Source organism: Rahnella bruchi, assembly GCF_003614975.1.
Taxonomy (GTDB): Bacteria; Pseudomonadota; Gammaproteobacteria; order Enterobacterales; family Enterobacteriaceae; genus Rahnella; species Rahnella bruchi.
Window position 1 is genome coordinate 1 of the sequence record NZ_QZWI01000021.1, and the last position, 57,671, is coordinate 57,671.

The 57,671-nt window shown below is 49.3% G+C and carries 44 protein-coding genes and 7 pseudogenes (1 of these 51 running past the window's edge); 31 read left to right on the forward strand and 20 right to left on the reverse strand.

Annotated features, from left to right (window positions below; translation table 11 throughout):
* Together D5398_RS25710 and D5398_RS23105 are read left to right on the forward strand one after the other, a co-directional pair.
* Nucleotides 1–159, forward strand: a pseudogene (locus D5398_RS25710) (DeoR/GlpR transcriptional regulator); the annotation flags it as partial.
* 138 nt (nt 160–297) lie between these two features.
* Nucleotides 298–486 (forward strand): annotated as a pseudogene (locus D5398_RS23105) (IS256 family transposase); the annotation flags it as partial.
* A gap of 542 nt (nt 487–1,028) precedes the next feature.
* Here the strand turns inward: D5398_RS23105 and D5398_RS23120 are convergent.
* Nucleotides 1,029–1,355 carry a hypothetical protein gene (locus tag D5398_RS23120; protein ID WP_162940821.1) on the reverse strand — a complete coding sequence of 109 codons (327 nt, stop codon included), beginning with the start codon at nt 1,353–1,355 and terminating at the stop codon, nt 1,029–1,031.
* Nucleotides 1,356–1,510: 155 nt separating this feature from the next.
* Here D5398_RS23120 and D5398_RS23125 point away from each other — a divergent pair.
* Together D5398_RS23125 and D5398_RS23130 are read left to right on the forward strand one after the other, a co-directional pair.
* Nucleotides 1,511–2,643, forward strand: a pseudogene (locus D5398_RS23125) (IS3 family transposase).
* A gap of 244 nt (nt 2,644–2,887) precedes the next feature.
* A protein-coding gene (locus D5398_RS23130) for an IS3 family transposase (protein ID WP_120509712.1) occupies nt 2,888–4,253 on the forward strand; the annotation gives its coding sequence in 2 pieces (ribosomal slippage) (nt 2,888–3,358 and nt 3,360–4,253; 1,365 coding nt in all).
* 45 nt (nt 4,254–4,298) lie between these two features.
* On the opposite strand, the gene D5398_RS23135 is transcribed toward D5398_RS23130, so the two are convergent.
* From D5398_RS23135 to ecpA, 7 genes are all read right to left on the reverse strand, one after another.
* Entirely contained in the window at nt 4,299–4,559 is a 261-nt protein-coding gene (locus D5398_RS23135; RefSeq protein WP_120509713.1) for a Txe/YoeB family addiction module toxin, read from the reverse strand.
* Nucleotides 4,556–4,801, reverse strand: coding sequence for a type II toxin-antitoxin system Phd/YefM family antitoxin (locus D5398_RS23140; RefSeq protein WP_120509714.1), 246 nt, complete (start codon nt 4,799–4,801; stop codon nt 4,556–4,558). Before D5398_RS23140 ends, D5398_RS23135 begins: the two co-directional genes overlap by 4 nt.
* 398 nt (nt 4,802–5,199) lie before the next feature.
* On the reverse strand, nt 5,200–5,865 hold the full coding sequence (locus D5398_RS23145) for a fimbrial biogenesis chaperone (RefSeq protein ID WP_120509715.1): 666 nt from the start codon (nt 5,863–5,865) through the stop codon (nt 5,200–5,202).
* Complete coding sequence (ecpD, locus tag D5398_RS23150) at nt 5,865–7,496, reverse strand: fimbrial adhesin EcpD (RefSeq protein WP_120509716.1); 1,632 nt, start codon at nt 7,494–7,496, stop codon at nt 5,865–5,867. Before ecpD ends, D5398_RS23145 begins: the two co-directional genes overlap by 1 nt.
* Nucleotides 7,486–9,969 carry a fimbrial biogenesis outer membrane usher protein gene (locus D5398_RS23155; RefSeq protein WP_415838474.1) on the reverse strand — a complete coding sequence of 828 codons (2,484 nt, stop codon included), beginning with the start codon at nt 9,967–9,969 and terminating at the stop codon, nt 7,486–7,488. Before D5398_RS23155 ends, ecpD begins: the two co-directional genes overlap by 11 nt.
* Nucleotides 9,970–10,042: 73 nt before the next feature.
* Nucleotides 10,043–10,711 (reverse strand): EcpB family pilus assembly chaperone, encoded by a 669-nt coding sequence (locus D5398_RS23160; protein ID WP_120509718.1) that lies wholly within the window; start codon nt 10,709–10,711, stop codon nt 10,043–10,045.
* 55 nt (nt 10,712–10,766) lie between these two features.
* Nucleotides 10,767–11,345, reverse strand: a complete 579-nt coding sequence (ecpA, locus tag D5398_RS23165) for a common pilus major fimbrillin subunit EcpA (RefSeq protein WP_120509719.1) — start codon at nt 11,343–11,345, stop codon at nt 10,767–10,769.
* 1,275 nt (nt 11,346–12,620) lie between these two features.
* Between ecpA and D5398_RS23170 the strand changes: the two genes are divergently transcribed.
* From D5398_RS23170 to D5398_RS23290, 25 genes are all read left to right on the forward strand, one after another.
* A complete protein-coding gene (locus D5398_RS23170) occupies nt 12,621–18,719 on the forward strand; it encodes an Ig-like domain-containing protein (protein ID WP_162940822.1) in 6,099 nt (2,032 codons plus the stop codon).
* Nucleotides 18,720–18,782: 63 nt separating this feature from the next.
* Nucleotides 18,783–19,373, forward strand: coding sequence for a hypothetical protein (locus tag D5398_RS23175; RefSeq protein ID WP_120509721.1), 591 nt, complete (start codon nt 18,783–18,785; stop codon nt 19,371–19,373).
* An 84-nt stretch (nt 19,374–19,457) separates the two neighbouring features.
* Nucleotides 19,458–21,602, forward strand: a complete 2,145-nt coding sequence (locus D5398_RS23180; RefSeq protein WP_120509722.1) for a type I secretion system permease/ATPase — start codon at nt 19,458–19,460, stop codon at nt 21,600–21,602.
* Nucleotides 21,603–21,654: 52 nt separating this feature from the next.
* Nucleotides 21,655–22,890 (forward strand): HlyD family type I secretion periplasmic adaptor subunit, encoded by a 1,236-nt coding sequence (locus D5398_RS23185; RefSeq protein ID WP_120509723.1) that lies wholly within the window; start codon nt 21,655–21,657, stop codon nt 22,888–22,890.
* Nucleotides 22,890–24,287, forward strand: a complete 1,398-nt coding sequence (locus tag D5398_RS23190; protein ID WP_120509724.1) for a TolC family protein — start codon at nt 22,890–22,892, stop codon at nt 24,285–24,287. Before D5398_RS23185 ends, D5398_RS23190 begins: the two co-directional genes overlap by 1 nt.
* Nucleotides 24,288–24,311: 24 nt before the next feature.
* Nucleotides 24,312–24,947 carry a helix-turn-helix domain-containing protein gene (locus D5398_RS23195; protein ID WP_120509725.1) on the forward strand — a complete coding sequence of 212 codons (636 nt, stop codon included), beginning with the start codon at nt 24,312–24,314 and terminating at the stop codon, nt 24,945–24,947.
* A gap of 58 nt (nt 24,948–25,005) precedes the next feature.
* Nucleotides 25,006–25,890 (forward strand): winged helix-turn-helix domain-containing protein, encoded by an 885-nt coding sequence (locus D5398_RS23200; RefSeq protein WP_120509726.1) that lies wholly within the window; start codon nt 25,006–25,008, stop codon nt 25,888–25,890.
* A 3-nt stretch (nt 25,891–25,893) separates the two neighbouring features.
* Complete coding sequence (locus tag D5398_RS23205) at nt 25,894–26,388, forward strand: hypothetical protein (RefSeq protein WP_120509727.1); 495 nt, start codon at nt 25,894–25,896, stop codon at nt 26,386–26,388.
* A gap of 802 nt (nt 26,389–27,190) precedes the next feature.
* Nucleotides 27,191–29,734: a filamentous hemagglutinin N-terminal domain-containing protein gene (locus D5398_RS23210; RefSeq protein ID WP_120509728.1), complete on the forward strand. Its 2,544-nt coding sequence runs from the start codon at nt 27,191–27,193 to the stop codon at nt 29,732–29,734.
* 59 nt (nt 29,735–29,793) lie between these two features.
* Nucleotides 29,794–31,452 (forward strand): ShlB/FhaC/HecB family hemolysin secretion/activation protein, encoded by a 1,659-nt coding sequence (locus tag D5398_RS23215; protein ID WP_120509729.1) that lies wholly within the window; start codon nt 29,794–29,796, stop codon nt 31,450–31,452.
* 10 nt (nt 31,453–31,462) lie between these two features.
* The gene (acpS, locus tag D5398_RS23220; protein ID WP_120509730.1) at nt 31,463–31,831 is read left to right on the forward strand and encodes a holo-ACP synthase; all 369 of its coding nucleotides are present in this window, start codon (nt 31,463–31,465) and stop codon (nt 31,829–31,831) included.
* Nucleotides 31,832–31,853: 22 nt separating this feature from the next.
* Nucleotides 31,854–32,609 carry an SDR family oxidoreductase gene (locus D5398_RS23225; RefSeq protein ID WP_120509731.1) on the forward strand — a complete coding sequence of 252 codons (756 nt, stop codon included), beginning with the start codon at nt 31,854–31,856 and terminating at the stop codon, nt 32,607–32,609.
* Between the two features lie 3 nt (nt 32,610–32,612).
* The gene (locus D5398_RS23230) at nt 32,613–33,170 is read left to right on the forward strand and encodes a 3-hydroxyacyl-ACP dehydratase FabZ family protein (protein ID WP_162940823.1); all 558 of its coding nucleotides are present in this window, start codon (nt 32,613–32,615) and stop codon (nt 33,168–33,170) included.
* Between the two features lie 16 nt (nt 33,171–33,186).
* Nucleotides 33,187–33,477 (forward strand): acyl carrier protein, encoded by a 291-nt coding sequence (locus tag D5398_RS23235; protein ID WP_120509733.1) that lies wholly within the window; start codon nt 33,187–33,189, stop codon nt 33,475–33,477.
* 17 nt (nt 33,478–33,494) lie between these two features.
* Nucleotides 33,495–34,655, forward strand: a complete 1,161-nt coding sequence (locus tag D5398_RS23240) for a glycine cleavage T C-terminal barrel domain-containing protein (RefSeq protein WP_120509734.1) — start codon at nt 33,495–33,497, stop codon at nt 34,653–34,655.
* Between the two features lie 59 nt (nt 34,656–34,714).
* On the forward strand, nt 34,715–37,273 hold the full coding sequence (locus tag D5398_RS23245; protein ID WP_120509735.1) for a beta-ketoacyl-[acyl-carrier-protein] synthase family protein: 2,559 nt from the start codon (nt 34,715–34,717) through the stop codon (nt 37,271–37,273).
* Nucleotides 37,251–38,489 carry a beta-ketoacyl synthase N-terminal-like domain-containing protein gene (locus tag D5398_RS23250; protein WP_120509736.1) on the forward strand — a complete coding sequence of 413 codons (1,239 nt, stop codon included), beginning with the start codon at nt 37,251–37,253 and terminating at the stop codon, nt 38,487–38,489. Before D5398_RS23245 ends, D5398_RS23250 begins: the two co-directional genes overlap by 23 nt.
* Nucleotides 38,490–38,512: 23 nt before the next feature.
* On the forward strand, nt 38,513–39,484 hold the full coding sequence (locus D5398_RS23255) for an ATP-binding protein (RefSeq protein WP_120509737.1): 972 nt from the start codon (nt 38,513–38,515) through the stop codon (nt 39,482–39,484).
* Between the two features lie 47 nt (nt 39,485–39,531).
* Nucleotides 39,532–40,206, forward strand: a complete 675-nt coding sequence (locus D5398_RS23260) for an ABC transporter ATP-binding protein (protein ID WP_244216826.1) — start codon at nt 39,532–39,534, stop codon at nt 40,204–40,206.
* The gene (locus tag D5398_RS23265) at nt 40,190–40,840 is read left to right on the forward strand and encodes a hypothetical protein (RefSeq protein WP_120509739.1); all 651 of its coding nucleotides are present in this window, start codon (nt 40,190–40,192) and stop codon (nt 40,838–40,840) included. Before D5398_RS23260 ends, D5398_RS23265 begins: the two co-directional genes overlap by 17 nt.
* Complete coding sequence (locus D5398_RS23270; protein ID WP_120509740.1) at nt 40,841–42,148, forward strand: ABC transporter permease; 1,308 nt, start codon at nt 40,841–40,843, stop codon at nt 42,146–42,148.
* 10 nt (nt 42,149–42,158) lie between these two features.
* On the forward strand, nt 42,159–42,944 hold the full coding sequence (locus D5398_RS23275) for an outer membrane lipoprotein-sorting protein (RefSeq protein ID WP_120509741.1): 786 nt from the start codon (nt 42,159–42,161) through the stop codon (nt 42,942–42,944).
* Entirely contained in the window at nt 42,941–44,302 is a 1,362-nt protein-coding gene (locus tag D5398_RS23280) for a hypothetical protein (RefSeq protein ID WP_120509742.1), read from the forward strand. The genes D5398_RS23275 and D5398_RS23280 overlap by 4 nt, the downstream gene beginning before the upstream one ends.
* 6 nt (nt 44,303–44,308) lie before the next feature.
* Nucleotides 44,309–45,247, forward strand: coding sequence for an ACP S-malonyltransferase (locus tag D5398_RS23285; protein WP_120509743.1), 939 nt, complete (start codon nt 44,309–44,311; stop codon nt 45,245–45,247).
* Between the two features lies 1 nt (nt 45,248).
* Nucleotides 45,249–46,256, forward strand: coding sequence for a hypothetical protein (locus D5398_RS23290; RefSeq protein ID WP_120509744.1), 1,008 nt, complete (start codon nt 45,249–45,251; stop codon nt 46,254–46,256).
* Nucleotides 46,257–46,354: 98 nt separating this feature from the next.
* Here D5398_RS23290 and D5398_RS23295 read toward each other — a convergent pair.
* From D5398_RS23295 to D5398_RS23305, 3 genes and pseudogenes are all read right to left on the reverse strand, one after another.
* A pseudogene (locus D5398_RS23295) lies at nt 46,355–46,525 on the reverse strand (hypothetical protein); the annotation flags it as partial.
* A gap of 277 nt (nt 46,526–46,802) precedes the next feature.
* Nucleotides 46,803–47,807, reverse strand: a complete 1,005-nt coding sequence (locus D5398_RS23300; protein ID WP_120509745.1) for an IS110-like element IS4321 family transposase — start codon at nt 47,805–47,807, stop codon at nt 46,803–46,805.
* A 334-nt stretch (nt 47,808–48,141) separates the two neighbouring features.
* A complete protein-coding gene (locus D5398_RS23305; protein WP_120509746.1) occupies nt 48,142–49,164 on the reverse strand; it encodes an IS110-like element IS5708 family transposase in 1,023 nt (340 codons plus the stop codon).
* A 172-nt stretch (nt 49,165–49,336) separates the two neighbouring features.
* Between D5398_RS23305 and D5398_RS23310 the strand changes: the two are divergent.
* Nucleotides 49,337–49,615 (forward strand): annotated as a pseudogene (locus D5398_RS23310) (IS3 family transposase); the annotation flags it as partial.
* Between the two features lie 439 nt (nt 49,616–50,054).
* On the opposite strand, the gene D5398_RS23315 reads toward D5398_RS23310, so the two are convergent.
* Nucleotides 50,055–50,792, reverse strand: a complete 738-nt coding sequence (locus D5398_RS23315; protein ID WP_120509747.1) for a carbonic anhydrase — start codon at nt 50,790–50,792, stop codon at nt 50,055–50,057.
* Nucleotides 50,793–50,907: 115 nt separating this feature from the next.
* Here D5398_RS23315 and D5398_RS23320 point away from each other — a divergent pair.
* Nucleotides 50,908–51,582: pseudogene (locus D5398_RS23320) on the forward strand (IS3 family transposase); the annotation flags it as partial.
* On the opposite strand, the gene D5398_RS23325 reads toward D5398_RS23320, so the two are convergent.
* The 8 genes and pseudogenes from D5398_RS23325 to D5398_RS23360 all read right to left on the reverse strand — a co-directional run.
* Nucleotides 51,575–52,144: a hypothetical protein gene (locus D5398_RS23325; protein ID WP_162940824.1), complete on the reverse strand. Its 570-nt coding sequence runs from the start codon at nt 52,142–52,144 to the stop codon at nt 51,575–51,577. The pseudogene D5398_RS23320 and the gene D5398_RS23325 overlap by 8 nt on opposite strands.
* Before the next feature lie 290 nt (nt 52,145–52,434).
* Nucleotides 52,435–53,046 carry a DUF2913 family protein gene (locus D5398_RS23330; protein ID WP_120509749.1) on the reverse strand — a complete coding sequence of 204 codons (612 nt, stop codon included), beginning with the start codon at nt 53,044–53,046 and terminating at the stop codon, nt 52,435–52,437.
* A gap of 364 nt (nt 53,047–53,410) precedes the next feature.
* Nucleotides 53,411–53,586, reverse strand: a pseudogene (locus D5398_RS25720) (IS6 family transposase); the annotation flags it as partial.
* Between the two features lie 185 nt (nt 53,587–53,771).
* Nucleotides 53,772–55,067 (reverse strand): anaerobic sulfatase maturase, encoded by a 1,296-nt coding sequence (locus tag D5398_RS23340; RefSeq protein ID WP_279635017.1) that lies wholly within the window; start codon nt 55,065–55,067, stop codon nt 53,772–53,774.
* Between the two features lie 11 nt (nt 55,068–55,078).
* The gene (locus tag D5398_RS23345) at nt 55,079–55,411 is read right to left on the reverse strand and encodes a DUF202 domain-containing protein (protein WP_120509750.1); all 333 of its coding nucleotides are present in this window, start codon (nt 55,409–55,411) and stop codon (nt 55,079–55,081) included.
* On the reverse strand, nt 55,408–55,752 hold the full coding sequence (locus tag D5398_RS23350; protein ID WP_120509751.1) for a YidH family protein: 345 nt from the start codon (nt 55,750–55,752) through the stop codon (nt 55,408–55,410). The genes D5398_RS23345 and D5398_RS23350 overlap by 4 nt, the downstream gene beginning before the upstream one ends.
* A complete protein-coding gene (locus tag D5398_RS23355) occupies nt 55,749–56,480 on the reverse strand; it encodes a GntR family transcriptional regulator (RefSeq protein WP_244216827.1) in 732 nt (243 codons plus the stop codon). The genes D5398_RS23350 and D5398_RS23355 overlap by 4 nt, the downstream gene beginning before the upstream one ends.
* Nucleotides 56,481–56,526: 46 nt before the next feature.
* Nucleotides 56,527–57,671: the 3' portion of a sulfatase gene (locus D5398_RS23360; protein WP_120509752.1), read on the reverse strand. The gene runs 601 nt beyond the window's last position; only the last 1,145 of its 1,746 coding nucleotides appear in the window; the start codon falls outside the window, past its right edge; the stop codon is at nt 56,527–56,529.

Genomic DNA, 57,671 nt, shown 5'->3' on the forward strand with positions numbered 1-57,671 from the left:
CGCCGGGTGTTGCTGGCTGACAGCAGTAAATACGGCGCGTACTCGCTGTTTTGTGTCACGCCGCTGGCGGAGATGACAGACATTATTACTGATAAAGGGTTGCGCCCGGAAATCCGCCAGTCATTCGACAGCCAGCCCTTTACGCTGACTCTGGCCTAAAAATTTACTCTTCCTATGATCAAATAAAGGCCAGACATTTTACCCATGTCCGGCCTTTTCTTTTTCAGTGACCCGTCCCAAATAACGTTGACACATTTAATGGGGTTGCGGACGATTACTTGGACTCTCGGGAGAGAGTTAATCAGCGTTATCCGTGCAGCCATCAAAAAACGAAAGGTGTTCCCGACGGACGACTCGGTGCGAAAAGTTATTTATCTGGCGATCAAGGATGCGTCAAAGAAATGGAGTTTGCCGATCCAAAACTGGCGGCTGGCGATGAGTCGTTTTATTATCGAGTTCAGTGACCGCCTGATCGCTCACCTTTAATACGATGGCAGTTACACAGAATTATTTACAGGGTTCGTCTGGGGATCACAACATAACCAGTCCAACAAAACATCCGCATCTCCGCTTTTCCGTTTAGCTAGTAACGAAGGTTGATGTCGTAAATGTGTAGGGAAAATCCACCGTTCCTGTGAGGCTCTGTGGCGCGCTTTCGGTCGCCGGTGCGCTGTGTGGTTTTTTTCTTGGTTAATTGCAGCGCAGCGTACCGAACGAATCACGTCGGCAAGTTGAACCATCCGACCCACGGGTCGTGCCGAAGCTATCGGTGCGCCATGTATTCCCACGATTGTCCCGGGTCGTGCCGAAAGAGTCCGTCCTGTACGTCGAACCATCAGATCCTCGAGTAGTCCCGAAAGAATCTTTCCGCCAGCTGTTACCGTTGTTGTCGCGAGTTGTGCCGAAGCTATCAGTACGGTACGTGGTGCCGTTATCACACCGGGTTGTACCGAATGAATCAGTTCGGCAAGTCTGCGCCTGTGCGCCGAATGACAGGGCTACAAGTGCCAGCGCGATCAGTTTAATTTTCATGTGATAATCCTGTTTAGAATATTTAAGGTTGAGTTTTGGCGGCCTGCGTACCTGGATTGGCGGACAACATCGCGTACGGCGTCATACACCAGTGGCGATTTAAAAACGCCGGTGCGATCGATAGCCTCGTTTGTATCAACCGGTTTACCGTTTTTCGCCAGCCCATAAGCGCCGCGACAATTCATATAACGCGTTGGGCGCAAGTCGAGTTCGGCATTTTTGGCCGCCTTGAAAAGCTTCGGGTCAGCGGTCTTTAAATACGCGTCTACGATCTGTTCGTTAATCGGTTTTACCAGGACGTAAATTTCGCCGTTCGATAACATCAGGCTCCCGATCATTTCCTGCGGATTCTTGCAGATCAGCGTGACTTTCTGGCCTTTGTGGAATCCTGCAGCGACCGCCGAGTTTGACCTGCTCCCCGTTGATTAACACACCGCGATGTTAGTAATGTTTTCATAAGCTACATGAGGACATCCCCATGAAGAAGCGTTTTTCCGACGAACAGATCATCAGTATTCTCCGCGAGGCCGAGGCCGAGGCCGAAGCCGGAGTTTCTGCCCGTGAGCTCTGCCGTAAGCACGCCATTTCCGATGCCACGTTTTACACCTGGCGCAAGAAGTTTGGCGGCATGGAAGTCCCTGAAGTGAAGCGGCTCAAGTCGCTTGAAGAGGAGAACGCCCGCCTCAAGAAGCTGCTCGCTGAAGCCATGCTGGATAAGGAGGCGCTTCAGGTGGCTCTTGGCCGAAAGTTCTGACGACAGACCAGAAGCGGGAAGCAGTGGAAGTCATGTGTGAGGCCGCAGGTCTGTCGCAACGTCGTGCCTGCAGGCTGGCAGGTTTGTCCCTGTCGACTTGCCGTTATTCGGCTCAGCGTCCGGCTGCTGACGCGCAGCTGTCTCTACGCATCACAGAGCTGGCACTTGAGCGCCGCCGCTTTGGTTACCGGCGCATCTGGTAACTACTGCGTCGGGAGGGCCTTCACGTCAACCACAAGCGGGTATACCGCATCTATCATCTCAACGGCCTGAGTGTAAAGCGCAGGCGACGCCGCAAGGGGCTGGCGACTGAGCGGCTTCCGCTTATTCGCCCTGATGCGCCAAACCTGACATGGTCGATGGATTTTGTCATGGATGCACTTGCCAGCGGCCGCAGGATTAAGTGTCTGACCTGTGTGGATGATTTTACGAAGGAGTGTCTGACGATCACCACGGCATTCGGGATTACAGGCGTTCAGGTGACACGTATTCTGGACCGCATTGCGCTGTTTCGTGGCTATCCTGCAACGATAAGAACTGATTAGGGCCCGGAATTTACCTGCCGCGCGCTCGATCAATGGGCCTTTGAACATGGTGTTGAGTTGCGCTTAATCCAGCCGGGCAAGCCAACGCAGAACGGATTTATTGAGAGTTTCAATGGCCGCTTTCGGGATGAATGCCTGAATGAACACTGGTTCAGCGATATTCTACATGCCCGGGAAATCATTAATGACTGGCGGCAGGATTATAACGAGTGTCGACCACATTCATCGCTGAATTACCTGACGCCGGCTGAATTTGCAGCGGGCTGGCGAAACGGGAAATATGAAGAAAAACCAACTGACCTTACTAACTGAAGGTTGTATCTAATCCTGGGGGCTGGTCAGTTGTTCCAGACAAATACTGTAGAAATAGATACTGACATAAAAAATCACGGAAGGCGCAAGTATGCCCCTTCATTGGCGAACAGGATATCAAAGAAATATGCGACTCTAACGATCTTACTTTTCAGATGCGTTTGCACCTACAGGCACAAAAAAGCCCGTATAATGGACTGCACCCCAAAAGTTGGACACCCAACTGAGTAAGGTGCATTTTTTTATGGCGAAGCCAAAATATACCCTCGAAACCAGAATGGCTGTGGTCAGCCATTACCTCTACGGCAATGACGGGACACAACGGACCGCAGAACGTTTTGGTGTCGAAAGAACATCCGTTCGTCGCTGGGTCAGAGCCTGGCAATTACACGGCATTGATGGCATTACCTGGAAAAATGACCGCCATTCTCCGGCATTCAGGATTGCTGTTGTCCGAACTGTTCTCGGTGAAGAACTTTCAATGCGCGAAGCTGCCGCACGGTTTAATATCTCAAACGAGACCGTTGTCCGGCACTGGGTTAATGTCTACAAAGACGCTGGTGAGAATGGACTTCTGAGCATAAAACCCGGCCGGAGCAAAGGCATGACAAAACCCAAAAAAGCATCCCCAGTTACCGATGAGGCGCTGGAAAAGTTATCTCCCGAAGAGCTGCGGGCTGAGCTCCGTTACCTGCGTGCAGAGAATGCCTACCGAAAAAAAAGCTAAAGGCCTTAGTTCAAAGCGAGAAAAACGGCAAAAAGCCGCAATAATCAGTGAGCTAAGGCGTAATTATGCGCTTAGTGACCTTCTGCGTGCAGCGGGGATGTCCCGCAGTACGTGGTATCACAATATGAACGCGCTGAAGCGAGTGGACAGGCATGCCGGACTGAAAGACAAAATCAGAGAGATATACCACCATCATAAAGGGCGTTATGGTTACCGCAGGATCACGCTCTCACTGAGAAAGCAGGGGCTGCTGGTGAACCATAAAACAGTACAGCGGCTGATGGCAGAGGTGTCGCTCCGGTCGCTTATCAGGGTGAAGAAATATCGCGCCTGGAAAGGGGAAGCGGGCAAGGCAGCCTCCAACATCCTGAGTCGGGACTTCAGTGCATCAAAAGCCAACGAAAAGTGGGTTACGGATGTTACAGAGTTCTCGATACAGGGTAAAAAGTTGTACCTGTCACCGGTTCTCGATCTTTTTAACCGGGAAATCATCTCATACAGCCTGTCGGAAAGACCGGTGATGGAAATGGTGAATACCATGCTGCGTGATGCGTTCGCAAAGCTCAGTCCAGAAGATGCTCCGTTGTTGTACTCGGATCAGGGTTGGCAGTATCGAATGGCAGCCTATCAGGCAAAATTAAAGGCACAGGGCATAACGCAAAGTATGTCGCGTAAAGGAAATTGCCTGGATAATGCTGTAATGGAGAACTTCTTCGGTACGCTGAAATCGGAGTGTTTTTACCTGAGCCAGTTCGGGAGTCTCAGGGAACTGAGGGAGGCGATAGAGGGATATATCCATTACTACAACAACGAAAGAATAAGCCTGAAATTAAAAGGCCTGAGTCCGGTAGAATACCGAACCCAGGCCCTGAAAGCCGCTTAACATGAACTGTCCAACTTTATGGGGTCAGTCCATAATTCGGGCCTATCAGATGCCGGTGTAATGAAAACGACAGGAGATGATAACAATTTCGCCGTCTTTGACGTAATAGACAAGCCGGTGTTCACGGTCGATACGTCGTGACCATAATGGCCTTTTGTGCTTTAGAGGTTCGGGCTTACCTATCCCGACGAACGCGTCAGCATGCAGGGCTTTAATAAGTTGGCGCACGCGTTCAAACTTCTTCGGGTCGTTATCTTGCCAGTATCGATAGTCCTCAGCGGCGCGCGCCGTGAATACGGTTTTCATACATCAATTTCAACCGTTTCACCGCGATCTAACTGGTTCAATGATTCCTCTAAATGCGCAGCGTTTGCCGGGTTACTGAACAGGTAAAGCGTCTCAACCATGCTGCTGTATTCGTCTGCATCAATCATCACTACGTCACGGCTGCCACGACGGGTGATAACGACGGTATCGGCGTCATCGCTGACCTGATTCAGTACGTTCGCGAAATTAGTACGGGCTTCTGTAAAAGTGATATGTCGCATTGAACAGCCTCCTTAAAGCAATTTGTGACATAATAGCAATGTACTTATTGAAGTACAAGTATGTCATCTAGCATTGCCCCTGGCTTCTCAAAGCTGTTACGCCTGCCGCGCAATTGAACTGGGCGCCTTCCGAACAGCAGGACGCTAATAAGCGATGTAATGACACTTTTTGTGTCGCAGTAGAGGATTATCAATGACCGAACCCGAATGAGAGGACCGACAAAGCCGACCGCTTACGCAAGACAGACTCCTTCGCAAGCAATGGCAGTGATAACAGTAATGACAGCGGCAGGCTGATTATCCGCTCGCGATAATGCTACCGGGACTGCAGGCAAATGCGATTGGATCCGCTTATGCCGTCCCGTTTTTTTACGGCTTTTCTCCCACCCTGCGCTGCGCTAGCGGCAAAACTTATCCAGCGGAATAAATTTATTGTTATAAACAATGAGTTTAGGATAGTTCAGGTCTTTCTCCTCCAGTTTCAGACTGTCTCCCGGCCGCATATAATAGGATGCTGAATCTTCGTCATTGCTGTCACAGGTCGGTTTGATGATCAACCGGAAGAAGGTATTGCCAGGATTGCTAATCTGGCGGCTCTGCTCATCATAGCGCCAGCGGAAATCAGCGTTTCGCGGCCGCACCACCAGAATGGTGCTCATCTCAACCACTGGGTCAAGACGTATATCGCTATTCTTACGCTTGACTGAATTCAGCAGGCTGGTCGGGATTTCGCGAAAAAGAATACGAAAATAGCGCTCAGTGCTGTCTTGCGGGCCGTGATAGTAAAATTTGTAATACTCACTCTGGCCCGCCTGCAACGTAAGCTGACGCGGCGAAAACAGCAGTTCGCCATCCGCCGCGCGGCTGCTGATTTCCGTCTCACCCGGGCGGTTGATCTGCGTCACGCTCACCTGGTACAGCCGGGCGCCAGAGTTATTATTAACTACCCGTTTTGAGACAAAACGGGCATCGCTCTCCAGTGAAAAGGTCATACTACCGACGTTAATCGCACTGGCGGGCGCCAGTGCGAACAGAGACAGCAGTATGGTAAACAACCGATACATTATTTGGTATTCTTCCAAGTGGCTTTTACCGTAATGGTGCCGGTAGTGCTGACATCGCCCATCCAATCCTGGCCGGTGACAGACCTCAGTGACAGCGGATCATTCAGCGGGATGGAAAACTTCAGCCGGGTCTTATTTATCACTCCGGTTTCACCGTTAATATCCTGCCAGGGGTTAGGCGACCACAGCGCATCCGTCATATCGTTCCATTTATCGTCACAACCGGCATTAAAACTGCGGTTCTTCCCGGCATCCGTGGTGATGGAAAGCAGGGCCGGGAACGGCACGGTAGTGGTTCCGTCCGCTGAAGTAAACAGGCAGTAAGAACGGCCATTAATCACTTTGGACGGCGCGGTGACCTTCACTTCAACCAGATCGGCCGCTGTTTTACTACTGGTGGTGACAATATAATTGTACTCCAGCGGTGGTTCAGCACTGCCAACATAACCTTCACGGTGGGTGATTTTGCTGAAATCTTCGGCGATAATACTGACACCAAATTCCCGCGGTTTAATAATCAGCTCATTGGTGGTGGAAAATTCATACCAACCCGAATCCGGCGTAGTGGTGTTCTCAAAGCGGATATTAATCAGGTTGTGTGAACCCATATCGCTAAAGCCCGCCTCTACCAGCTTCTTAAAGAAGTTGCTGGAGAAGAACATATACATCTGGTTACGGCCTTTCAGCTCGTTAAAAGTGTAATAGCTGCTCATGCCGTTCAGCTGCTTCCAGCTGTTACCATCCAGACTAAACTGCACATCGGCTGAGGTATAACCCGTCAGGCCTGGCAGGGTGATATAAGGATAAATATGAATTGACGTGTTACTGGCAACGCCTGAAACATTCAGTTGATATTGCACCATTTTACAGGCGATACCTGAGCGGGCGCCAATCACCTGCATCTTGCATTCGCTGTTGCCTTCGCCCAGAACCGGAACCCCATTGGAATTGATATAAACCTCAGAGACGGCGTTGATGTTCAGCAGACGAAGATGAGCGCCTTTAGTATGGCTGACTTGGCGCTTATACCAGCTACCTTCACTTTGATCGCGGCATCGGCCTCCGGTTTTAGCATCATAGACCGCAGTGGTCATACAGGTGTTAATAGTAAAGGTGAAGTTCTGCCCGACCGGCACCTGGCGCATAAAGTCAAAGAATGACGGCGAAATCAGGCCGTGCAACTCTTTGTCACCGCCGGTGTTTAACGCGCCATAGAATCCCGTCTGGTCAACATAATCCGCCTTCACCTCACCGGTATTAATATCACATCCGCTGATGGAGGTGATACAACGTTGACCGGTTAATGGATAAGCCACTGATAGTCCATCAAGCCACATATCAAAGCGGTTTCCGGCGGGTTCATTGCGGGTAATGCCTGGGCTAATATAGCCCAGGCTGGTTTGTAAGGCTTCACCAGAACCCTGATATTTCATTCCGGTCCATTTATTGGAACCGGTCAGTCGTGGAGCCAGCGTACCCAATGGCGTAACGAACAGGTTATCGTCGGTGTTATTTTCAATAAACAGGAACTGACGCTCCGGAGCCGCTGAGTCAGTTGATGCCGTTAACGCCAGCGCGGAGAGCGGAGAGAGCGCCAGAGCCGCAATTAAATGAGAAAAATTAACTTTCATTGTTATTACCTGATGTTTCATTGCTGGCATAGCTGTTCAGGCCGACACAGGTGACATCTCCCACCCAAATTGCGCCTTTGGCATCTTTGAGATTCAGCTCGGCTTCACAGCTCCCATTACCGCTAGTTTTAAAGTCGATAGTGGGATATTTGCGATCGACATCCATGACGAACTCGCCCTTATCATTGGTGACGGTGCGGCCGATGTGATTGTTCACCGGCGCATTCGTCAGCAGGGTGCCATCTTCTGCCCGAATACGGCCAAACACGGTCACCAGCTGTTTAATGCCCGGCTTAATCACCGCCACATTGCCAGGATAAAGCGTGAACTTACTCTTGCGCTGATCCACAATGTCATAGCTATTTTCAGCATTTTTATTGTTTAATAATTCAATGTCATAACGTGAGTATGGCGCCAGGGACAAATAATTCTTGCTGCCCGTGACATCGAACAGACGGCCATTCACTTTGGCGGAGAGCAGGCCGTCATCCTCCAGCCCGGTATCGATAATGATGCCGGCATTTCCTTCTGAATAGCCCGATGCAGCGAGGTTTTTACCTTGCCAGCCAACGGCGCCGGTGGCTGTCAGGTTACTGGTAACGTCGCCGCGGGCGCCGGTACTGACGCTGGCGGTGCCGTTGCTGTATTTGCTGGCAAAGCGGGCATAAGCGTTACCGTTCCAATTTTCCTGGCTGACGTTTTTGCCTGAAACAGCCTGTGACAGACTGGCACCCACGCCACGGATAACGCCGTAGTTCAACTCCTTGCGCGCGGCAAGGTTAGCCAGGGTGACGCCTCGCTGATTGCTAAAGCCAGCGCTGAACCAGTTGCCCATCGGTACTGAGAAATTCAGGCTGATATACTTATCCGTATTGCCGTAATACTCACCGTTGTTGTAACGCTGTACGCCCATCCGCACGGAAAGGTTACCCAAGGAGCCGGTATACAGATTCTGGTTGTAATCCGCAGTGTAGTAATGCGAATTGTTGCGCTGGTCATCGTTGTAACTTACCGTCAGCGTGCCCAACACTGGCGTCAGCGCGTTAAGGTTAAGCGTGCCGCCAATGGCGCGGTTATCGCTATCATCCTGGCGCAGCCGGTTGCCCACGTTGCGTTTTTCGCGGCTAAGCCAGACAGAACTGAACCCGCCCGGCAGCGCCGCGTTGACGCTGCTAACACTACTCCATGAGCGATCGGTGGCGGCCAGATTTTGCTGGTTGACGCTAATGGTTTCGGTCACAGGTAACGACAGGCGAGCTTCGGTCAGGCCATTTTTATCATAGCCGTAGCCGGTGGCCGCCCAGTTAAGGCGTTGCACATTGCCGGAGAAAGAGAGACCGGCGAGCCAGGATTCTTTTGCCGCTTCCCGATGATTATTATGTCCCCAGCTATCCATATGGAAACTGCCGCCCCACGCCTGCCAGGCAAATGCGCGCGAGCCGGATTGTCCCGGTGAGAATATTTTATTGATGCGCTGAATTCGTTTGTCGACAGTACGACCATTAACGATAACTTCGACCTGCACATCATAAATGCCGTATGGCAGGGTGCGGGTATCCACTTCATGGTTACCCATGGCGAAGTTTTGTACGCTCATCAGGCGGTTATCACGCAGGATATGCACTTCACCCGCCGCCGGCAAAAACGCCACTACCGGAGTAACCGACTGGGTATTGTCAAACTGGGTCGAGTTGGCCTGATTTCCCCAGGATACGCCATAGATTTTACCGCTGGAAATACCAGTAACCGGACCCAGCGATTGCAGGTTCCAGCTATCCAGCATACCTGCGGCAAAGCGGTAGCCCTGGAAGTCGCGCTCGTACATCGCTTTATACAGATTGGATTGCTGATGATTGGTTCCTAGGCCATACATCGAGCCGTTAAACGCAACGTGATGCTCACGCAGCGCCGTCACGCTATCCAGCGTAATATAACTGGAGGTGTTCGAGTTGCGATCGCGATTCTGGTTATTATATAGACCCAAATTGTAATTCAGCGTACTACTCACCGTATCAACGCTGGATGCGCCAATATCTTCACTGCGCGAACGCAGCAGTGTACCCAGCCCATTGCGTTCAACCACCAGCTGCAAGACCAGTTGCTTCATATCCAGCGACAGATGGGCGGCTGGATTCACGCCAATGGTGAGTTGGGAGTCGAAAGCTTCGTTAGTCAGCTCAGTCAGTCTCGCGGCAATCTGTTGATTCAGGCTGGCATTACCCTCGCTCTGTTCAATTTTGATGTCGCGAATTTTGATGCGGTCGCCATCCAGCCAGATCATGGCGTTGCCGATTTTTTGATCGCTCTGGGTGTTTGTGCCCTCTTTCAGATGCAGAAAAAGAGGGAGGCTCATTCCGTTGTTCAGTGAACGACTGAACGTTTCCGGAATAATAACACCCTTAATGTTAATAAAGCCGCTGCGGGGGAGATCCGCAACGACTTGATTTGAGAAAACAAGAGACAGACCAATCATCGTATTTCTGACAATTTCTCTCCTCTTCATCATGTGTTTTACTTCCCTGTGTAATTAATCAATAAAAAGTTCACTATTTTACAGGAACAAATTTTTCTGCTTCCCATACCGCTATCCGGCCTGTCTTATCAGTCAGGTTTACGTGTGAAAACGCGCGTGAGCGGCCTGGTAAAACGTAATAACTCTCTTTACAACTTTCTTTATCTTTCTTAGTCAGACACGGGCCATATGAAATGACCTTAAATGAAGCATTTCCCGTATTGATGATTTTGCCATTGGCATATTGATAGTCATAATTCACTTTTGCCGGTGAAACGACCAAAATCGTGCTAATCCTTGCGGCGGCGGTAACAATAGCCTGCCGTGAAGATAAGCCTTTTTCCGCTTCGCCAAGTGCCTGATCCAGCCAGTAAATGCGGTAATAGCGCTCTTTATTATCTTTCGGACCATTATAGAAAAAACGGATCATCTCATTACTCTGTGCCGGCATTAGTAAGCTTGCTGGCGTCAGTAATATCTCATCCTTACTTTCCATGGGAATCGCTTTAGCGCCCTCCAGCGGAGAACTGATTCTTTCGACGCTGATATTCACCAGTCGACCGCCATTGGTAGTATTTTTGATCTCTGTCGTTAATTTATTGCTGCCGCTGTAAATGAAACTGGTTATATCACCGACATCTAAGGCGCAGGCAGAGAAGACCGGGCAGCTTAATAGCAGCGCCAATATGCTTTGCTTTAACATTTTCTATTCTCAAAAAAAAAGGCAGGGGATTACCCCTGCCCATTAACTATCGGGATTATGCAGTCCAGGTAGCGTCGAACTGTACTTTAACTTCGCCAGACCATACGCCGTCCGGCAGAGTGCTCATATCAGTTACCGCAGTAGAACCATCCTGAGTGGCGCTGGCGATGCTGAACATAAACGCATCCATTGCGCTTACACGGTCAGCAGATTTGTAATTCTGGCTCAGTGGGCTCAAATTGCCGCCCAGCATGCCGGTAGCGGTGTCGATCATCTGAGTATCAGCAGTTTGAGTCAGTTTCTGACCGTTGTATGCCACACCAACGTTCAGGGTAGAAGTTGAACCCAGCTGAGTCAGAGTGGTATCAACCAGACGAGAAGACAGTTTGAAACCAGTTGCAGTGGTTTCGCCCTGAATGGTGACATCAAACAGGCCTTTCTGAGTATTAAATCCTTTAATACCTTCAACATAATCAAATGACAGACTGCCAATTGGTGTTACAACCAGTTTGCTAGAAGTGTCTTTCTTGGCAGTGGCGGTCCAGGTAGCAACGGCCTGGGCAGTAGTATCCGCGGAAACATTGCCAGCAACCAGCATAGAGAGTGCGGTTAATACTAGAGCGACTTTTTTCATGAATAATCCTTTATATAATATAAATTTAACGTTGCGAAGATTCTTCTGGTTAACACAACATTCCGCCTGCCAACTATCGACGACATAAACCTGTCGACGCCCCGGTCAGTTTCAATATTATGAAACCATAATGAAAAGTTTATTCCCTATAAGGGTTGTTTTTTACTGCATGCAGAAACAGTCCGGCATGCAGTTAACTTCCTGCAAGATTTGCATTCAATTTTTAAATTATGAAGGTTAACAGCGTAAGCGGCATTCTAACTAAGGTGCGCGCTTTGAATCCGCTAACGTGACAAATCTTTTCCGACTACCCGAAAGGACAGTGGCGGAATTGACGCAAATCATACATCAGTTTTTTTTTCTGAAAATAACTTTCACGAAAAGTGTTTTATATAGTTTTTTGTTCTGATCTGTTTCCTGTTTTTAGTTATTAATGCCTTTTTGGCTTTTTAGTGAGCGCATTAACAGTTTGTTAAGAAACGGAACCGTATATTTCCGTTATGTGTAAAATTGGTAATATCATCGAAAGTCAGGTTGGCTACCCTAAGTTAAGCCCTGCGAATGAAGATAATTATCATTTTGCCAGTGAAATAATCGCAACGGCGAATCACCAGAGGAAAATAAATGCCTGGAGTCGCGCGGCTGAGTTTTAGCGATGATAAAACTGATAGTGAAGGTTTTAATTATTTAATAAAAAATTAACATCCATGTAATGTTTTACGCTATGGAGTAGTCGATAACATTGTTAATAGCTAAATAATAAGCAATCTATAAATTGATTTAGATCAATTTGCACCATAATCCCTCTCTTACCTTCATATTTAAATGCAATTCTAATCCTATTCTGAATCCTTGGAATAATCCTAAAAACAGAATTTATATCTAAATATCAATCTTTGGCGGAATTTATAACTAATTATTCACCTTTTGCTGAAACTGATTGCTGGTTTTTAGCCTAAAGCTCATCATTTGTTTAACCTTTCAGAAAGAGGGGACTGGCGAAAGCCATTTACAGGATTCCCTGCTAAATGGCTTTCGTGCTCAGTATTTTTAACAGACGCCAATACTCTGGTCTGTTCAGGACTCAACCAGTTAAACATTCATGAACTGTCGGCATCGCCCTTCTCACTATTGATAGCTGAAGAGGCGGTATGCCAGTGCTTGCTTATGCTCTAAAGGACACATTTATTAATGCGTGCAATTTTTATTATTCAACAATCTGGAAAAAAGCCTGAATCAATTAAGCTTAACTCAGGTAAGTTGCAGAAAGTTAAGATGTCAGCAGACACGCAATTTTATCTGAAAAATGCAGAAGATAACTTTGCCCCTGAAAACATTACTCTGAAACGTGAAGGGAACAACCTCTCTATTTTTTTGAAAGGAGAAGATGAACCCGTTGTACTGATTGAAGATTATTACGCCTTCCCGAATGGGAAAATCCTCGGTTATGCGGAAGACGGCCAGTTTTACGCTTATCAGCTGGTAGATGGCGGCAATCAGGCTGGTCAGTTAATGTCAGGAGAGGCTGAACTTGCCGCGCTGGGCGGCGATGCAATCGGCGCCAATGAAGACATTTTTCAGGCTGAGAACCTCGGCGGTGTGGCATTTTTGCCATGGTTTTTGGGCGCTTTAGGGCTGGGTGCCGCCACCGCAGCTGCAGTGTCACTGAGTAATAATAAAAAAGACAGCGGCAACGCAACAGATAAAGTGCCGGAACCGGAGAACAAACTCCCGGAAAAGCCGATGATCAAATCGGTCAGCGATAACGTCGGTGCGGAGCAAGTCCCATTAGCGAATGGCAGCCTGACTGATGATGCCACGCCGACTTTCTCCGGCACCGGGCAGCCGGGCTGCCTGGTGACCATCTATGCCAATGGCAAGGTTATTGGCAGCACTCAGGTTGATAAAGACGGAAACTGGGCATTTACGCCTGCCATGCCGCTGACTGATGGTCACCACCAGATTGTGGTTACTCAGACCGATTCCCATGGCAATACCAGTGCGCAATCTCCTACATTTGATTTTGATGTCGATACCACCGCGCCCGCTAAGCCGTCAATTGGCGCAATTAATGATAATCAGGGCAGCCTTACTGGCCCATTGCATAATGGCGACGCGACTGACGACGACACCCCGACCCTGTCCGGTCGCGGCAATGCGGGCGACACCGTCACTATTTATGATAATGGTCAGGTGATTGGCAAAGTCGTGGTCGATAAAGACGGCAACTGGAGCTTTACGCCAGCACCGGCGCTGAAGGATGGCGATCATAAGCTCAGTATCGATATGACCGATCCGGCAGGCCACCGCAGCGAACCCTCCGATGTTATCACCATTACGGTAGACAGCGTGGCGCCATCTAAACCTTCTATTGGCGGCGTGACTGATGAACAGGGCAACTCGCTGCAGAATGGCGGCGAGACCGACGACTCCACGCCCACCTTGTCAGGTAAGGGTGAGCCGGGCGACACCGTCACTATCTACGACGGGGATGAGAAGCTGGGCGATGTCACCATTGACGACAACGGCAACTGGAGCTTTACCCCGGAACCGCCACTGAACGACGGCGAGCATAACCTGAGCGTCGATATCACCGATCCGGCCGGTAATCACAGCGATCTTTCTGACACCATTACCATTATCGTCGACACTACTAAACCGGCAAAACCCGTTATTGGTGGGGTTTATGATAATGAAGGCAGTCAAACCGGTCCGCTGCACAATGGCGACGCAACTGATGACACGACTCCGACTTTATCAGGTCGCGGTAGCGCGGGTGATATCGTTACCATTTACGATAATGGACAGGTAATTGGCAAAACGATCGTTGATAAAAACGGTCACTGGAGCTTTACGCCCGAAGCGCCACTGGCCGACGGCGAGCATAAGTTGAACATCGTTATCACCGATTCAGCGCAGAACAGTAGCGAGCCATCCGACATCTTCACCGTTGTGGTCGACACCGTGGCGCCTGCGCAGCCGTCCATCGGCGGCGTGACCGATGACGCCGGCAGCAGCCTGGCGGACGGCGCGCAGACTAACGACGACACCCCGACCCTGTCCGGTCAGGGCGAACCGGGCGACACCGTCACCATCTACGACGGCGAAGAGAAGCTGGGCGAAGTCACCATTGACGACAACGGCAGCTGGAGCTTCACCCCTGAACCGCCGCTGGGCGACGGCGAGCATAACCTGAGCGTCGACGTTACCGATCCGGCCGGCAACCGCAGCGAGCCGTCTGAAACCATCACCATCGTGGTCGACACCGTGGCGCCTGCGCAGCCGTCCATCGGCGGCGTGACCGATGACGCCGGCAGCAGCCTGGCGGACGGCGCGCAGACTAACGACGACACCCCGACCCTGTCCGGTCAGGGCGAACCGGGCGACACCGTCACCATCTACGACGGCGAAGAGAAGCTGGGCGAAGTCACCATTGACGACAACGGCAGCTGGAGCTTCACCCCTGAACCGCCGCTGGGCGACGGCGAGCATAACCTGAGCGTCGAATTTACCGATCCGGCGGGCAACCGCAGCGAATCCTCAGATGTGATTACTATCACAGTAGATACCGAAGCGCCAACGCAGACGGTAACCATTACCAACGTCGAAGATGATGCTGGTGTGATACGCGACTCGGTGGCTAACAATGGCATCACCGACGATAGCACGCCGACACTGACTGGTACGGTTAGCAATGCCTTACGTGAAGGTGAACGCGTACAGATTTGGTGTAACGACATTCTGCTGGGAACCGCAGTGGTTACTGACACCGGCTGGAGTTTTGAAATAACCTCGCCGCTGCCGGATGATGAATACCGTTTTGAAGCACGTGTGGTTGACGAAGCGGGTAACTCATCGGCTCCGTCCAATGAGTATGTAGTAACCATCGACACCGTTGCGCCACTCAGTACGCCAGAGATTACCAGCGTGCTGGATGATCAACAGGCGATTGTCGGCGAGGTCGACAATGAAGGTATCACCAACGATTCGACACCTACGCTGCACGGCAACGGGGCGGAAAGTAATGGTCTGGTATATCTCTATGATAATGGTCAGTTAATTGGCAGTGTCAGGGCAGATGACAAGGGTGACTGGTCATACACTCCGGAAGAAGCGCTGAGTGAAGGCAAACACCAATTCACCGCCGCCAACGGCGATGAAGCGGGTAACACCGGTGTGCCAAGCCCAATTTGGGAGATCACGGTTGATACAGTGGCCCCTGCGGCTACGGTCACCATCAGTGAACTGGTTGATAATGTTGGCCCAATCCACGGCTATCTGGAGTCTGGCGCTTATACCGATGACACCACGCCAACACTGCAGTTCACCCTGTCCGATCAGCTGGAAGCGGGTGAACGCATCGAGATCAGTCGCAATGGTGAAATAGTCGGCTTTGCCAGCTGGAATCAGGATCATTGGGAGTTTACCGACAACGCGCTGGAGGATGGCGACTACCTCTGGCAGGCGCGCGTGGTAGATGCAGCGGGCAATGCCGGAACATGGTCAACGCCGTTTGAGACTCATCTCACCAGCCAGGCGCCGGTAGCGAAATCGATCATCACTGATATCAGTGACGATACCGGTAGCTCCGATAGTGACTTTATCACCAGCGACAAAATCCTGACGCTGCATGGTGAGTTAACCGAAGCGCTAAAAACCTATGAAAAAGCGCAGATCTCATTTGACGATGGTAAAAGCTGGATTGATCTTACGGTTGTGGACGGCAAATGGTCATACGCCGATCAGCGCCAGTTAACGGATCAAAGCTGGACCTGGAATACCAGGGTGATCAATGAAGCGGGTGTCGCCAGTGAAGCCAACAGCGTAACGGTTCTGGTGGATACGATTGCTCCGAGCAACACCACTACCCTGGCGCTGGATAAGAAAGACGATACCGGTGTCTCTGACAGCGATAATAAAACTTCGGTGGTGACGCCAACGGTACATGGCACGGTCAGCTCGGGTAGCGATACCCGTCTGGACACGCTGAAAGTAGTGCTGTTTGACGATTTGAACAATAACGGCCGGCTGGATGCAGGCGAAACCGTTTTTGCTGACGATATCGCCGTTAATGATAAAGGCGAGTGGACCCACGATCTCTATAGCCTGCACGATGGCACTTATAACCTGAAAGCGGCGGTGAAAGATCAGGCTGGCAATCTGAGCAACAGGAGCAGCAGTCTTAAGGATGAGGGCGGCCAAGACAGCCAGTTAAATATCGACCATAACCAAACCAATCTGGTAAAAGGCGACAGCGCTTCGCAGCTAGGCTGGAACATCGCCAGTGCTGGCGACTTTAATGGCGACGGCATTGATGACTTGATTGTTAATGCGCAATACGCCAATACCGCTGGTCGCACCGACAATGGCGCCACTTGGGTGCTGTACGGTTCTGCCGAGGGGCTGCCTGATTTAAATAAAATCAGTGAACTGAAGCCAGAACAGGGCGTACGCTTTGATGGCGCTGCAGGCGGCGACCGCATGGGCTTTATCGTTAATAGCCTGAAAGACTTTAATGGTGATGGTTATGACGATGTGATCATTGCTTCGCACTGGAATGACAAAGTCTATGTGGTGTATGGCGGTCCGGGCCAGTTCAATGGCAGCTACGATCTGAAGGCCATTGATAACGGGGATAATAGTCATGGCTTTGTGGTCCGTAATGCGGGCAATGCCAACGAATGGCTGGGCGTTTCCGCCTCTGGCGGCGATATCAATGGCGATGGCTATGCCGATTTGATGATCGGTAACACCAGCGTCGGCGGTGATAACGGTCAGGGACTGATTATCTATGGCAAGCAGGGGGGCTACAACAACATTACCCTGAACAAGAAAAACTCATACTGGTATGCGCCGGATGATGTGCACAGCACCACTATTCTGCCTCAGAATCAGGTCCCTAACACAAATGATCCATCTAAAGTCGACAGCATGTCGTTGGGTGAGAGCTTTAACGCGGTGGGGGATGTAAATGGCGACGGTATTGAAGATTTCGTTATTTCCGCGCCACGCTCGGGTAACTTCCTGTCCGCGCATAACGCCTATGATGCGGGAACCTCATATCTGCTCTATGGATCGAAAGATGGGCTACCTTCCGAGCTGAATCTCAACAATCTGACTGCGGATCAGGGTATCCGTATCCATTCACTGCACTACGAGTGGGCGGGCGGTTCCGGTGGCTGGGACGCGAAGAATATGCTCACCAAACTGGGTGATATCAACGGTGACGGCGTTAATGATTTTGCCATAAGCGCACCTTATTCAGAGCCATACAACCCAGGACGTGTCTATGTCATTTATGGCAAGCAGGGCGGCTACGGCGATAAATCGCTGAACCTGGACGTATTCCCAAATGCCAGCATGACATTACCTTCGGGTTATCAACCGACGTTCAGTGCGTCAGATGGTTTCCTGCTAGTGAATGAAAAATCGTCTGTGACCAGCCAGTCAGCTCAGGATGAGTGGTTCGGCTACAGTATCCGCGGCGCCGGAGATGTAAATGGTGATGGCATCGATGACTTTATCATTGGCGCCCGCTATGCCGATGGCAAAGTAGGCAACACCAGCTACACCAATAACGGTGCGGTATATGTCGTGTACGGCAAAGACCAGCAATGGGGCGTTAATGACGTTAACGGCAAACCTATCTTTAGTATTGCCGATATCATCAAAGACCCATCGCAGGGTTATGTACTGCGCGGCACTAAAAATAATGCCGAGATGAATAGCGTCGCATTGGGTGACTGGAACGGAGACGGTATTGCGGATGTGGCGGTCGGTCAGCCTGGTAGTAGCTCCGGCGATGCCGGAGAGTATTCTGTGTATTACTCAACGCCGGACTTTAGCCAGGTCTTTACCACCGGTAATGACAAACTGTTTGGTACCGCAGAGCGTGACTTCCTGCTGGGCGGAGACGGCGATGACCTGTTAGCCAACATTGGCAGCCGGGATATGGCGATGGGCGGTAACGGCATTGATTTGATTAAAATCATCTCGCTGGACTTTGGGTCAGTGGCCGGTGGCGCTGGCGTAGATACGCTGGTACTGGATGGCAGCAATATGGTGCTGGACCTGAACGCCAAACGTTCGGCGGTAACGGGATTTGAGAAGTTTGATCTTGGCGATGGTAATAACACGCTGAAATTAAAACTCAGCGATGTTATCCGCATGGGCGAAACCGATCTGGTGCTGAAAGACGGTAAGAAACAACTGGTGATTAGCGGTGAAAACGGCAACGTTGAACTGGAAATGCCAGGGAATAATTCTGTCTGGGTGCAAGGAAAAGATGTCAGCCTCGACGGGCGTACTTACACCAGCTGGGGTGTCAGTGACAACGTTGAAGTACTGATTGAAAACAGAATCGATATTATTTAATTAGAAAACCCAGCCTGGCATATCTTGCATATGCCAGGCTCTCAATGACATTACCGAGTTAGCATGATGAAAGTGAAACACATTATTAATGGGCTTTTTTTGTCCTCGTTGATTATTTCCCAATACAGCCAGACCGTTAAAGCGCAGGCTGTTAATGAAACAGTCCGTAGTCAGTTAGATGTTTTAACCAGCCTGGATAAATATCAGGCTTCTGAGCTCTATGTTTTTTATAACGCGCCGCTCGGCGTCAGTGAGTCAACCTTGCCTTCAGCAAAGATTTATATTGACGGCGAATTTCATGCCGCGCTGAAAAAAGGAGAATACAGTCATTTCTGTATGCCTGCTGGCGGCCATACGCTTGAAGTCGCTTATGGTGATGTCGCCAGCCAGAGCAAAAAGCATTCACTGAAAATGAGCGCCGATTTGCCGGCGAATAAACGCTACTATTTGGCGATTAATGGCGACCAGCGAGTGACAGCACCGTTATCACTGAATGAAGCAGAAGGAGAAAATCTGTTAAAACAGTCGAAGAAAACGCGCTTTATTAATCGTGCGTCAGCAGTGGTCAATTGCGAAAAACCCGATAATGACGCCCGGCTCCCGGCCGCCAAAGGTAATGACTATCACCATGGTATTGATAAACGTCAATCATAATAATTATGAGTAGTTACTGATAATTCATTGAGTCAATGCATTGCGGTAATAAGTCCAGTTTGATTTGAGAAATAATTAGCAAATATGAACCAGGTTAACCAGTTTGCTCGGGCAAACGATGAATTACTTTGGGCTGTACAATGGATCGCCAGCCATTACCATCTTAGTAAGAGTGATAATGCGCTCTATGCCGGTCTGCCTAAAGGCGAAAAACTGACGCCGCAAATTGCTCAGCGGATGCTGGAACAAAATGGAGTGCGCAGCGCCTGGGTAAAACGCAATATTGCTTCAATCCATGACTGGCTGTTACCTGCAGTGGTTGCCACCAATGATGGACACTATGTCGTGCTGAAAAAACGCGACAAGAAGAGCAAACCAGCGGGCTGGGTCATCGCATCGGCCGAAAATGGCGGCGGTGAGACGACAATCAGCGAACAACAGCTGAGCGAAATCTACAACGGCTATGCGCTGTTTTGCAGCCCGCAACCCACCAATCGTGAAGCGGACCAGGATATTTATCTGCCCGCTATTAACAAACAGGGTCACTGGTTATTTTCAGTGCTGTGGCGCTATCGGCAGTATTTCTTTAGCGCCGCACTGGCAGCGCTGGTTGCCAACGTACTCACGTTGGCAACCACCTTTTTTACTATGAATGTTTATGACCGGGTGGTGCCTACCCAGGCATTTGTCACCCTCTGGTCGCTGGCTGTTGGCGTTACTATCGCCATCATTTTTGAATTTGCCGCCCGGGTGATACGCGCCCGATTAATTGATAATGCCGGTAAAAAAATCGATCTGGTGGTGGGGTCTTCGTTATTTCGCCAACTGATGGCTATTAATATGGAAGCAAAACCGGCTTCATCAGGTTCCTTTGCCAACCAGCTACGGGAATTTGAATCAGTACGGGATTTTATTACCTCGGCTACGCTCTCCACGCTTTCAGACTTGCCGTTCTGTCTGTTGTTTGTATTTTTGATCTATTTGATTGGCGGGCCGATGGTGATGGCGCCGCTGGTTGCGATGGCGCTGATATTACTGTTAAGCGTCATTATCCAGTGGCCGATGGCGCGTAAAATGAAAGAAAACCTGCGTGAAATCTCTATGAAGCAGGGGCTGCTAATCCAGACTATTGAAGGGCTAGAATCAATCAAGGCGGTTGGCGGCGAAGGGGTAATGCAGAAACGCTGGGATGATTACAGCGCGCTAGCCTCAGCATCGTCGATGCAGTCAAAAATATTGTCAGGATTAACCCTTAATGCCGTTTCGCTTATTCAGCAGCTGGCTTCTGTAGCGATAGTGGTAATGGGCGTTTATCTGATTACCGCTGGCGAGCTGACGATGGGTGGAATGATTGGCGCGGTAATCCTTTCCGGGCGCGCCGTCGCGCCGCTGGCCGCAGTGGTCGGGCTGACGCTGAGATATCAGCAGGCAAAAGCGGCATTAAGCTCTTTAAACCTGCTAATGGCCATGCCGCTTGAGCGCGATGAGCAGCGTAATTATCTGTCACTGTCGCATCTGAAAGGGGATATCAGCCTGAAAGGCGTGGAGTTCTGCTATCCGGTTAGCGACCCACGCGATGCGCGGCAAACGCTGAAAGATGTCACGCTTACCATTAAACAGGGCGAGCGGGTCGGTATCATCGGTAATATTGGCAGTGGAAAATCGACCCTGCTCAAAGTGCTGGCGCGACTCTACACCCCTGGCAAAGGTTCGCTGTTATTAAACCAGCTCGACTGCAGCCAGATTGACCCCGCAGACTGGCGAACTGCAGTAGGCTATGTTGGGCAGGATAATCGACTGTTCTCCGGGACGCTAAGAGAGAATATTACCCTAGGTAAACCCAATGCCAGCCATGAAAGCATACTGGCGGTGGCTAACATGACCGGAGTAGATCGTATTGCCGCCAGCCATCCACGCGGATATGAGATGCCGGTAGGTGAAATGGGGCAGAACTTATCCGGCGGGCAGAAGCAACTGGTTTCACTGGCGCGTTCGCTGTTGTTGCAGCCGCAGATTCTATTAATGGATGAACCAACCAGCTCTATGGATGCGATGAGTGAAATGGTATTTATCAATTATCTGAAGCGCGCTTTATCCAATCAGACGCTGATTGTGGTCACGCACCGTTTTTCATTGCTGGAGATTGTCGACCGGTTGATTGTGATTGATGACGGGAAAATTGTCGCGGATGGTGAAAAGAATGCCGTGATCGAACAATTAAATAAATAACCGAAGCATTTTTTAATTCAGTTAATATAAGCACGTTAATAGAGATTTAACCATGAGTAACGAGAATATGCCCCCGCAAGGCAAACTTGCCGGGCAGGATCACCCTTTTGTCCATGATTTACGCGCAGCAATTATTACGCAAAAGACACCGCTGTCGCTGACGGTTATTTATCTGATTATGATAATCATGATCAGTGCCGGCGTATGGGCGCATTATGCCCAGGTTGAGGAGATCACCGCCGGTGAAGGAACAGTTATTCCCGCCAGTAAGGAGAAAATTGTCCAGAGCCTTGAAGGCGGTATTCTCGAAGCATTACAGGTACACGAAGGTGAAATTGTCGAAAAGGGCGCGATGCTGGCGAAAATAGATCCCACCCGGGCGACATCCATGTACCGCGAAGGAGCATCCAAGATTCTTGGCTTGAAAGGCACCATTGCCCGCTTACGCGCTGAAGCCTGGAATACTCCGCTGGAATTTCCAGATGATGTGAAAGCCAATGCCTCAATCGTTCATAATGAGACCCAAGCCTGGCAGGCCCGCAAGCGCGTACTGGCTGATAGTAACACCACGCTGCGCAACAGCCTGGCGCTGGCGGAGAATGAGATTAACCTGTCAGCTCCGCTGGTAAAAAAAGGGCTGATGTCTGAAGTTGAATTGCTGCGCATGAAACGGCAGGCCAACGATCTGCGCTTACAGATTGCCGAACGGGAAAATAAATTCCGCGCGGAGGCAAACAGCGATCTGGTCAAATATGAGAGTGAACTGGCGCAGAATACGGAAAATCTGACGGCGCGTGCCGATATGATGAACCGTACCAGCCTGATATCACCGGTTCGTGGTACGGTAAATAATATTAATGTCACCACGCTCGGCGGAGTTATTCCGCAGGGTGGGCAAGTGATGACCATTATCCCGCTGGAAGACAAGCTATTAATTGAAACGCGGATTAAACCGGCCGACGTGGCATTTTTACGTCCGGGTCTGCCCGCTACGGTAAAAGTGACCGCCTATGACTATGCGATTTATGGCGCATTACAGGGAACGATTGAGAGTATTTCTCCCGATACCTTAAAAGACGAAGAAAAAGCACGTCAGGGACGAGGTGATGCCAATTATTACCGTGTCTATATCCGCACCGATAGCGCTGAGCTAAAAGTGAAGAATAAAGTATTCACCATTTTGCCCGGCATGCTGGCCAATGTGGAAATACGTACCGGTAAAAAAACCATCATGGACTACATCCTTAAACCTGTTTTTAAAGCTCGCGAAGCGTTCAGAGAAAGATAATGAAATTAGTACAGTTAGTAAGCAGCGTGCTGCTGCTGGCATCGGGGTTAACTACATCCTGTAGCGTATTCGGCCAAAGCCAGTTAACTGGCTCTCAGCATGCGTCCTCATCTGAGCGCGAAGTGGGTACGCTGCATTTTCAGCCACTTGTCGCAGAGGCTGCCGCTACTGGCCGCCAGCCAGCCGATACCTCCGGAATGGGATGGTTAAAGACCCTGCTTAAACAGGGAGTGGCATACAGCACTGAAATTCAGGGCGCAGCGGCAGATTATGACGCCGCGCGCGGCGATATCGACCAGATTAAAGGTCGCCGTTTGCCACAGGTGACACTCTCTTCCAGCTCGCCGGTAACTCAATATGGCAGCGGCAATCGCAGCCAGACGCAAAAGGACATGAGCGATAGCAGCTTGGGGATAAGCGTGAAAACGCTGGTGACTGACTTCGGTAAAACCGGGCTGGCGATTGATGGTGCCGAAACCGCCGCACGCGCCAGTGAGAAAGGAATAGAGATTAACCGTAACCAGATTATGTCCTCAATAATCCTCACCGTGCTGGATATTCAGCAGTATGGCGAGCAGCTGGCTATTTCAAAGCAGCACAAAGCACGCATGGATAAACTGGTAGGGATGCTGGAACAAATTGTTGCCCAAGATCAGGGCCGCCGTAGCGAACTGGTTCAGGCCCGCGCCCGTGAATTACAGGCGCTAACCAGTATCACCCGTATTGAAAGTAGTATTGCAGACAGCCAGCAAAAACTTATACGGTTAACCGGCCGGACGAGCACGGTGCCTGCGTCACTGGACTGGCGCGCGCTGTTTATCGTCAATAAATCATTAGAGCAAAATATTAAACATAATCCGGAGGTAGAGCAGAGCACGCTGGAGTATGAATCCGGCATAAAAAATGTTGAGGCGTTAAAGCGGGACTACTTACCGTCAGTCAACTTTGTCATTAATAAAAGTACCGCTAAAGATGACTTAGGTCGTGAGGACGCATGGAGTGCAGGAGTTAATGTCGAATGGAGCCTGTATAATGGAGGGACGACCGCCGCAGCCCAGCGTAGCGCGGCCAGCCGCGCAACATCAAGTAAAATGAAAAGTGAACAACTAGTCCGGGATTTGGAATATCGCTTCAGGTTGCTTTATCAGCAGCGCGATATGAGTTATCTCAACGGTACTAATTTTAAGGATCTGGCCGTAGAAAATGGGCATATAAGAGAGATGTATTATGAACAATGGTTTTATTTGAATAAACGCTCATTGCTGGATGTATTGGGCGCGGAAAATGAATATCTGAATTCACAAATTTCATCCGTGAATGCTTATTATGATGCGTACAGAAATAATATTAATCTAATAAATATTGTGAATGGTATGGCAACTGTTTTTCAGTTGTAACCATTATTCCTCTGGAGAAACCTCATGCGCAATATGAGGGAATATATCGAGCCAAATTACAATGATGATTTGGTCAACAAAGCGTCAGAAGACTGCCAGATTATGCAATTTGGTATGCATACCGTAAAAGTCATATCCAATAGCCTGTATCTGGTAGAGGGCATTCGTTTATTGTGTGAGGAGTTATTAACCAGTCGCTTCTGCACGCAAAAATTATTGTTTATTGAAAGCCGCTTTATCTATCGCTATCCCTGGGGGATGGCTGAGGGTGATTTTCGTTCATACAAGGTGTTCTACCTCTCGGAAGGCAGAGGGAAAGCGTTGCGGTTTTATATCAACGGCATCGATATCGATGCCTCGCTGTACGACTGGCGTAAGACCATCAATCAGGTGGTCACTTCACAGTTGCGCGTTACAGATGCGCTGGCGAAAATTATTGAACCGTTAACCGCCCGTGAGCGTGAAGTCTACGCGCTGTTGCTGGATAACAGGACTGCAACACAGATTAGTGATATTCTAAGCATCGATAGGAAGACGGTGTACTGCCACCGGAGAAATATCGCTCAGAAATTTCACTGTGACAATTCTCTCCATCTTAGCTTATTAATAGTATCTGATAACTTCAGGCTGGAAAATATATTCAATCGCAACACAAGGTAGTGAAAGTTGGTCCGAAAAAACTGTGCTATACTTACTCAATTAAAATCTTGGTGATGTAATGATGAAAGTTATCATTAATGATATAATTGAGTATGACCCGGATGCAGGGATGCTCATTAACATAACCAGCGGTGACAGCGTTGAGATTCCTCAACCCGCTATTTTTCTGCTCAATGTTTTTGTGCGGAATTCGCGGATTATTATTTCACGAAACTCATTGATGGAAGAAGCATGGGAAAGTAATGGTCTAACCGTTTCAGGAAGTAATCTTTCCAATTATCTGGGTGTCATTCGTCGGGCGTTTATTACTCTCCATCAGGGAGATGAAATAATCAAAACCATGCCACGGGTGGGTATTACTTTCAGCGCCAGGGTGCTCATTGAAGACCAGCGGCAGCCTGCCGCCGCAGCGGTAAGTGAACCGGCTGACCAGCCAGCGGTAAGTGAACCGGCTGACCAGCCAGCGGGAGAGTTACCGGCGGAGGTTGCGGCGCTGAAAGTTACCACGGCAGCATATAATGCTGCTGTAGCAACGGCAACGCTACGGTCCACAACCAACCGGAACATCGCGCGAATAAAACCGCTTTATCTGTTTACAGCCGCGGTATTAGTGACTCTGCTGTTGCCGCTGACCTATTTTGACCGGTATCAGCCGCTGAACAATGTCGATGTCCGGCTATGGCAGATTGGCCGTGTCGGTCAGTGCACGCTTTTCATTTTCCATCAACCAGATGAAGAGGAAATCGCCTACGGCAACGCAACGCTGGAAAGGTTACTTAAAAAGCATCAAGTGAGTTGTAACAGTCAGAAATATAACGTTTATTATGCCTTTACTAACGGGCAGACGAAAATGATTTATGACCGTCGCGAACTTGTCTCATTTTGCCGCCTGTTCAGTGATGAATCGAAATCTTCATGTGAAAATTATTCGACATCGAGTTGAGAGATGAAAAAAAAAGTTCACTATTTCTTCTGGGCAGGGTTGTTTCTGGTCGTACAGCTTGCAGTCTGGTATGGGATAAAAAAAACGCAGCAGCAATCGTCGTTCAGCTGTAATTCAACGGTCAACCGCAACTTTATCAGTAAACAGTATGGTGCCGTGACCATGAATGCCGAAGCTGTGGTTATTTTCACCGGTAACCATACCGGGAGCTTGAAATTCAGCGGCAGTGTCAGCGCGAAGAACATCGAGTACAAGTTTAACCACCTGATGTTTTATAGTTATGTTTCAGCCGATCAACGCGCTTTCTATCATGTGCAAATGTTAAATCATTCGAAAAATGACTTTTTCAGCGAACCTGAATTGCCTGAAGGTATTAAAAATCTGATTGTCAATCGGTCGATGGAGAAAGATATTTATGGGTTTCGCTTTATCAATGCGAACACGCTGATTATTGGCGACGGCGCATTTCCATTGATGATCTGCAACCGGCGCGACTGAACATACTTTGCCAGTACTGAAAAACAGAACTCTTGCGGTTCTGTTTTTTTTTATGCCTGAAACCCAGCGAATCAGATGCGCTGATTAACCATTCCACGGCCGTTGACTGGCGCTGGCAATTCGCAGCCAGCCCCACCCCGGTAGCGAAAATCCCCCCGCGGCATACAGTCAGTGCAAAACCTTTTTCCAAAAACATCCAGTAAATCAGTCAACTGCATGATTATACCCATACTTGTTAGAAAAAAAGGCCTGAATGAGTATTTTATTCTAAAAAACATGAATAAATTTACTTTTGGCAGAGTTTTTATCTAACTAAAATCATTATTTAGGATTATTAATCTATATATGCCCCCGGATCTGAAAGCGCTTGAGCTGTGTGCAGCAAGCACAGATTATCAGCGCCATAAATGTGAGGTTGAACCGGATGTCAACTTAGTCTGGGCGGTAGCATCGGCTATTCGGATGAACAAAGGTTAAGACTGCCGATAAGACATATCGTTCAGCTCTTTTTCTTGCACAGTAAGAACGACTCTCATTTATGCAGGGAATATCAAAAACAGGGATGTTTCAATTCTGTATCGATTAAATGCTTAAGTTAATGCTGCTGACGAGTTCAGTGGCAAACATAGACATTTTAACCGCCAGGAAAGTAACACCTGATCCCTGATATCGATTTAACCATCCATGCATTCATGGATGTCGATAATCGCACAAACATTAATGCGAATTTCAAATAGTTATTTGCAGACAGCGTTAGTGAAGTGCAATCAGAAATAAGTAGTCAATCTCACCAGAGGTTAGAATGGTCAGTAAAAAATATAAGCATTTATTATTAAAAGTTAACCCTGTTACCGCAGCGCTGTTACTGGCATTGCCTGTGGTTGCTCAGGCCAATATTGATATGCATAGTGATTCCGTTAACCAGGTTAATGGTATAACTGTTATTGATATTAATAAAGCAAACTCTAATGGTATCTCTCACAATATCTATGATAAATTTAATGTGGGAAATGAAGGTCTGATTTTTAACAACAGCCAGAATGGCGCCAATACCGTGCTGGCGGGTCAAATTGGGGGTAACACCAATCTTTCCACTGGGGCAGCCAGCGTTATTCTGAACGAAGTTCAGTCACGTAACCGTAGCGACCTTAACGGATTGATGGAAGTTGCCGGCAGTAAAGCACAGCTTATTATTGCTAACCCTTCAGGTATTAGCTGTAACAGCTGCGGCTTTATTAACACCGAAAGCGTCACGCTGACTACCGGCAAGCCGGATATGAAAAATGGCATGCTGGAAGGCTACAGCGTTAACGGCGGTGATATCAAGGTTAACGGCAAACTGACCTCTGATTCGCCAACCGCTATCCTTGCCCGCTCTGCTGTGATTAACGGCACTGTTGCCGCGAATAAAGAGCTGACGGTAGTGTTGGGTAACAACTATGTTGCCACTAACAATCAGGTACTCGGAGAGGTTAAAGCTACCGGCTCTCGCGGCTGGTATAGCCTCGATGTAGCGAAGATTGGCGGCATGTATTCTGACAAAATCACCCTGGTCAGTACTGAAAAGGGTGTTGGCGTGCGCAACAACGGTGTACTGGCAGCCGGTAATGGCGGCATTCAGATCGACACCCGCGGCGAGCTGATTAACAGCAGCGCGACCATCAAATCTGCCGGAGACATCAGTATCCAGACAGCCGGGGCGCTAAATAACGTTACTGGTAACATCGCTGCGGATAAATCGGTCTATATCGATACCAGCAAAAATACCGTTGACAACTCCCGTTCCGGTAACCTAATTGCTGGTCAGTATATTGGCGTGAACAGCGGCAGTTTTATCAATACTAACGGCAAAGTGGCAACCGCTGGTACCCTGGCTATCAACACCAATGGCGCTGAGCTGGTTAACTCCGGTAAAGGTAAAACCGTTGGCATGGAAGCGACGGTAGTGGTTATGGAAACCGGCCATCTTGATAACCGTGATGGTCAGATCAAAGGCTATTACGTCGGTACTAAATCTTCTAAAGTTAACAATAACAACGGCATCATCGACGCATACCAAAATATCGACATGACCAGCAATGACTATGTTGATAACACCCGCGGTCTGATCCGTTCCGCCACCGGTCGGGTGAAAATTGATGCATCCAAAGGCAACCTGTGGAATAACAATACTAAATCCGCTGATACCGTAAGTGAGGATTCCAGGGGAATTATTGCCGGAATTGGTGGTGTTGAAATTGCCGCAGGCAACCTGTACAACGCGGGTCAAATCGCCTCTACCGGTAATATTGGTATCAATAGCACTGGCCTTGTCAACAATCGCAATGGCAAAATCAGTACCTACAAAGATATTTCCGTACTGGCAAAATCCGTTGACAACAGCATGGGCGGAATTGGCGCGATCGGCAATGTCAATGTTGAAGCTACCAATGGCAATATTGAAAACTACATTGGCGTAATGTCTTCAGATGAACAACTTAATCTGAAAGGCATGCGCATCAATAACCACGGCGGCCTGATGATGGGGAAAGACATTAATCTGATCTCCGCTGGTGATATTGATAACAATGCCGCGCTGATGGTGGCGAAGAATAAAGTTACCCTTGCTGCGCAGGGTACCCTGTACAACAATTACTCTAACGACTTTGGCCGTAATTTCGGGGTCTATTTTGGCATTAAAGATCAGCCTGGCGGCATCATCGGAAGCAGCCTGGTCGATATCTCGGCTAAAAATGTCTACAACGACTACAGCCGTATCGTTGCTAAAGCGGGCGCTTTAAAGCTGAACGCCAGTAATTACATTAGTAACTACGCCAGTTTGCTGGTGGGCAACACCGCAGCAGACATCAAAGCAAAATCGTTCAATAACAACTACTCAACCCTGCACTCAGGTGGAGATTTAAATATTGATGTTGAGTCTCTGAGCAACTGGAGTTCTGGTAGCCTGCGCGATAATAATGCCACAGGTGTTATTTCCGCCGAAAACAATCTGAAATTGAATATGAAAAACAATTTGGATAACTTTGGTTACATCACCGCAAAAAACAATGCGGCGATTAGTACTCAAGGTCTGGTGACGAACTTTAACACTATTAATGCTGGTAATGAGTTGAAGCTGAATGCCAATTATGGAATTCTGAACTGGAGCGATATCCATGCTAATAACAAGATGGATGTTTCTTCTGAAGGAACCATTACCAATTATGGCAACATTTTCACCGAAGGCTCAGCAATAGTTACCGCTAATCACTTGTTCAACACCTTGTGGGGCACCGTGGGCGGCCTGAAAGGACTGGATCTGGACGTGAAAAAAGTGACTAACCATAACATTATTGTCGGTCTCTAATACTGTAAATAAGGGCTAAAACAGAGGCAACCTCGGTTGCCTCTGACTTAACTAATTTTATGATAAATAAATTTTTCGGGATGCTGTTTTTTTTTGTGTTTTTATTTAGCTACCCCGCGCTTGCCAATGAAAGTTTGAATGGGATGATTAAATCTCAGGAGACGATTGAGAAAAGCACCAGAAAAGAAAATACGGTTATCAGCAAGGATGTTTTTTCCTCACTGGACAACAGCAAGAAAGAAGAGATCCAGTTTCCAACCGAGAAGAATTGTTTTATAGTTAAAGAATTGGTTATTGAAGGTAGTTTCCTTGATCGCGCCTGGTACGATAATATCAGGAAACAGGCGACCGGGTATTGCCTGGGTGTATCCGGAATTAATATCCTGGCAAAGAATCTGCAGGATGCCTTAATTAAAAAAGGTTATGTGACCACCAGAGTTGAAATACCCAATCAGCGGTTGTCCTCAAACCGATTGGTGTTAAACATCGCAGCTGGAAAAATTGAAAAAGTCAGCATTCAGGGAGAAAAAATCTCCCCGTGGATTCTGCCTTTTAAGCCGGATGATATCCTCAACCTACGGGATATCGAACAGGGGTTGGAAGTTTTACAGAAGCATCCAGGATCGAAGGTTAAAGTTAATATCGAACCGGGAAGCAAAGAGCACTACAGCAATGTGGTAATCACCGCCCAGACGGATAAAAACTGGGATGCCCGTGCCTGGATAAATAACTGGGGGGATAAGAGTACCGGTAAAAACCTGGCCGGGGGAGCGTTTTATCTCTATAACCTGTCGGGGGTGAATGATATTTTCTATGTTTCCGGTAGCCAAAACGTTGGGCGTCCATCCGGGGGCTATAGCAGTTACAGCCTGTGGTATTCGTTCCCAGCTGGCTACTGGGATTTTGAATTGTTCTTCAGTAACAGCGAGTCCCGACAGCAGATTAGTTCCGGTCCGCTTAATCTAACTTATAAGGGTGAAAGTCAGTATTTGAGTTTTAAAAGCAGCAGAAACCTCTATCGCGACCAGAGTAAGAAAGTTTCGGCCAGCGCTGAATTAACGAAGAGATATGTTAATTATCATCTGAATGATATTGAGTTAGCCCTGCAAAAAAGGGATATGACTAATATCCGGTTCGGCCTGAACTATAAACAGAACCTGACCAGAGCCGTGGTTGATTCCACGCTATCTTATCAGCGTTTTTTGCCAATATTGGGCGCTGATAAAACACCGGATATGAAAACCGGCGAAGCGAGCACTGCCAGCCATTTGTTTTATCTGGATGCCAGTTATCTGAAATTGCTTAACGTCAGTTGGGTTAATGCCTGGTATAGCCTGAAAACCGGCGGGCAATATTCTCCGGCGAGGTTAACCCTGCAGGATCAGATTTCACTTGGCAACCGTTGGAATGTCAGAGGGTTTGAAAATAGCCAGCAACTGAACGGCGATAAAGGGTTCTATGTTCAGAATGGCATTAGCGCATTGACCGGCATCAAAAATATGGAGTGGTACAGTGCGGTGGACTACGGACAAATATGGGGTGATGTCTATCCGGCCGGGGCGTTTGACGACAGTAAATTATTGGGGGCTACAACCGGAATAAAAGGCAGCCTGGGTTCATTAGGTTACGATACATCGGTGTCAAAACCGTTATGGTATCCAAATGGCTTAAGGGTTGATGATTTTATCCTGAACTTCAATATCTCTTATCAGATTTAGCGGTCGGAAAATGGTTATCGGAACAGATGTTGTCGAAATAGATAGAATCAGGCAGGCAATCAACTGGGGAGAAATGCGTTTCCTCTCGCGGGTGTATACCGAAAATGAATTAAAGAAAATTCATTTTGAAGAGATTAATTATGAACGCGCCGCAGGTTTTTGGGCGGCTAAAGAGTCAGTGGTAAAAGCTATTGGCACCGGATTCAGAAATGGCATTACATTTCAGGACATTGAAATAGATCATGATGAATATGGTTGTCCGTTCCTGACGCTGAAAGGGAAACTGAAGCAAATCTTCAGTGATAAGCAATTAACGAATATTTCAGTCAGTATTTCACACTGCCGAACCTATGCTCTGGCCGTGACAATATTGTCTTGACATCTATTTGCAGAGTTAAGTGATGTATCAATTTAGCGATTTAATTAATAAAAAAGTGCTGGTTTCCGGCGCCAGTGGTGATATTGGCCTCGCCATATGTGACAAATTCCTGCATCAGGGATGTCAGGTCTATGCGCTTTATAAATCAAACGCAGTGGAGCTGGAGCTACTTAGAAGCGTCCATCCGCAGGGCGAAAATTTGCATATTTTACAGTGCGATCTGGCGGATAAGCAGGCAGTGAAGAATCTGTGCAGCGAGCTGGATGAAAAGGCCCGACAGCTGGATGTGCTGATTAATAATGCCGGGATTGTGAAAGACAATCTGTTTTCCGCAATGACGTCAGACGAATTTGGCGATGTGATTGACACCAATCTGCTCAGCACCTTTTCACTGACACGTGAAGCGCTGCGTCTGTTGCGCGGCTCATCCGCCGCTGCCATTGTCAATATGGCGTCGATCGCCGCGATAATACCCAGCGTCGGCCAGTGTAACTACAGCGCCTCAAAAGGCGCGCTGCTGGCGTTTACCCGTACTCTGGCCGCTGAACTGGCTGGTCGTGGGGTAAGGGTGAATGCGGTAGCGCCCGGCATGATTGAGTCGCGTATGGTCAAAAAAGTTTCCCGCCAGGTTGTCCGTGGCGTAATGGCGACCGTGCCGCTGAAGCGGCTGGGAACCTGTGAAGAAGTAGCCAATGCCGTGATGTTTTTAAGTTCCTCGGCTTCCAGCTATATAGTCGGCCAGACCATCGTTATCGATGGCGGCCTTGTGATGCGGTAGATCATGTCCAGAAACGGTCGAACCCCCTTGCCGGCAAAGGTTTTTTTACATATGGGCGGCTGGCGCCAGCCGCTGGTTATGGTTGACAGCATTGTGGACTATAAATACGGCGATAATGGCTTCATTAAGGTGATTAAGCATGTCACCTTTAATGAACCTTATTTACAGGGCCACTTTCCTGACGACCCGATTATGCCGGGTGTTATTATCGCTGAGATATTTGGTCAGGCTAGTGAGTATCTCTCATTTCTGACCGATATTTGTGATATCTGGGAACAGAAAACCGGCGCTGCGCTGAGAAACCTGCGTGATATTGAGTCGCAGGCCAGAGGCGAAGAGATGCTGGAGATAATAAAAGCACGACGTTTGAAGGTGCGTGGCGTGCTTGCTGCGCAAAATCTAAAATTTAAAGATATCGCCTGGCCGGGAGATACCATTGAAGTAATGAGTAAACTGGCATTTTCTGACAGTCAGGGATTTAAACATTATGCCGTGTCAGCACATGTTGGTAAAAGAATTATTAGCCAGGGCACAGTCATAAACTTCAGAGAAGATAAATAATAAAGGTTATTTCAGAGTGAATACGATTAAAGAAGATATTATCGAGCGCAAAGCCGTACTGCAGCGCATTAAGATTGAAATTATTCAACGACTAAACATTCCAAAAACGGAATCGCAAATTGATGACGATACCGCGCTGTTCGGTAACGGCCTGAAACTGGACTCGGTTGATGCGACCGAAATTTTAGTTCTGCTGGATAAAGTATTTGGCATTCAGGTGAGTGAAGGTGATGACCCTTCCTATATGCGCAGCATTAACAATCTGGCGACTTTTGTTTTAAAGAACAAAAAGCCGGATTCAGAATAGAATATTAAAGGTTTACTATGAGCGCACTTCAGAAATTACATTTAGGGCACCCGGTTAAAATGGGAGTCTATAACGGAAAACAGGTCCCGGCATGTTACTCACAGCCGGAAAAGGAATATCGCGCAGCGCGCGAAAACATGCTGCTGACGGACTTTAGTCATCTTTCCATTGTCAGCGTAATGGGGGATGACGCCTGGTCGCTGGTCAACCATATGACCTCCGCCGATATCTCCATTATCCGCGATGAGCAGGGTATTTACTCTCTGCTGTTAAATGAAGATGGCACAATCTGGGGCGATGTCTATGTACTCTGTACCTCCGATGGTTACTATCTGCTGTCAGAGAACCGCAACGCGGCGGAGCTGATTGAAAGACTAAATTATATTCTTGACCACTATCCACAACTGGATATCCAGCAGAGACCGGTTATTCATGCTATGGATACCGACAGCTGGGGCGCAATTCAGCTGGAAGGCCCTTATGCCTGGGAGCTGCTGGCGGAAAATTATGGCTATGACATTATCGGCCTGCCTTATCACGAATATATGAATACCGACGACGAATTACTGGTATTCCGCTGTGGTAAGCATGGTGAATTTGCTTATTTATTAATTGGCGAACGCCAGGTTCTGGCTGAAAGCTGGCAGCAATTACAGGCAATTGGCGCCAAATTCGATCTGGTTACCGGCGGCCTTAACTATCAGCAGACTGCTCGCGTCGAAAACCCATGCTGGGATCCGGCGATTTATAGCGATTATTCAATTAATCCAGTTGAACTCCAGATGCAATGGGCCATCCAGTACGACAAAGAAGACTTTATCGGCAAGCAGGGGGTTGAAGCGCTCTCTGCGGGTAACGTCAAATCTAAACTGGTAGGTATTCTGCCGCTCTCTGGCTGTTGTGCGATTAATATCAGGGATGAGGTGACAGTGGACGGCAAAGTGGTTGGAATGGTGATCAATAGCGTTTATTCACCGATGCTGCAATCAACGATTGCGCTGGCGTTAATCGATAACGAATTTGCCTGTTCAGATATTACCGGTTATCACATTGCGACCCAGCAGGGTGAAGTGGCGGCCAGAACCCATAATTTGCCATTTATTTATAATTTTAGCTTGTTGGTTAACCCTACAGAGCACAGTTATATCGATACCGCGAAAGAAAAAAGCGCATTGTGATTTTTTACATTAAATCCAGCTTTGCTGGTAAATAATATTGTTACATTTGCAGGTAAGAAATGAAAACCACTAGGAAAAGAGTAGTTATCACCGGAATGGGTATTTTATCCTCTCTGGCCGATAACATCGATGATTTCAGACAAGCGCTGCTGGATAAAAAATGCGGCGTGGCAGACAGCCAACGATTTTCTCAATGGTTTGAAAATGCCCGCGCGGCAGAGATTCTGCATCAGATTGATTATTCAGAGATCCCTGAAGAGATCGTCTCATCGCTGGATAATGCCGCGCTGTGGGCGTGGAAAGTTAGCCGGGATGCCCTGAAACAGGCGGGTCTGCATAATAATCAACCGTTGCTCGACCAGACAGGTTTAATTACCGGTGTTTCCTCTGCAGGTACGGAGGCTTTTCTGCCGCTGTTTGAGCAGCGAATCCAGGACTTTAACCTGAAAAAAGCCATCTGGTCCGGCGGCTTTTCCTCCTGCTGTTCCAGCGTTGCTTCTCTGCTGGGGCTGAAAGGTGGAATGGAGCTGGTCGCCACGGCCTGTACAGCCAGCCCGAATGCGGTAGGCATGGCTTTTGATTATATTCAGAATGGTAAAAGTATCACCATGCTGGCGGTCGGCACTGAGCCGATCTATCTGCCGACATTTGCGGGTTTTTACGCCCTGAATGTCATGCATCCTGACTCTTGCACGCCTTTTTCTGGCCGTTCTGGCATGTCGATTGGCGAAGGGGCTGGCGCGATTGTGCTTGAAGAGTATGAACACGCCGTGGCGCGTGGCGCCACCATTTATGGCGAAATTCTCTCTTATGCCACTTCATGCGATGCCTACCATGAGACCGGGCCAGATCCGAGGGCGAGCGGCGCGGTGCAGGTAATGGCTAAAGCGCTGGAAAACGCCGGGCTGACTGCCGACCAGATCGATTACGTCAACGTGCACGGCACTGGCACGGAAGCCAATGACCGTATCGAAACCCTGGCCATGAAAAAGACCTTCCCGCAGGTGGAAAATTTGCCGGTCAGCTCTACCAAATCCTATCTCGGCCATAATATCGGCGCAGCGGGTATTGTTGAGCTGATCGCCTGCCTGGTGACGCTGCCGCTCAACAAAGTGCTACCGACGCTCAATTTTAGCGTGGCGCGGCCAAACTGCGATCTGGACTATGTGCCGAATGAAATCCGTGACAAAGACGTAACGGTTTTCATGAAAAACAATTATGCCTTTGGCGGCAATAACTGCTGCATGATTGTCAGTACCAAAGCCTGCGCCACGCCGGCAACCCATTACAGTGCGCGTCGGGTAGCAATTTCCGGCGCCGGGGCAGTTTCAGCGATTGGCCACACCCTGAACGAGATACTGGACAGGGTATGGAGCGAAGAGACGGCGCCAGAACTGGGTGGCGTTGCCTTTAATCCGGATACGCTGGAGGAAGTACATCAGCTGCTGGCGGTGCTGCATGAAACTCAGCAGTTGGGTGAGCTTGCGACCAGCGCGGAGAGCCTGGCGGCGCAGCCGCTGCCGGAAAATAATCCTGACTTCAGAACCTTTCAGGTTTCCGGCCTGGAGCCGCGCAAGCATCTGCGCCGCTTCGATCCGCGTAAAGCCACGCGTGGCGGCACCTTTGCCCTGATGGCGCTGGTGGAAGCGCTGGATAATGCGCAACGCAAAATCAGGCGTGACGGCGAGAGTCTGGGATTTGTAATGGGGATGTCCCGCGGACCGCAGGAGACCACCTACAAATATCTGCAAAGCCTGAAGCCCGATCCATGTAAAGTGCGCACCTCGGAATTTCCGGGTTCGCTGATGAATTCCATCGCGACATTCTGCGCTATTTCGGAAGGGATCAAAGGTTATACCACCACGCTTGCCACTGGCGCCAATGCGGCGCTCGGCGCCCTGACCTATGGCTATGAGCTGATTCGTCAGCAGTTGCAGCCGCAGGTGATGGTCGGCGGCGCGGACGAGTTTTTCCCGTCGATGTCACTTTATATGGACGCGGTGGCGCAAAAAATCCATATGACGGCGGATGCCCATGATTATCACATCTATGGCCAGCATGCGCAGGGCTATATACCGGGAGAAGGGGCATGCATGCTGTTGCTGGAGGATTTTGAAGCGGCACAGGCGCGTGGCGCCGGGGTATTGGCAGAGATTATCGGCTATGGCAAATCCTGTGATAACAGCTACTTCGATGCCTCTCAGCAGGATGAAAAAGCCGCCGCGCTGGCGCTGGCGATTGACAGAGCTTTGCAGGATGCAGACACCACGGCAGAGGCCATCGACCTGGTTTGCGGCACCAGTAATGGGGCGCAGCACAGTGCCGCGGTGGAAATAGCCGCGATTTATCACTGCTTCCATCAGCGCCACCCTCAGATACCGGTAGTTAACTACAATGCCTTCTTTGGCTTTGTTGAGTCCTCTGCGGGGCTGCTGAATCTGGCATTACTGACCGATTGCTTAAAAAAACAGGCGGTTCCGGCTATTCCTTACACCCGGCAATTCTGCGATGAGCGGATTAACTTTGTGCGCTCGCCACAGAAAATGGCGATTCGCCAGGCTTTGCTGATTGGTGCCACAGAGGGCGGAAATTATTATGCCTTCGTCATCAAAGGATAATGGCGCACCTGATCGCGCGGTACTGGCTGGGTCCAGCCTGTGTTTACCCTATGCTACTGATAGCGAGACTTTAATCGCCAATCTGTCGCAGGGGAAATGCCTGGAGAAAGCCGCCTGGTTCGTCAGCGAACGGCAGGCCAGGCTGTGCCGCATGCATCAGAATAAGTCAGCGGTGCGGTTTGATCGGCAGGGCAGATCGGTATTTGACCTGCTCTGTAAGCTAATCGACAACGCGTTGCTGCAGGCAAAACTGGCGCCGCACCAACTGACGGGGGACAGGGTGCGGGTGTATCTGAGCGGGCTGGGGCCGCGGGTTGATATTTCCGATTACTATGCGTTTTACCACCATAACGACATTGAGGACCTGAAGTGCGTAAACTCACTACGCAATCTGAACGTAGCCGCAATGTCACAGGATCAACTGGCTACTGGGCTAGCGCGTCATTATGACTTAGCCTGTCTGCCGCCTTGCCTGCATTGCAGCAGCAACTCAGCGCTGTCGGCGCTGCATCTCGGCATTCAGGCTATCGAAAGCGCGGCGCTGGATATTGTGGTGGTTGTCAACTGTTCGGAGATTAAAACCCAGGATATTCACTTTCTGGAAAGTCAGTCAATGCTGGAAGGTGAAGTGGTTCAGCCGTTCTCTGATGCGGGTAAATGCGTGCTGCCTTCGGAAGGGTTTTCGGTATTGATCGTGGAGCGCGCGGGCCATCGACAGGCGCGCCAGCTGGCGGGCGGTATTGAGCTGACTTCTGTTTACAGCCAGATCAGCGCCGGACGTAGTAATGATTCAGCACAGCTGGCCAGCAGCCTGCTAAAAGTCATGAGCAGCGTAATGAAAAAAGCGCAGGTAGGTTGTGATGACCTGTGCGCCATTATTCCGCATGGCAATGGCTCCGCAGACAGCGATAGAGCAGAAGCGCAGGCGATTGTCTCTCTATTGGCAGAGTCGACGGTACACGTGCTGGCCTATAAAGGACAAATAGGATATGTCACCACGGGTTCAGGCATTGTCGACCTAATCATTGGTCACGCCGCCTTAACTGATAAAAAACTGATATCACCTGTAGGAAAGGAAGTTATTCGCGAATCGATTTCACGGCATTTGTTAATCAATGCCGGAGCAATTTCGCACAACAAAGAACACTTATTGAAAGTTGGTCTCGGCGTCGACGGTTCCGTCATCGGAATTGTCATGTCAGGCCAGCGTCAATAAGCACTGAATGGACGTTTTAAAAAATGCATTTGCTCTCATTCTCGCTTATTGAGCCAGAAGATAAATTTTATTTGTATTATCCCAGCTGGCTTAATGTTGGAGAATCCCATCTTTATAAATTGGCGTTAAAAGCAACCAATGCCCACGGCTGGGGGTTTAAACGCTTTGGCGCCAGCAGGGAAGAGTATTCCCGGGAGATGATCAGGGCGCCGTTGTACAAAAATTATCTGGATGCCATGGATCAGGCGGCAGATAACGCGCTACAGCAGTTAAATGCCAAAGAGCGAATGTTATTAATGAAGTCACGAACGGCATTTATCTATGCCGATGCCTGGGGTGAAACGGGGCCGTTTGAGGACGTCACCAGCCCCCTGCACTCAGCAATCATGGATACGCTGCCTAAAAACCTGGTAAAGAAATTTGCCATCAAGGACTTTACCTGCAAAGTCAGGGGAGAAGAGCATGCCTTTATGCAGGCAATGAGACTGGCACAGGATTATCTCGACTGGCGACTTTATGACTTTGTAGTTATTTGCGCCGCTTACCGGGCGGTGCCATGCCTGGTGTTTTCACAACAAGCCATGAACGGGCGCAGCAAAAATAAACAGACGCATCTGAATATCTCAGTAGAACGTGTAGGCTGTTTTGTTTTCAGCCAGCGGGAAGCCAGTCTTGGTATCCAGTGCGGGAAAATGCTTACCGCACCGCAGGGCGCTCCACTCGAGCAGGTGATATCGGGGTTAGATCCGCAACAGGACTGGCTGGCGCTGGCCAGCCTGAAGAAAGACGCGGCATTTGAAAAACAGCTGGCCGATGCCGCTGGTTCTATTCGCCATATTAATCTGGTCGATATGTACGGCGAGAGCGGGCCTGTTACGCCGGCGCTGAGTCTGATTTTTCAGCAACGGCAGCGATACCAGGCCGGGAAAGTCCGCACTTTATTGAAAGATGTTTTTGGCGGTTATATCTGGTTCGATAGCTGGTCAATGCACTGATAAATATGAGTCTTATTATAAATAATATTAATCCCCTGGCGGATATAATGCTAACGGATGTTGAAAAACATTACGGTCAGGGTGAATCAAAAGTAAAAGCGTTAACCAATATTAACCTTGAAATCGCAAAGGGAGAGTTTATTGCACTCTGTGGGCAATCAGGAAGCGGAAAAAGTACATTATTAAATATTTTATCAGGTATCGATAAACCCGATTCGGGCAACGTCTTTTTCCTGAATAATGCGTTAAGTGAGCTTAATGAAAATCAGCTTGCCAGTCTCAGAAGTCGGCACCTGGGATTTATTTTTCAGTTTTTTAATCTGATTCCGGTATTGAGCGCGTTTGATAACGTTTTTTATCCGCTGCTGTTAACCGGCAACCGGTCAAAGCAGACGGCAAAATCGCTGGCGCTGCACTACCTGGCATCTACGGGCATTGAACATCTGAAAGACAGAAAACCCGGCCAACTTTCGGGGGGGCAGCAACAGCGCGTGGCTATCGCCCGGGCGCTGGCCAACCAACCGCAAGTTATCGTTGCGGATGAACCGACAGGCAATCTGGATATGGCTACCGGTGAAGCTATTCTGGACCTGATGATGAAAATCAATCAGGAGACGAAAACCACCTTTATCGTTTCTACCCACTCTGTACAGCTACAGGACAGGGCGAAAAGAGTGATTGAAATCAAGGACGGAGGTATTGTGTATGACTCGCTACGCTAATTCTGTTGTCTTCCTGCTGCTCTTCTGTCTGTTGGTCAGTTCCGCTATGGCGCAATCCAGGGAAGCGCCCGAAGTTGAAAGCATTATTCGTCAGGGCTTCCCCCATAAGATTGATGAGCTAAAAGAGGTCACGGATGCGTTAATGGCCGAGTACCAGCAACAGGGAAATATCACCTCTCTGGTTTTCTATTCTTATGGTCTGCTGAAGCTGGCAGGGGAATATAAAAATATCAACGACAATGTACAGGCATCGGAATTAGCCAAAATGGGTTTCTTCTATCTGGATGAAGCGGTGGAACTGGATGAGGATAACTGGCGGGTGCGTTACCTGCGGGCGCGGCTTGATACTTGGTTACCCTCGGACCTTGGGCGCTGTGTGGTGGCGCTGCATGACAGCATGAAGCTGGATAAATCTTTCAAGAAACTGGCTCTGAAGCTGCGGAAAAAAATTAAGCAGATGCAAGTCTATACCCTGAGGAACTGTCAAGGTGACAAACAGGCAGACTCACTGCGCCGGGAGATGTTACAGGAACAACCGGCGATAGCGGAGACACCGCTAATCAGCGGCGCAGCGCCAATCTGGGATATTGATGAACTTAATCAGGTATTAATTCCCTCAATAAAAGGTGAATAAATGTTAAGCGGGCAGTTATTGCCAGGCATTGTTATAGCGGTAGGCCTGGCTATTTTGGTTTTTTATTGTGGTGTCAATGAGATTAAATTTTCTTTCTTTAATCTCTTTCGTCATAAGCGGCGTTCACTCTCAACGATTGCGGCAATTATGCTGGGTGGCACGGCAATATTCCTTTACGGCGGCTTTATTGCGCATTCATTCTGGATATTGAAGGAACAAACCATCAGAACCAATCTGGGACATTTGCAAGTCTATGATCGTGAGTATTTTGAAAATACCAATAAAAATAAAACCATTATTGGAAATTATGACTGGCTGAAGTCAGCGTTGTTGAGTGATGAAAAGTTGTCACCTTTTATTTCCACGATCAGCGGGCAGCTGGAGTTTACCGGTATTATTTCTCTGTATGAGAATGAAAGCTCCGGGTATTTTAGCGCGATCGGCATCGAGCCGCTTGCGTCGCTTAAAGTGGGTTCTTTCGACAAACTGATATCCGGCAGCGATCTATCCCGCATCAAACAAGATGAAATTACCCTTGGAAGCGGCCTGGCGCGGTCTCTGAATGCGCATTATGGCGACTGGCTGGACTCAATGGTGCTTAATACCCAAGGCGGCCAGGGGGCAATGTCAATGAAACTGCGCGGTATCTTCTCTTCCGGCATCAAGGAATATGACGACGTGGCGTTAAAAATGCCGCTAAGCACTGCCCAGAAAATGATGAATACCGATGGCGTTAGCAAAATGGTTATTTTGCTTAAGGATGAAAGCCAGCTGGAAAGTTTTCGCAGTAGGCTGGAGCAGTTTATTGCGCAGCATAAATTGCCGCTAATAGTTAAATCCTGGAAAGAACTTTCGCTTTTTTACCAGCAGGTAGAGGGGCTGCTTTCCGGTATTTACTTTTTTATAAAATTAATCGTGGCGTTGGTGGTGGTGTTTATGATCGGCAATGCCATGACGATGAATGTGATTGAACGAACGCGCGAAATTACCACCTTGCGCGCCACAGGCGTGAAGCCGGCAAAAGTCGCCAGGCTCTTTTTACTGGAAGGGGTGTTTACCGGGGTACTGGGCGCGGCCGGCAGCCTGCTGGCGGGCTTCGCCCTGGCCGGAGTGATCAATCTGCACGGTATCGCCATGCCGCCATCTCCCGGACAAACCCAGGGATACACCGCATTTATAAAAACCGATGATGCCGCTCTTATCTGGATAACTGTTTTATTACCGGTACTGACGGCGTCGCTGGCATCGATTATCCCGGCCATGCGTGCCGCCAGACTAAATATCGCCGATGCATTTAAATTTATTTAGAGATGGAATAATGAAAGTTTTTTTACCGTGGGCGCTGATAAGTCCGTTGTTATTTTGCCCACCGTTGCAGGCTGCGGATGCGCCTGTGGTCAGCGCCGGAGAGATTATTAAACGCGCTGACGAGATACGCTCACCGGATCAGCCTTTCCGTTATACGGTGACGGTCAAAGCCTATCAGGATGGCGCCAGTCAGCCGGTCCAGACACAAGTGCTGGATATTTCCATGCGTTTTATAAAGCCTGACGCGAATAACCAGGCGGATGCGCGCTCGCTGATGCGTTTTGTTTACCCGGCCAGCGATAAGGGCAAAGTCATGCTGTCTGACTGGTACGATTTATGGTTCTGGACACCGGAACTTCGTCGGCCAATTCCGATCTCCCCGCAGCAACGGCTGGTAGGACAAATTTCCAATGGCGATGTCATTGTGACTAACTTTGAATATGCCTATAACGCCCGCTTAACCGGCGAGACCTCCTGCGGCGCGGCGCAGTGTTATCAACTGATACTCGAGCGCAAATCCGCGGCAGTCACCTGGCCAAAAATTATCTATCTGGTTGAAAAAGGCAGCTGGCGGCCATTCCGTGCGGATTATCTGTCACTGGATGACAAAGTGGTAAAAAGCGTTTCCTGGCAGGATTATCGCCTGCTGCTGGATAAACAGCGTCCGGGCAAAATTCTGGTTACCGACGCCCGTCACGCCAATCGCTATTCAGTAATGGAATACAGCGATGTCAGATATGAGTCACTGCCACAGTTTCATTTTACCAAAGAGTTTATTCAGCGGGGTGGCCGTTGAAAGCGCATCAGTTCTTCTGGATCGTCCCGGCGTTACTGGCGCCCGCTATCGGCTGGTCTGCCTGTCAGCAGGATGTGGTGCTCTACGGGCAGGTTTCCGCCGTGGAACGGCAGCACTCCCTTTGGCGCATTCAGCAGAAAAACCCGTACCGGGCGGATAATATGCTGCGCGATGCCGCGCTTAACTATGCCGGGTCTTGTCAGCCTGCGGCAGATCTGACGGTCGATTTCTCACTTTATGGCCTGTTTTGGTCGGGGTGGCGACCGACGGGCGCTTTCGAGCAGGATGACAGCCATGCGCGCTTTCTGGCGGATAAATTAGCGCTGACTTATGCCGCTTCAGATCAGCTTCGGCTGGAGCTGGGCAAACTTAAAGCGCAGGGCGGATTGTTTTATCTCAAGTCTCCCGCTGCGCTGATGAATAACTATTATGCCGGTTTTCGCAGCAGCCGAATTTACTATCCGGGAGTGCAACCGGCTTATACCGCCTCGTACTGGGGGGGGGGGATCACCCATGACAATGAAGTTCGCTCGCTGTCGCTGTCGGTTTCTCCCGCGCTGAGCCGCGAAGGTCCATATTATCAATCGTCCGGTAACTGGCGGGATGCGGCGCGGTCAAATAGCGATGAACGCTATCTGCTCTCCTGGAGCGGCAGGGAGGTTGCCGATCATACACCAACATTAAACCTGATGGGGGGAAGCAATAAATCTGTCGCCGTGGCAGACAGCTATCAGTTTGCCCCCCAGTGGCAGTTTAACGCCGAGGCGGCGTGGCACTGGCAACAACAGTGGCGTCATCTGGACGCGCAACTGGCCGATCGCCTGCAGGGTTACAGCTTTCCTGACCAGCTGTATTCCCGGGAGGAGCAGAGAAACACCGAACTGGCATTAGGGGTGCAATATACCACCGACCAGTTTAGTCAGTTTGGCGTGGAGTACTACTTCCAGAGCGCGGGATATTCCGTCGCAGAATGGCGTAAGCAGACCGATCTTATTCGTTTTCTAAACCAGCGTAGCGGCAATGCGGCGCTGGACCGCCTGTTTGATGACTATAAGTTTCTGATGGCCGGGGAAATCAACAATACGACCAACCGAGGGCAGCTGTTGGGTAAACATTACCTGAGCACCTTTAACAGCATCCTGATGGCAGATGAGTCTGTTATTCAGCCCTATGCGATTTTTAATCTGGGAGATTACAGCACATTGGTGGGGGTTAATTACAGCAAACCTGTCGCCGCATTTGACAAAAAACTGGCTATTTATTGTGGAGTTTATAGCGCGCAGGGTAAACAAAATTCAGAATTTGGTTTATTTGGCGACACTATTGGCAGCTGGCTGGGATTTAAATATCAATTTTGAGGAATTATGAGTTTATTATCAACATCAAAGCCCGTGGTATTACTGTTTGCCGGGCAGGGGACCTCCACCGTTGGCATGGGCGCGGATTTATGGGATATCAATCATACCACGCGCTCAATCTGGGATTGCGCCAGTGATATTACCGGTAAAGACCTTCGCCGCCTGTGTCTGAAAGGGCCGATGAACCGGCTGGTGCAGACTTCAGTTCAGCAGATTGCAGTCAGCGTGATTAACACCACGCTGTATACCTTGTGGTGCGAAGCGGCGACCGGAGTCGATATTGTCGGCAGCTGCGGTCACAGCGTGGGGGAATATAGTGCGCTTTACGCAGCTGGCATCCTGTCGCTGGAAGATATGTTCCGGGCGGTACACTATCGCGCCGAACTGATGGATGAACTGAGCAAGTGTTACAAAGGCTCGATGCTGGCGGTGAAATCTCTTGATTACGCCAGCCTGTCTGCGCTGATTGCCGATTCAGACCTGCCGCTGGAAATCAGTTGTGATAACAGCAACCAGCAACAGGTGATTGGCGGTGTCCCGCAATTGCTTAACGAGTTTGTTCCGTTACTGCTTCAGCAGGGATGCAGCAGCATTAAACTGGGCGTCAGCGGCGCCTGGCATACTGCATTAATGAGCGAAGGGGTGGAGCCGATGGCGCAGTTTCTCCGCGGGCTGCAATTTAATCAGCCCCGGCACCAGGTACTGATGAATGTCACTGCACAGCCTGCCAGCGATGCCGACACCATCCGGCGTAATCTGTCCCTGCACCTGACGCATACGGTGAAATGGACTGACTCCATGACACATTTTCTTCAGGCGGAGACGCCATGCCAGTTTGTCGAAATCAGTAATAAAGCGTATCTGACCCACCTGTTGCATGATTATCCGATGTATAAGCCGGACAACGGCGTTCATTGCCGCCAGTTGTTATCACGGATGGCATAACATGATCCCGGATTACACCACTTTTATTCGTTTTCATGACAAACGCATGCTGGCATTACTCTATATTCTTCTGCCGGTTATGCTGGGTTTTTACTGGCGGAATAACGGCTATGTGTTATTCCCGGCGGATGCCGGAATAATCGCCGCGCTACTCTCCATAACCTTATTTAACACGCTGTTCGATGTCAAAGCCTCATGGGCTTACAGCAGCGTGTTACGCCGGGTCGATTTGAGCTGCTTTAACGGACAGAGGTGTACAGGTGTCAGTAGATTCCTCAGCCGTCCTGCGGTGCTGTCGATAATCGCTTTCCCGCTATTTTGGCTGTTAATCCTGTCGATGTCGCTATGGGGCGAGGATTCTCAGCGCTATTATTGGCTGGCAGCGCTATTACCGCTTATTTTTTATGTGTTATATCATCATGTTCGCCTGGTTTATATCCGTCAGGTGATAGCGGCGCTACCGCCTTCCGGTGCGGTTAAAAACCTGTACCGTTATCTGTGGACGCCGTTACTGCTCAGCCTGCTGGTAAGCCTGCTTTCTGTTAGCCCGCTGAAAAATGATGACGATTTCAGCCTGAGTGAGGGCTATTTTTCCGGCAAATTAATGGTGGCAATGTGGCTGCTTTGCGCCGCGGTACTGGGTTTAAATTTGCTGTTTAACCTGTGGAGCAAGCGTTACATCTTCCTTGGCCGGATATTCCTCAGAGAAATCGATTTCTATTTTTCCCCGCGGATTCCGCTGAGCCAGCTACAGCGTCTGCCTTTTGTCGCGCGGATGATACTGTTAGCTGTGTTGAACACCGGCTGGATTATTCTTATCAGCGCTATTCTGGCCCTGACCGGCTGGCAGGTAAAATTTGAACTCTATTTCTTATGCTGCTATTTGCCGGCCGCGGGTTATCTTTACCTGCACCTCTACTGGCACTGGCATAACGAATTCCTGCTGACCTGTGATATGTACTTTCGCTATGAAGTGATCAAAAAACGCCAGGCGATACCGGTTTTGTAACCCTCAGGGTTAATTACCGCGCCGTGGAAAACCGCTTTCAGCGCTGATAAAAAAAACGCCCGATAATTCGGGCGTTTTTTTTATCAGCGCTGAAGTTGTTACTCCGGCGCGACTACGTTCTCAATTGTCTGCCGCACATCCTGGGTAATCAGATCCGCCAGCAGCTGATAGACCCTCTGCGTCTGTTCAATTAAGGCATCGCCGGTATCGCTGATATAGCCTTCATCACGCAGCGTCATCACCAATGACGAGAACACTGCCTTATCAAAGGGGTCCGCTTGGAAAACGGAATCTATGGTCACTCCCGTTTTTGCAACACCGATTTTGACGATAAGTTGGCTTGCTTGAATCTATCCGGCGTCTGAATGGGATTTTATTCCCGCGCCTCGATGAGTTCCGCGCCTGATGAACCTCTAGAAAATATACGGCTTCAATGAGCCTTTCCGTTTTACAGGTTCCTCAACAGGCCGGTGGGCCGTTAGTATCATCAATATCAGTATTCGCAAAACCAGATCAGTGATTCTTTAAACCGGTGTATTTCTGTCATTATGCTACATAAGTTTGCTGTCGTGCCGTTAGGGCCCAGGCTATTCTGGCCAGCTTGTTTGCCAGGGCACAAGTGACGACAAAGTTGCTTTTCCTACACAGTAGATCCCTGACCCAATCGGCCAATTTTCCAGACTGGTGTTCCAGTTTTTGTATGAATACCCTGGCACATTGAACTAACAAAGTTCGGATCTTTTTGTTACCTCGCTTACTAATTCCCAGCAATGTCGTCCGACCTCCCGTGCTGTACTGTCGAGGCACTAGCCCTGTTGCCGCCGCAAAGTCACGACTGCTGACGTACTGCTTCCCGTCGCCAATCTCAGTTGAAATAGTACTCGCTGTCAGTGTTCCAACGCAGGGAATGCTCAGCAAGCGCTGTCCAATCTCATCTTCGTCCAACTTTCGTTTCAACTGGGATTCCAAATCTTTAATCTGCTCAACGAGATAATGATAATGCTGTTGTAATTTCAGCAATAACTGGCTGAGATAAAGAGGCAAACTATTGTCCTCAAGAAGGGTACTCAGTCGGCTAATAACGGCAGCTCCTCGTGGAACGCTAATGCCAAATTCCAGCAGAAAAGCATGCATCTGATTGGTTGTTTTTACCTTATCCTGAACCAAGGATTCACGGACACGATGCAGAGCCCGCATTGCCTGCTGAGATTCCGTTCTAGGTTGCACAAAACGCATAGACGGACGCGATGCAGCTTCGCAAATAGCTTCGGCGTCGACAAAGTCGTTTTTGTTACTTTTAACGAATGGACGGACAAATTGTGGTGATATCAGCTTAGGAAAATGCCCCAACTCTTCCAACTTGCGTGCCATAAAGTGAGAGCCGCCACAGGCTTCCATTGCGATGGTTGTAGCGGGGCATGTCGCCAAAAATTCGATTAACTTTGGCCGGGTAAATTTTTTACGGTAAACAGCCTTGCCGCGACGATCTTGGCAATGAATATGGAAAGAGTTTTTACCCAGATCGATACCAATGAGCGCAATGTTTTCCATGATAGTTCTCCGAATGAAAGCCTATCCTCAGCATAGTACCGGGAAGGTGGGAGTGACCATCTCATTAAATATCCTACTATAAGGGCTTCCCCGAACAGTCAACGCCGGTTTTTAATTTCTGTCTGTTCATCAATAAAAGGCAAGGGATAAGACTGCGCTACTATAAACGGTCACGCTGAATCGCTAGTGATTCGGACCCTGATGAAAGACGCTCGTGAGATCCTCCTTCGTTAATCGGATAGTAATATCCAGTAGGATATGCAGATACTTCTCACGGGGGTCTAACCCTTTACCATCAACGAGTTACAGTTCAGTTACTACTCAGTTTAATTTTTCACGTTGTTGAATACAGTCTGAAGTCATCGCCGTAATGTAATGATGCCCAGCACAACCTCGCATTCTTGGCGGCGATTGCAACGACAGCACGCCAGTATCCCCGCCTACCAATCAACGAGCAGACCCAACGGCTAAACGAGTCCGTTCTATTCTCTGCCCCTACCATTACAGAACGGGCTCCCTGGACCAGTAGGGTTCGCAGATAGGCATCACCCGCTTTTGTTATCCTGCCAAGCTTTGATTTTCCGCCACTACTGTATTGTGATGGCGTTAGCCCCAACCAGGCTGCCAGTTGGCGCCCGTTCTTAAAATCATGGGCATTGCCAATACTGGCGACCAGCGCACTCGCTGTGGTGGGCCCAACACCTTTCAGTTCCATTAACTGCTGGCTGCGATGATCTGTTTTGGCCACACGAGATAATACCCTGTCATATTCGGCGATTTTCTCTTCAATATTAGTGACATGTGCCAATAGATCATCAATGCACAGCCTAACCTGTACTGGCAGAGTTTCCTTCTGGTCAGAAACAACATGACGCAGAGCATCAGTGCTTTGTGGGGCAATAACCCCGAATTCAGATATCAGGCCCCGAAGACGGTTATACGTTGCTGTTCTTTCCTGGATAAATCCCTGTCTTGTCCGATGTAAGCATTGCATTGCCTGCTGGCTTTCGTCTTTGACTGGTACAAAGCGCATATGCGGCCGCTGCACTGCCTCACAAATAGCTATTGCATCAGCTGCATCATTTTTCCCGGTCTTACCCGCCATGCGATAGGGTGAGACAAATTTCGGAGCCATCAACCGGACATCATGGCCATACTGCCTGAATAATCTTGCCCAATAGTGGGCACCCGAGCAGGCTTCCATTCCAATGACACAGGGAGGTAAACCTGCGATGAGTTCAGAAAGTGCTGCACGCGACACCTTGGGTTTAACCAGAACAGCTTTACCATTTTGGTCAATGCAGTGAACAGCAAACACATTTTTAGCAAGAGCGATACCGACAGTGGTGATGGTCATAACGAATCCCTCTGGGTCAATGTTTATCCTATGATTGCACGAAAGTTAATCAGGCGCATATCTAGGGGAAGTCCCTTCCATTCGCTAAGCCAGTGACTTAAGCAGGTATGACGGGCCGATTTGTGCCAGAAGCGGATGTTAGTAAACCTGAACCGCATCAATTGGAGGGGAGCAGGTCAGCCAGTACGGTAGTGATGACTGGCAGCGGTTCTGCCGGGGCAATAATCTGACCCCGAGCATGAGTCGCCGTGGCAACTGTTGGGATAATGCTGTGGCAGAATCGTTCTTCAATTCACTAAAAAAAGAGCGTGTCAGAAAGAGAATATATAAAACCCGGGGCATGGCCCGGGCGGATATATTCGATTACATCGAAGTATTCTACAACCGAGCCCGACGCCACAGTCATCTCGGTGGTGTTAGCCCTGAGGCCTTCGAAAAGGCCTCACCGTGAGGACAGGAACTGTCTACGTGCTCGGGGGCACTCCATTATTGCGAGTCGGTGAGGTTTCGATTGCGAGCCGTTACATCTATCCCATAAACCTCGAACTCACTTATTCGCCCTTTAATTACCCGGAATCCCTCAGGTTTTGCAAAAAAGCATATGCGCCGTGATTAATGACGGCATGCACGGTGAATTGGATGGTGTTTTATATAACATTTCAATGTGAAAATATAACAAATTGCATCTGGGGCTAAGCCCCAGATATGCTTACAGCTGCCATCAGTAGTCATAGGGGTTTGACGCTCAATGGAAAGAAAACTCACGTAAGAGGTTGGTTTGGTAATTAGAAAGCCAAAAATGAACTAATAAGTTCATTCAATTACCCCCTGTTAGTCACATAGCAGATCACTACACATAGGGCACAGTGACGTGCCTGTAACCTCAGAAATCAATCAATGATAACGCGGCCATTCAGCGGCTGTACCGGGCGATTGTTTGCATGCTGAACTACTGAGTGGAATTGCCTGATTTGTTCAGCAGAAGCACTGACAGGTTGTTCCAGTACCATCCAGGTCACACCTTCAGAACAAGGGGGTGTGGTCAGGGATCCACTAAAGCGGTAGACCCCGACGTTCTCAGGCAACAAAGCGTTGATATCCACCGCCTGCGTCAGTATGGCAGCTTGATTAACTTTAGCAGGCATCTGCTGCCAGGCTTTTGCCAATTGCGGATTAGCTTTCCCTTCCTTAAACATCAGCGCCAAAACAGCCAGAGAACCATCTTTATCTTTATAGACAAAATGGCCTTCCAGCGGGAACTGTTTGCCATCGATCTCATTTTCACTTGGTGCATGGAAATGAAATTGCTGCAGTGCAAAAGTATCGTCGTCCAGACGCAGGGTATTACCTTCACCAACGTTAATCTGAATCGTATGGCCATTGTTGATTATTTGCTGTTTACCCTGCTCGAAAACCAGAACAGGTTTGCTGTGATGCGTTTTCAGTGCTCCCTTGATATTGACCGGTGACTGGTTTTTACCGGTTTCACAGAGTGCAAAATCGGGTGAAAGCTTGCCCCAGTGCTCAGGACTTTCCTGGCTTTCATAACCCCAATGCTGAGACTGTTCTGTGGCTCCGACAGAGAAACAGGTTGCCAGCATGATGCCCAGCATAAGTTTTCCTTTCAATATTATTCATCCTTTTCAAACGAAGTTGTAAATACGTCCATGGCGAACAGTGCATAGACTTCTCGGTAGCTATCACTCCATACAGGAGACCACACCCGGCATTGATGAGTAAATAGGAAACCGCCCCATCTGGCAGCTGCTGCTCCGCGAAGGGCTTCATGTTAATCACAAGCGAGTATACCGGCTCTACCATCTGAGTGGACTCGGCGTAAAACGCAGACGTCGTCGTAAAGGACTGGCAACAGAACGTCTGCCGCTGCTCCGCCCGGTGGCGCCGAATCTGACCTGGTCGATGGATTTTGTCATGGATGCGCTGGCCACCGGTCGCAGGATCAAGTGCCTGACCTGCGTGGATGACTTCACGAAGGAGTGCCTAACGGTCACTATTGCCTTTGGCATTTCAGGCATGCAGGTCACGCGTATTCTGGACAGCATTGCGCTGTTTCGCGGCTATCCGACGACGATAAGAACTGATCAGGGCCCGGAATTTACCTGCCGCGCGCTCGATCAATGGGCCTTTGAGCATGGAGTGGAGCTGCGGCTTATTCAGCCCGGCAAGCCGACACAGAACGGATTTATTGAGAGTTTTAACGGGCGCTTTCGCGATGAATGCCTGAATGAACACTGGTTCAGCGACGTCAGCCATGCCAAGAAAACCATCAGTGATTGGCGTCAGGATTATGTCGAGTGCCGCCCGCACTCCACGCTGAATTATCAGACGCCGTCAGAATTTGCGGCGGGCTGGAGAAAGGGTAATTCTGATAGTGAAGGATCCGACATTACTAAGTGAGCGTTGTATCTAATCCTGGGGGCAGGTCAGCAGGTCGATAAATGAGCTCGTATAATGAGCGCAACTGAAGAGACAGAACCTGAGGATTAATTTCGATGGCGAAGTGCTGAATTCTGTTTCTTTCGATAGCGACCGCCTTAAGCTGTTTTAGACTATCTTCGCTAAATTCGGTCGGATAATGTTTTTTAATCAGGTCGCACAGGCCAGGAATATCGACTGATTTACAGGCATGAAGCTCGCTCTCAAGAGGATTAATCGGATCTTTGCAGTGTTTTCTAAGGGACCATTCCACAAAAATCTTGTCAGCACCAAAGCGGGATGCTGCGGCCTTAAGCAAAAGCCCTGCTCCCTGAAAAAGATTGAGCAGGCACTGCTTGTAATATCGGTTACTGTTGCCTGACTGCGCATCCGTCAGATTTGCAATCCAGTTTCCACTAAGTCCAGAGCATTTTCTAGCAGGGAGAATTTCACCATGTTCAGAGGTGCCCGTACAGGCCGCGCAGAGCTTCCGCCTGCGTCCCTTCATGACATTTTGACGTAATCTCCCTGACCAATATCTCAAACACCTCCGCGAGTAGGAAAATGTACCGTCCATCGATGCCAAAAAAGCCGTCCGCAGTGACCTGGCTGGCAGGAGAGAACACCACGTGCTCGCCCTGATGTCTACTAGCCAGGGGTTTATGCAGCGGTGATGATGCTGCTGACTTTCGGAATGTTGCTTTATTTGTTTCTTTTGACGCCATTTTCATTCTCTATGGGGTCCACTTGGAAAACGTAATGATAAATCATATTTAACTACTGGCTTTGGATACCGCTTATGGCTTATTGAGCTTCAGAAAGATCATAAGGTATTCAGACGTTATTATGTGAGTTCCCGGAAGCCATCAGTTGGAAAAGCATAGCCTCTTCGGGGCAGGATTTGGTCTGCCAGCTGCAGCTGTCGAGTAGTTTCTCCAGCCTTGCCACATTGCCGGTAATTCGAGCCATAAGTGGAGGTATTTGATTCCCATCATCATCAAAAGCAGTATTGAGAGAAGAATACAACAGATATACCGCATTCACGCTGTCATTCATTGCTACCGCGTTTCTTCCTGTCCATTCCCTGTCAGTGAGTCTCCTGTACACCCAGTGCATTTCTTTGGCTGTTTCAAGGGCGTAAGTTAGCCTGAACAAATCATTCTGCGCTGACAGTTCGCCGGTACAAGAGCGCCAAAGGTAATCAAGTTTATGCCGCATTTTGGCTCTAGGACCGAGCGTACGCCCCTGTTTCAGTAACCATACGATATCGGGGGCTGTTTCTCTGGGAAACCGATGCTGCTTCAACGCGGTGGCCAGCCAGCACGTCAGAAATACATTTTCCTGATATTCAGAGTTTACCTGACCATCACTTTTTGCAAAATGCAGAGCGATCAGGGCACACCAGGCAAGATGGCCTGACTTCTTTGTCAGTGATTCGGTATTCAAGCGTGTTGCTTCTCCAGGACCTTATCCATTATCCGCCATGACTGAATGTTCAACATGATGAATTATACACCAACATTATGATTAACTGGATAATAGTATGAGAAATGCCCCATGGTCTGTTAGAGGAAAACATTTTTTAAGAATTTCATTTTCTACTGAATATTTCATTGAATCCAAAGGGACTTTTCATTCAGTACTCTTTTTGAAATTCACAACCAGTTAATAATTCTGTTTAACTGCCATCGTATTAAGGTGATCGTTCATGTTGTCACCAAAATACGGTAAAAAAACGACTCATCGCCAGTTCTGGATCCGCATCCGCCTTTCTTTTTGAAGCCCTGATTTTAAAAAGTATTATTCATAATTCTATTTGAGACGCATAACGCTGAACCCAGCGGTAAATCGTGGGATGGCCAACCTTCACACCGCGCCTGGCCAACATCTCCTACAGTTCACGGGAACTGGTACCGTATTTACAGTACCAGCGTACCGCTACACTATGAGATCACACCTAAAATGCTGGCCTTTGATTGGGTTCATATGAAGTTTCGTCCACAGCAAGTAACAATGAGATTATCAGCTCCAAATTTTTGCGACAGTACCTATGGCTGTAGGTGGCTGCAACCGGCTGGATACGCATGAGGATTACTAATCTGCCAGCTTGCTCCTGCTGGTGTGGAGCTCCTGTAAACAGCGCTGATACGCTTTCAGCAAGGGGACAAAGGTTATTTTCCACAGCATTTCTTATGTTTTTTGCCGCTTCCGCAGGGACATAATGCATTTCTGTTTTGGCCTGAGCGCACTCTGCTTTCCTGCGCCAGCACAGACATAATGGTCTGTTCTTCATAACCGCTACTCAGCAGGTCTCTCATCAGATTCATTTCCCTGCGGATATGCTGAAAGAAATGTTGGTAACCGGCACACAGATAATTGTGTCCCGGATGGCCTGAAGGCGATACGGCAAAGCGGTGCTTCGGGCAGCCGCCATGGCAGACAAAACGGAATTCGCACCGCCGGCAGTCCGGCGTCAGGGTACGACTTTTCGCTTGGCCAAACTGATAGGCCGGTAAGCTGTTGTTAAGGGTCTTTATATCCTGTTGATGAATATTGCCCAGCAGGTACTGCGGATAAACAAAGTGGTCACAGTTATACAGGTCGCCATTGGCCTCCAGCGCAAACGCATGGCCACAGGTTTCTGAGTGTACGCAGAGCACTGGCGGTTGCAGGCACCATGCGGACAGAGCCACATCAAACATTTGCACCGAGATGCGTCCGACATCGCGACGCACCCAGATATCAAATATCTGGTTAAGAAACTCGCCATACTGCCACGAAGGTAGGCTCCAGGGAGCCAGTGTCGCGGCGCTTTCTCCGGGCAGCACTAACTGGAGTTCTGCGCTGTCCGCAGTGGCAATGCGCTCCACCAACGGGATAAACTGAATATGCCGCGAGCCAATGGCGAGCAGAAACTCATACACTTCTTTGGCATGCGCGGCATTATGCTTCCCTACCACGGTCAGGGTGTTAAAAGCCACCTGATGGGCTTTCAACAGATCCAGTGCAGCCATCACCTTATGATGGGTGCCCGCGCCTGAGCGGGTAACACGATAGGTATCGTGAAACGGTTGAGGGCCGTCAATGGAAAGGCCGATCAAAAACTGGTGTTCGGCGAAAAATGCCGCCCATTCAGGGTTTAACACCACGCCATTGGTTTGCAGAGCATGCTGTATTGGTCGCCCCTCCCCATATTTCTTGCACAACGCGACCACCTGACGGAAAAAGGGCAAGCCCATTAACGTCGGTTCGCCACCCTGCCAGGCAAACAGCACCTGTTCGCCTTCCTGTGCTGCAATATGCTGGGCGATAAACAGCTCCAACGTCTCTGGCGACATACGCCAGTTGTCCCAGCGTTCCGGATAAAGTGCTTCTTTTTCCAGATAGAAGCAATAACCACAGTCGATATTACAAACAGAGCCACCAGGCTTGGCCATAACATGACAGCCTTTGATATTTATGGACATCAGGCTTCTCTTTAAAACAGTCTCAAAACGGTATACAGAGGGATAGCGAGCGCATTCAGGCCCACCGCGAGACAAATCATTCGTTTAGTTGACATGGAGCTTGCTGAAGTGAGTTTGAAGTCGTACACCATCAGCTGTTGGCGACGGCACGAGACCACCACTACCAACAGGGAGATAATAATGGACGCGCCGCCCATTATTATCAGCGGGGTATCGGCATGATAAAATCCGGCGCGCAGAGTCACTACTGCCAGCACGATGGAAGAGAACAGGGTGCGGTGCCAGGAAAGCGCCGTGCGTTCAGGTTGCAGCCCCGAATCTCTTTCCCCTAAATCCGAAGTCATAACGTCACCAGCATAACCAGAATAGCCACGATACCGGCTACTAAGCCGCTACACAGCCACAGCAGGACCTGCGGGAAGGGTAATTCGGTGTCGAGGCGCATCGCCCGTTCATTCCCTGACCAGCGACGCCAGGCGTAACAGGATAATCCTGCGGCGGTCAGCCCCAGCGCCACCACTAGACAATCACGAAACAGGGCGGGAGCAAGCTCAGCCGCCAGTTGGTCGATGCCGATCGCAGCAGCCATAAAAGCCAGCGCGGTTCTGATCCAGGCCAGAAAGGTTCGTTCATTTGCCAGCGTATAGCGATAATCCGGCGGTTTACCTTCGGTTTTCCACTTCATCGACCTCCCTCTACAAGGTATTCATAGCAGTTCGCAATATGCCTTGCGATGGTGTATTCGACCAGTTGCTGCTGCTGGTTATACCCTTTACGGGTTTTGATTAACAACGCGGTGGCAACGGGAATATCCAACAGCCGGCAGTCATTTTCATCCGCCAGGCTGGCGGTAATGGTGTCCTGCCAGCTCTCAATATTTTCATGACGCTCCTCTAATAGCTGGTACAGGCCGTTATCCATCTCTTCCAGTGACAACGGCCCCAGTCTCGGCGTCAGATAGATGTAATTGAGCTGGGCAGGAATCTGATTCTGGCGGTACAGGGTGCGGGTCAAGCGCATCAGTTGGTTTCCAGGCGCCAGGCCAAACGCCGCGGCCACGGTGGGCGGCGGCTCGACGGATTCCATTGCCAAATTGTGTCGACTGATCGGCAGTTGCTGGTGACCATCCGCCAGCCTGATACCGGCTTTCACCTGCTGCTTTTCAGAGGTGCTGATCACCATAGTGCCGATACCGGCCTGACGTTTCAACAGACCTTTCGACACCAGTTCGGCCAGCGCCCTGCGGGCGGTAATACGGCTGACCCCAAAACGCTCTTCAAATTCGGCCTCGGTTGGCAGCACATCGTCTTTCTTATACTCCCCGGTTCTCAGCTTATGCAGCAGAATCTCGTACAGCTGCGCGTACAGCGGCCTAGCGCCGCGCGTATAATCAAGCTCTTGCTTCATTTTCATTTTATTCCTGTCCAGAGTTCTCCCCGGTCAGGCCGGGGAATGGGGCTTAATCCAGCCGCATCTCTAAGGCCATTTTGTAGAACACCGACTGATGCTGCTCTGCTGGCACCTCATCCAGTACAAACTGCCAGAGGTGTTCTCTGCTCCAATCTGATTTCGCGGCAGCCTTGAGTTTGCTGGCGATATTATCATGACCGCCGTTTTCCAGATGTTGCAACAGACAAAGCATGCCATAACGGATTTCAGCGGTTAGTTGTCTGAATTCCGGCTGCTGCGCCGAATCAACGCCGAGCAGCATCGGAGTGGGTTGGCCGAAATCGTAGCGCCCCAGCAGCTCCCCGGGGGCATCGCCAGCCACCATCATTCGTTCCATGGCGTTAAACAAGCGGCGCGCCACCGTGACTTCCTGACACTGAACATCCTGTTTTGGATTATTATCCAGGTCGTAAAGGCGGTGTCCGAAACGGTCGGCGTTACGGGTCATCACCGACACCGCCGGAACCTTCATCACTGGACAGCCTTTGGTGAATGGGAAACCGGTGTGTAGCGTGAGATTCTGGAGCTCACCAGGCGTAAAGCGCCGGTTAATGCGGGTGGGCATCAAGGTGTACTCGTAAAGATTGTCAATGTTGCTCTTTGCCGGCGCGCGCATATACACATAGCGGCCATCGGTGATATTAATATGGCAACCGAAATAACCAAATAGAGCATGGTCGCGAATTGGGGTGTCATTAGTTATGGCCGGTTTCAGCGAGACGCCCTGCATGTCCACCGGTTTTTCCAGCCCGAAAAATTCCAGCAGCGTGGCTGGAATATCAATAGTCTGCGCCAGAGCCTGCCGCGATTGACCCGCTCCGCCACAGTGCGGATGCCAGATAAAGAAAGGAATATTGGCCACTTCATTATACAGCGGCATAATATTTTTCCCCCACCACTGATGCTCACCCAGCAGGAACCCATGGTCAGTGTTGACGATAAGCAGAGTGTCTTTCCACAGATCATATTTATCCATATGATCTAGTACTTTACCGAGATAATCATCCACCATAGTCAGCAGCGCTTTGTAGTACTTCTGGATGTTGCTTCTGCGTTCCTCATTCTCCGTCACGAAGTAATATGGGGGCCAGCCATCAAATGCCGAAATATCCTCAATACCGTAAAGTTTCAGGTATTTTTCCGGAACGAAAAATG

Coding starts and splice junctions, on each gene's coding strand:
- D5398_RS23155 (WP_415838474.1), bottom strand. CDS start 9,969: ATGATTGGTCTGTCTCTTGTTTTCTCAAATCAAGTCGTTGCGGATCTC.
- D5398_RS23305 (WP_120509746.1), bottom strand. CDS start 49,164: ATGACCATCACCACTGTCGGTATCGCTCTTGCTAAAAATGTGTTTGCT.
- D5398_RS23290 (WP_120509744.1), top strand. CDS start 45,249: ATGATCCCGGATTACACCACTTTTATTCGTTTTCATGACAAACGCATG.
- D5398_RS23355 (WP_244216827.1), bottom strand. CDS start 56,480: ATGAAAATGAAGCAAGAGCTTGATTATACGCGCGGCGCTAGGCCGCTG.
- D5398_RS23210 (WP_120509728.1), top strand. CDS start 27,191: ATGGTCAGTAAAAAATATAAGCATTTATTATTAAAAGTTAACCCTGTT.
- D5398_RS23270 (WP_120509740.1), top strand. CDS start 40,841: ATGTTAAGCGGGCAGTTATTGCCAGGCATTGTTATAGCGGTAGGCCTG.
- D5398_RS23135 (WP_120509713.1), bottom strand. CDS start 4,559: ATGAAAACCGTATTCACGGCGCGCGCCGCTGAGGACTATCGATACTGG.
- D5398_RS23200 (WP_120509726.1), top strand. CDS start 25,006: ATGATGAAAGTTATCATTAATGATATAATTGAGTATGACCCGGATGCA.
- D5398_RS23300 (WP_120509745.1), bottom strand. CDS start 47,807: ATGGAAAACATTGCGCTCATTGGTATCGATCTGGGTAAAAACTCTTTC.
- ecpD (WP_120509716.1), bottom strand. CDS start 7,496: ATGAAAGTTAATTTTTCTCATTTAATTGCGGCTCTGGCGCTCTCTCCG.
- D5398_RS23140 (WP_120509714.1), bottom strand. CDS start 4,801: ATGCGACATATCACTTTTACAGAAGCCCGTACTAATTTCGCGAACGTA.
- D5398_RS23175 (WP_120509721.1), top strand. CDS start 18,783: ATGATGAAAGTGAAACACATTATTAATGGGCTTTTTTTGTCCTCGTTG.
- D5398_RS23250 (WP_120509736.1), top strand. CDS start 37,251: ATGCCTTCGTCATCAAAGGATAATGGCGCACCTGATCGCGCGGTACTG.
- D5398_RS23185 (WP_120509723.1), top strand. CDS start 21,655: ATGAGTAACGAGAATATGCCCCCGCAAGGCAAACTTGCCGGGCAGGAT.
- D5398_RS23245 (WP_120509735.1), top strand. CDS start 34,715: ATGAAAACCACTAGGAAAAGAGTAGTTATCACCGGAATGGGTATTTTA.
- D5398_RS23170 (WP_162940822.1), top strand. CDS start 12,621: ATGTCAGCAGACACGCAATTTTATCTGAAAAATGCAGAAGATAACTTT.
- D5398_RS23160 (WP_120509718.1), bottom strand. CDS start 10,711: ATGTTAAAGCAAAGCATATTGGCGCTGCTATTAAGCTGCCCGGTCTTC.
- D5398_RS23180 (WP_120509722.1), top strand. CDS start 19,458: ATGAACCAGGTTAACCAGTTTGCTCGGGCAAACGATGAATTACTTTGG.
- acpS (WP_120509730.1), top strand. CDS start 31,463: ATGGTTATCGGAACAGATGTTGTCGAAATAGATAGAATCAGGCAGGCA.
- D5398_RS23285 (WP_120509743.1), top strand. CDS start 44,309: ATGAGTTTATTATCAACATCAAAGCCCGTGGTATTACTGTTTGCCGGG.
- D5398_RS23265 (WP_120509739.1), top strand. CDS start 40,190: ATGACTCGCTACGCTAATTCTGTTGTCTTCCTGCTGCTCTTCTGTCTG.
- D5398_RS23145 (WP_120509715.1), bottom strand. CDS start 5,865: ATGTATCGGTTGTTTACCATACTGCTGTCTCTGTTCGCACTGGCGCCC.
- D5398_RS23340 (WP_279635017.1), bottom strand. CDS start 55,067: ATGTCCATAAATATCAAAGGCTGTCATGTTATGGCCAAGCCTGGTGGC.
- D5398_RS23205 (WP_120509727.1), top strand. CDS start 25,894: ATGAAAAAAAAAGTTCACTATTTCTTCTGGGCAGGGTTGTTTCTGGTC.
- D5398_RS23195 (WP_120509725.1), top strand. CDS start 24,312: ATGCGCAATATGAGGGAATATATCGAGCCAAATTACAATGATGATTTG.
- D5398_RS23120 (WP_162940821.1), bottom strand. CDS start 1,355: ATGTTATCGAACGGCGAAATTTACGTCCTGGTAAAACCGATTAACGAA.
- D5398_RS23260 (WP_244216826.1), top strand. CDS start 39,532: ATGCTAACGGATGTTGAAAAACATTACGGTCAGGGTGAATCAAAAGTA.
- D5398_RS23225 (WP_120509731.1), top strand. CDS start 31,854: ATGTATCAATTTAGCGATTTAATTAATAAAAAAGTGCTGGTTTCCGGC.
- D5398_RS23240 (WP_120509734.1), top strand. CDS start 33,495: ATGAGCGCACTTCAGAAATTACATTTAGGGCACCCGGTTAAAATGGGA.
- ecpA (WP_120509719.1), bottom strand. CDS start 11,345: ATGAAAAAAGTCGCTCTAGTATTAACCGCACTCTCTATGCTGGTTGCT.
- D5398_RS23230 (WP_162940823.1), top strand. CDS start 32,613: ATGTCCAGAAACGGTCGAACCCCCTTGCCGGCAAAGGTTTTTTTACAT.
- D5398_RS23255 (WP_120509737.1), top strand. CDS start 38,513: ATGCATTTGCTCTCATTCTCGCTTATTGAGCCAGAAGATAAATTTTAT.
- D5398_RS23275 (WP_120509741.1), top strand. CDS start 42,159: ATGAAAGTTTTTTTACCGTGGGCGCTGATAAGTCCGTTGTTATTTTGC.
- D5398_RS23190 (WP_120509724.1), top strand. CDS start 22,890: ATGAAATTAGTACAGTTAGTAAGCAGCGTGCTGCTGCTGGCATCGGGG.
- D5398_RS23345 (WP_120509750.1), bottom strand. CDS start 55,411: ATGACTTCGGATTTAGGGGAAAGAGATTCGGGGCTGCAACCTGAACGC.
- D5398_RS23215 (WP_120509729.1), top strand. CDS start 29,794: ATGATAAATAAATTTTTCGGGATGCTGTTTTTTTTTGTGTTTTTATTT.
- D5398_RS23350 (WP_120509751.1), bottom strand. CDS start 55,752: ATGAAGTGGAAAACCGAAGGTAAACCGCCGGATTATCGCTATACGCTG.